The organism is Limnobacter olei, from assembly GCF_029087225.1.
In the GTDB taxonomy this organism is placed as follows: Bacteria; Pseudomonadota; Gammaproteobacteria; order Burkholderiales; family Burkholderiaceae_B; genus Limnobacter; species Limnobacter olei.
The window spans coordinates 57672-115342 of the sequence record NZ_JARFJD010000009.1 but is presented as its reverse complement, the minus strand read 5'-3'; the positions used below and the strand labels follow the sequence as shown (position 1 = coordinate 115342).

Here is a 57671-nt window from a genome sequence, read left to right as displayed (position 1 = left end):
GGACAAATCGCCCAAGAAGTGAGAAAACGCAACGAAGTTCATGTTCACGGCCAGAAGCATCAGTTCAATGGCCATCAGAATCACGATCAGGTTTTTGCGGTTCAGGAAAATGCCAATCACGCTGATCGAGAACAAAATAGCGCCCAGCACGAGGTAATGAGAAAGTGAAATCATTGTTGTCTATTCCCGGTTAGGCTTGGCGACCGTCAGTGGTGTCGCTTTTGGTTTGTTTGCGGTCAAGATCAGCAGGCATGCTCACCAGCTTCACGCGGTCAGTTGACTTCACGCGAACCTGGTCTGAAGGCACCTGGCCTTTCGTGTCCTTGCGCTTACGCAAGGTCAGCGCGATCGCCGCAACCATTGCCACCAACAAAATCAAGGCAGCCACTTCAAACGGATACAAATACTCGGTGTACAGCAACTTACCCAAGGCTTGAGTGTTGTTGGCAGCCTGTTCTGGCGTTTCCAGATTGGGATCCCAAAAGCCACGCAGCAATACGACTGACATTTGGAAAGCGATCAGTGAGCCGACGATGGCAGCCACTGGCAGGTTTTTCCAGAAGCCAGCACGTACCTTGTCCATGTTCACATCCACCATCATCACGACGAACAGGAACAACACCATCACGGCGCCCACGTAGACCAGCACCAGTGAAATGGCGAGGAATTCTGCCTCCAGCAGCATCCACAATGCCGATGCTGAAAAGAAAGAAAGCACGAGGTACAAAGCCGCATGTACGGCGTTGCTGGCTGTGATTACGCGCACCGCTGCAAACACCAGAATGGCGGCGAACACATAAAAGAAACCGGTTATTGCATCCATTGCATTAAGTCTTCTAAGTTTTGTATCGGTTTAACGGTAGGCCGCATCGGCTTCGCGGTTGGCTGCAATTTCAGCCTCGTAACGATCGCCCACTGCTAGCAGCATTTCCTTGGTGAAATACAAATCACCACGCTTTTCACCGTGATATTCGTGAATGTGGGTTTCAACAATGGAATCCACCGGGCACGATTCTTCACAGAAACCGCAAAAAATACACTTGGTCAGATCAATGTCGTAGCGGCTGGTCCGGCGTGTGCCATCCTCGCGCTGTTCCGACTCAATCGTGATCGCCATGGCCGGGCATACTGCCTCACACAATTTGCATGCAATGCAGCGCTCTTCGCCATTTTCATAGCGACGCAAAGCGTGCAATCCACGAAAACGGGGCGACATCGGTGTTTTCTCCATCGGATAAAGCACCGTGATGGGTTGAGTGAACATATAACCCATGGTGAGCGCCATGCCTTTCAGCATCTCGCGCAGCAACAGACTGTTCAAAAATTCTTTAACAACTTGAAACATGGTTCGCTCTCAATTAATTCCAGATGTTCCAGGGAGTCTGCATCCAGGCAGCCACCACCACCAGCCAAACCAGTGTCAATGGAATGAAAACCTTCCAGCCCAAACGCATGATCTGGTCATAGCGGTAACGCGGGAATGATGCACGGAACCAGATGAACATCGACACCAGCAAGAAGGTTTTAATACCCAGCCAGATCCAGCCTGGTATAAAACTGAGGAATGCAACTGGCGCGTCCCAACCACCGAAGAACATGATCGCAGCCAAACAGGAGAGCAAAATCATGTTGGCGTATTCGGCCAGGAAGAAAATGGCAAAGGTCATGCCGGAATATTCCACCATGTGACCCGCCACGATTTCCGATTCTCCTTCAACCACGTCAAAGGGGTGGCGGTTGGTTTCAGCCACCGCAGAAATCATGTAGATCACCAACAATGGCAACAACGGCAACCAGTTCCAGGACAGGAAGTTCAAACCCATATCAGCGAACTGGCCTGTGGTTTGAGTCATCACGATGTCAGTCATGTTCAGGCTGCCCGCCACCAGCAATACAGTGACCAGCACAAAACCAATCGCCAATTCATACGACACCATTTGAGCAGAAGCGCGCATGGCAGCCAAGAAGGCGTACTTGGAATTGGATGCCCAACCGGCGATGATCACGCCATACACCTCAAGCGATGTAATCGCCATGAGATAAAGCAAACCAGCATTCACATTGGCGAGAACGGTTTCAGGTCCGAAAGGAATCACCGCCCACGCCGCCAAGGCTGGCATGATAGTCATGATCGGCGCAATGATGAACAAGCCTTTGTTGGCATTCATCGGCACGATGATTTCCTTGAACATCATCTTGACCGCATCCGCGATAGGCTGGAGCAAACCCATTGGGCCCACATAACTTGGGCCCATGCGGATGTGCATGCGACCAATCATTTTGCGTTCCCAATAGGTTAGATAAGCGACGCAACCCAGCAACGGCAAGGTGATTGTCAAAATCTTGATCAGAGTCCAAACAGGCACCCAGGCTGGCCCGAGTAAATCAGAACCAAAGGTCGTGATCATGTCGATGGGTGAACTCATGCCTGCACCTCGCTGGCCACCACTGCCTCGACCGTAACTCCACCAAACACAGCGCGCAGGCTTTGCGAATCCGCACGCCCCATGGGCACCAACACTGTGTTGTCAGCAATTGTTTTATTCACTAGAACCGCAGCACGCAACGTGCCGCCCTCAGAGTCTGTCAATTGAATTTTGTCACCAGACTTGACACCCAATGACTCGGCTGTTTGCGCACTGATTTGTGCAAGTGCTGGTTTGGCAGCCTTGGTTTTGCGCAGCGAGTCGGCACGGCGAACCAGTGCATCGGTGTCATAAATTGGCGCGAATGCTGCCATTTCGAGTTGGCCATTGAGCGCCACGCCGGCGACAGCTTGTTCGGGAATCGCGTTGCTCAACACAGCAGCATGGTTGGCTGGCAAGAATGCTTTCAATACTTCTTCCGAACTATTGAACTCAAAACCTTCCAGGCCCAGCAAATTGCCCAACACTCGCAATACCTTCCAGCCTGGGCGAGTTTCACCCAATGGTCGAACTGCCGCTTTGAATGTTTGAGCAGTGCCTGCGATATTGATAAAAGTACCCGAGGTTTCAGTGCTGGGCGCAATGGGCAACAACACATCCGCATACTGCTTGGCATTGCCCACAAATGCACTGGCTTGCACCACAAATTCCGCGTCGATCAGACCGCGCACAATCTTCTGCCCCTGCACGCTGTCCAAGTCTGGCTCAGCACCAAAAACAATGGCTGCTTTGGCTTTGCCATCCAACATGGTTTGGGCGTTTTTGCCACCGTGGGCGCTGGCTTGAACACCAGCAATAAAGGATCCAACCCAATTGGCACCGTCACCCAGGAACCCGAGTGTCGCGCCAGTCGATTTGGCCAATTCATTTGCTTTGGTCAGTACCTGGCCTGCAAATGGGCTCATCAAAACCTGTTGACCAATCAGTACAAACTTTCCGCCTTCAGGTGCGCTCAATGCGTTGGACACAGCATCGTGACCCAGAGTGTCAGCCCACTTGGAAGGAGCAGCCTTGAGCCATACAGCTTTGGGCATCAATGGATCCAATCCACCGGCATTCACCAACACCACTCGGGCACCCTGCTTTGCCGCTTGACGAATTCGCTGAGTCAGCAAAGGCTGATCATTGCGTGGGTCAGCACCCACAACAACGATCGATTCCGCATCCGCCAACTCTTGAATTGAAGCACCCAACCAAGGCTTGGCACCGGCCAGGTTCAGGTTTGCACTGTGCCGCAAGCCTGCATCTATGCTTGTTGAACCAAGGCCTGCCATCAAGGCCTTGGCCAGTGCCATTTCCTCAAAGGTGCTGTTTGGCGAAACCAGCATGGCGATGCTGTTCAGGTCGGTCGATTCACGGCGGGCTTTCTTCAAACCTTCAAACGCCACATTCAGAGCGGTTTGCCAGTCAGTTGTTACCCACTGACCGTTCTTCTTGATCATCGGTTCAGTCAAACGATCAGTTGCCAGCAAGCCTTCGTAACTAAAACGGTCACGGTCCGAAATCCAGCACTCGTTCACGCTGTCATTTTCTTGCGGAACAATGCGCATGACCTTGTCGGCCTTAACCTGCACCACCACATTCGACCCCAGGCTGTCATGTGCCGAGATCGATTTGCGACGCGCCATTTCCCAAGTGCGGGCGTTGTAACGGAAAGGCTTGGATGTTAGTGCGCCCACGGGACACAGATCAATCATATTGCCTGACAACTCTGAATCCACAGAATTGCCCACAAAGCTCAGAATTTCCGAATGTTCACCGCGATTGGCCATGCCCAGTTCCATGACGCCGGCCACTTCCTGGCCAAAACGCACGCAACGTGTGCAATGAATGCAACGGCTCATTTCCTGCGCGGAAACCAGCGGGCCGATGTCTTTGTAGAATACAACGCGTTTTTCTTCCTGATAGCGTGAAGACACGCCACCGTAACCCACTGCGATGTCCTGCAACTGACACTCGCCACCTTGGTCGCAAATCGGGCAATCAAGCGGGTGATTAATCAGCAAAAATTCCATCACGCTTTTTTGGGCGTTCACGGCTTTTTCGCTTTTGGTGCGAACAATCATGCCGGGCGACACAGGTGTAGCGCAAGCGGGCAAAGGCTTGGGTGCTTTTTCTACATCGACCAGACACATGCGGCAGTTGGCCGCAATCGACAATTTTTTGTGATAGCAAAAGTGAGGCACATAGCTGCCTGCCTTCTCAGCGGCGTCCATGAGCATGCTGCCCTCGGCCACTTCAACTTTTACACCATCAATCTCTAGTTCAACCATTTGTATCTACCCGCAGGGAATCAAACGTAAGCCGGCACAATGCACGACTTGTGTGTGATGTGATGCTCAAATTCTTCATGGAAATGTTTCAGGAAAGCACGAACTGGCATGGCAGCAGCATCGCCCAACGCACAAATGGTGCGTCCCTGAATGTTGTCGGCAATCGAGTTCAACATGTCCAGGTCTTCAGGGCGACCTTCTCCGTGTTCAATGCGGTTGATGATTCGGTACAACCAACCCGTGCCTTCACGGCAAGGCGTACATTGGCCACAGCTTTCTTCGTAATAAAAGTACGACAGGCGCAATAGGCTTTTCACCATGCAGCGTGTTTCGTCCATCACAATGACCGCACCTGAACCCAACATGGAGCCCGCTTTTGCGATGGAGTCGTAGTCCATGTCGGTGGCCATCATCACATCACCGGGCAACACGGGCATGGATGAACCACCCGGAATCACAGCCTTGATCTTGCGGCCACCCTTCATGCCACCAGCCATTTCAAGCAAGGTTGCAAAGGGTGTTCCCAGAGGGATTTCGTAGTTGCCGGGCTTTTCAACATCGCCAGAGATCGAGAAAATCTTCGTACCACCATTGTTAGGCTTACCCAGCTCGAGAAACCAGTCGCCACCGTTCTGAATAATGAATGGCACCGCAGCGAATGTTTCTGTGTTGTTAATGGTGGTGGGCTTGCCGTAAATGCCGTAGGAAGCCGGAAACGGTGGCTTGAAACGGGGCTGACCCTTTTTACCTTCGATAGACTCAATCAGCGCGGTTTCTTCACCGCAAATATAAGCGCCATAACCTTGGTGTGCATGCAGCTGGAAGCTAAACTTCGAGCCCATGATGTTATCGCCCAGGTAACCTGCAGCGCGAGCCTGTTCCAGTGCTTCTTCAAAGCGTTCGTAGGTTTCCCAGATCTCGCCGTGAATGTAGTTGTAACCCACGGAAATGCCCATGGCGTAGGCGGCGATCGCCATGCCTTCGATGACTGAGTGCGGGTTGTAACGCAAAATGTCGCGGTCTTTAAATGTGCCAGGCTCGCCCTCATCCGAGTTACAGGCCAAATACTTTTGACCCGGAAACTGGCGGGGCATGAAGCTCCATTTCAGGCCGGTTGGAAAACCTGCGCCTCCACGACCGCGCAACGCAGACTTCTTCACTTCTGCAATGACGTCTTCTTGAGAAATTCCTTCTGTCAGGATTTTGCGCAGCGCCTTGTAACCACCACGTGCTTCGTAACCTTTCAGGTCCCAGTTGCTGCCATCGAGACCAGCCAAAATTACCGGGTTAATGTGTCGTCCGTGCAAACAAGTCATGACTTCAACTCCTCTACCAGCGCATCGATTTTCTCGTTGCTCATAAAACTGCACATGCGGTGGTTGTTCACCAACATCACTGGGGAGTCGCCGCAAGCGCCCATGCACTCACCTTCTTTCAGAGTGAACAGGCCGTCTTTGGTGGTCTCGTTGTAATCAATACCCAGTTTTTTCTTCAAGTATTCAGCCGCGTCGGTACCGCCGGACAATGCACATGGCAAGTTCGTACACACAACAATCTTCGACTTGCCCACTTTCTTGGTGTCATACATGTTGTAGAACGTGGCCACTTCATAAGCCGCGATCGGCGGAATTTCCAGGTATTCGGCAACTGCCTCGATTGCATCGGTAGGCAACCAGCCAAGTTCCACCTGGGCAATGCGCAAGCCCGCCATGACAGCCGAAATTTTTTGGTCAGCCGGGTATTTGGTCAGTTCTTTGTCTATCAAACGATAGGCGTTTTCGCTCAACTTCATGATTCAATTCAATCCTTAGCGATCAATTTCACCGAACACGATGTCTTGGGTACCGATGATGGTTACCACGTCAGCCAGCATGTGACCACGAGACATTTCGTCCAATCCTTGCAGGTGTGCAAAGCCCGGCGCGCGAATTTTCAAGCGATAGGGCTTGTTTGCGCCATCTGCGACCAAGTAAATACCAAACTCACCCTTGGGGTGCTCAACCGCTGCATAGGATTCACCCTCTGGCACGTGCATACCTTCGGTGAACAACTTGAAGTGGTGGATCAGTTCTTCCATGTTGGTCTTCATGTCCACACGCTTGGGCGGCGTTACTTTGTGGTTGTCGCTCATTACGGGGCCAGGGTTGACACGCAACCAATCGATACACTGCTTGATAATTTTGTTCGACTGGCGCATTTCTTCAACGCGCACCAAATAGCGGTCGTAGCAATCGCCGTTCTTGCCCACAGGTATGTCGAAATCCAGACGGTCATATACTTCGTAAGGTTGCTTCTTGCGCAAGTCCCAGGCAATACCAGAGCCTCTCAACATGGGGCCGGTAAAGCCCATGGATAAAGCGCGTTCAGGTGTAACTACACCCACTCCGACCAAACGCTGCTTCCAAATTCGGTTATCGGTCAGCAGGGTTTCGTATTCATCCACGTACTTCGGGAAACGCTGGGTGAAGTCATCCAGGAAATCAAGCAACGAACCTTGACGATTCTTGTTTAATGCATCCACTTTTTTAGCCGAACGAACCTTGGAAGGTTTGTACTGGGGCATACGATCTGGCAAGTCGCGATACACGCCACCGGGGCGGAAATATGCGGCGTGCAGGCGCGCGCCGGAGACAGCCTCGTAGCAGTCCATCAAATCCTCACGTTCACGGAAGGCATACAAAAACACCGCCATGGCGCCGACGTCCAACCCGTGAGCACCCAGCCAAAGCAGGTGGTTAAGAATGCGGGTGATTTCGTCGAACATCACGCGAATGTATTGCGCGCGAACAGGTACTTCGATGTTCAAGAGCTTTTCAATGGCCATGCAGTAAGCATGCTCATTGCACATCATGGACACGTAATCAAGGCGGTCCATGTACGGCAGCGATTGAATGAATGTTTTGTGCTCAGCCAGTTTCTCAGTGCCACGGTGCAGCAAACCGATGTGTGGGTCAGCACGTTGCACCACTTCACCATCGAGTTCAAGCACCAAACGCAACACGCCGTGCGCAGCGGGGTGCTGTGGGCCAAAGTTCAGGGTGTAGTTTTTAATTTCAGCCATGATTATTTCGCTCCACCATATTGAGGTTCGCGAATGATGCGGGGTGTAATTTCACGCGGCTCAATGGTGACGGGTTGGTACACCACACGGCCCAACTCTGGGTCGTATCGCATTTCAACATGACCAGACAAGGGGAAGTCTTTGCGGAACGGATGGCCCACAAAACCATAGTCGGTCAAAATGCGGCGCAGGTCAGGGTGCCCCTCGAACACAATGCCGTACAAATCGAACGCCTCACGCTCATACCAGTTGGCAGAAGACCAAACGTCGATGACCGAGGCCACTGTGGGCAGATCGTCGTCAGGACAGCACACCTTCAGACGCACACGCATGTTCTTTGACACCGACAACAACTGACACACCACCCAGAAACGCCGGGATTCGTTCAATTCATTGCCATACTCACTGCGGTCAAGGCCACACAGGTCGATCAGCTGTTCAAACTGCAGTGTTTCATGGTCGCGAAGTATGGTGCACGATTCAAAATAGGAATCTGCTTTCACCGTCAGGTTCACTTCACCGAAGGCCACTTTGCATTCAACAATACGATCACCGAGCGCAGCGGCCAGATCGGCGCTTAACTTTTCCAGGCTCAAAGTTTGGTTCTGTGTCATGAATAGAACCCCTTATCGCGCAATGGTAGAAGTTGTTTTGATCTTGTTCTGCAACTGGAGCAGACCGTACATGAGCGCTTCCGCGGTGGGTGGGCAGCCTGGCACGTACACATCAACGGGTACGATGCGATCACAACCCCGAACCACCGAGTACGAGTAGTGATAGTAACCACCACCATTGGCACAAGAGCCCATGGATAGGACCCAGCGCGGCTCGGCCATTTGGTCGTATACCTTGCGCAAAGCCGGTGCCATTTTGTTGCACAGCGTGCCTGCAACAATCATGAGATCGGATTGCCGCGGACTGGGGCGGAAAATAATGCCGAAACGGTCCAGGTCGTAGCGACTGGCACCCGCATGCATCATTTCAACAGCACAACACGCCAAACCAAATGTCATCGGCCAAAGCGAACCTGTGCGACCCCAGTTGATCAACTTGTCAGCCGTGGTGGTGATAAAACCTTCGTTTAAAACGCCGTCAATACCCATTTGCTTACTACCTTCACGAAAGTGGGGCGATCAATTGCCCGTAAATAGCCCGCTTATTCGACAACTTATTCCCAGTCCAGCGCACCGCGGGTCCATTCATAAATGAAGCCCACCACCAGAACACCCAGAAAAATCATCATGGCCCAGAAACCGACTGGACCAATTTCCCGATAGGCCACGGCCCAGGGGAAGAGAAAGGCGATTTCGAGATCGAACAGAATAAAAAGAATGGCAACGAGGTAATAGCGCACATCGAATTGCATGCGTGCATCTTCGAAGGCTTCAAAACCGCACTCGTATGGGGAAAGTTTTTGCCCGTCAGGGCGGTGGGGGGCGAGAACTCGACCGACCAGCATGGCACCACCGCCTACACCGATCCCCACAAGGATGAACAACAACACTGGAAAATAAGACTCTAAATTCACTGTGACTCCCGTGTAAACCCTAATGGCCTTCGATTAGCCCGAAAAAAAGCCGGTCGTTATGTACAAGACCGGCTTTGATTTAAACCTTGGTGCCGACGACGAGACTCGAACTCGTACAGCCTGTGGCCACTACCCCCTCAAGATAGCGTGTCTACCAATTCCACCACGTCGGCATATTGTTGCTGCAACATATTGCTTCGCAACGAATTACTTTGGAATGTCCTGCACGGGCGTTTTTGGCTCAGCCGGCTTGGTCTCCGCAGGGGTTGCCGTTCCCTCTGCTGGAGAAGCCTGAATGGCCTCCATCACACCACCGGATTCTGCTTCGACGCCAGCCCTAGAATAAAAGGCCAAACCCAGTGTGCAAAGCAGAAAGATTGTAGCACAAAAGCCTGTGGCCCGGCTCAAGAAATTCGCCGATCCGGTTGCACCAAACAGGCTGCCGGATGAGCCGCTGCCGAAGGCTGCGCCCATGTCTGCGCCCTTGCCGTGCTGCAACAAAACAAGAACGATTACGGCGATTGCAGAGATGATCTGCATGACCACCAAGAATGTATTGAAAATGCTCATAAATTATTTAACCTCTCGCGGCGCGTATTATTCCAGAGAAATCATCAGAAGACAAAGCGGCACCGCCAATTAGGCCACCATCAATGTCAACTTTTGCAAAAATCTCGCTTGCATTGCCCGGCTTTACACTTCCGCCGTACAAAATTCGGGTGTTCTGAGCCACTTCCGGCCCCAACATCGCATTCAATCGGGTACGAATCATGGCATGCACCTCTTGAGCCTGTTCGGGGCTGGCGGTAACGCCAGTACCAATTGCCCAAACGGGCTCGTAGGCAATCACCAGGTTCCAGGTGCCGCTTTCAACAAACTTTGAACAACGCTCAACAACCGGGTCCAGCTGAGAGGCAATCACTGCCTCAACCTTTCCCGCTTCTCGTTCTGCGAGCGTTTCTCCCACACAAACAATTGGCGTAATACCGCCCTGAATGGCTGCAACCGCCTTTTCGGCCACTGCCACACTGCTTTCGGCGTGGTACTGGCGGCGCTCGGAATGTCCTACCAGCACCTGATTCACGCCAAACTCTTTGAGCATGTCCACCGAGACCTCACCAGTGTAGGCACCACTCGGCTTTGCCGATACGTCTTGCGAACCAAAAGCAACATTTTGATCTTCCAACAGCTTGCCGACCTGCGACAAGTAAGGAAAAGGACAAAATACGGACACATCAACCTGATCATCAACTTCGGGCAGAAAGCCTAAAATAAGCGCCTCATTCGAATCGAAGCTGCCATTCATCTTCCAGTTACCAGCCACCAACTTTTTTCTCGGATTTTGTTTGTTTGTCTCGCTCATGTTTGTCCTGATTCCCTTCCTTGATTCTCAATGCAGAGCACAATTTTTCCCAAGGAGTTGCCCGACTCCATCAACAGGTGCGCCTGGGCAACGTCATCAAGTGTGAAAGTGGCTTGAACCAGCGATTTCAGCACTCCAGAGGAAAAACCTTCTCTCAATTCACTTTCAACCTGTCGCGCCAAATCTGCCTTAAACTCAGCAGAACGCGGGCGCAAGGTAGTTCCAGTCAATACCACTTGCTTGGTCATTAACTTTGCCGCATCAATATTTGCAAAACGCCCACCCAAAAGGGCAATGACTATCACCATTCCTTGGGGCTTTGCGCAACCTAAATCTTTATTCAGGTATTCGCCCGCCACCATGTCGAGAATCAAATCGACACCCTGCTGTTGCGTATCCTGCAATACCAACTGCTCCCAGTCTTGGGTTTTGTACAGGTAGGCTTTCTCCGCCCCCAAACCCAGGCAAAAATCGGCTTTCTCTTGGCTACCAACTGTAACCAGGGTTCGCAACCCGTGTTTCTTGCAAAGCTGGACGGCAGCCGTGCCAATGCCACTGCTGCCTCCATGGATCAATACAGTTTGACCCGCCTTGGCACCACCCTTCATGAACAGGTTTTGCCAAACGGTCATGTACACCTCGGGCAGGCTGGCCGCCTCGGTGAAACTTAAACCTTCCGGTATGTGCATGCATTGCCCTGCAGGTGCGCACGCATATTCCGCATAACCCCCACCATTGCACAAAGCCATGACGGAGCTTCCCAACATGCTTTCAGAGACCCCTGCGCCCACAGCCACAACCACACCAGACACTTCCAATCCAAGGTTAGGATTGGCATCTGGGGGCGGCGGGTACAAACCGAGGCGTTGAAGAACATCGGGGCGATTTACCCCGGCGGCCTTAACCTGAATAAGCACCTCACCTGGCTTAGGTGTCGGCACCGGTAGCTCGATCAACTCAAGCTGATCTACGCCACCGGGGGCTTTCACACCCACTGCCCTCATGCTGACAGGCAGTTGTTGTAAAAGCGCTGTTCTCATCAACCTTCGCTTGAGCCTTCAGACGCTTGCTCAGCAGGCGCTTCAGGAGTCAGCAAGGCTTTCATGGACAAGCGCAAGCGACCTTTTTCATCGGCCTCCAACACTTTAACCTTCACAACCTGGCCTTCTTTCAAGAAATCACCAACCGTGTTCACGCGCTCGTTGGCAATTTGGGAGATGTGCAACAAACCATCTTTGCCTGGCAACACGCTGACAATTGCACCGAAATCGAGCAACTTCAACACGGTGCCTTCATACACCGCGCCAACTTCAACCTCGGCCGTGATGTCTTCAATCAGCTTTTTGGCACGCTCACCAGCATCACCATCAACCGAGGCGATGGTAATAGAACCGTCTTCCTTGATGTCGATGCTTGCACCGGTTTGCTCGGTAATGCCACGAATGGTTGCACCACCTTTGCCGATCACGTCACGAATCTTTTCGGGGTTGATTTTCATGGTGATCATGCGAGGGGCGTAGGCAGACAATTCGCCCACATTGCCACCTGTGGCCTCTTTCATGATACCCAGAATGTGCATGCGGCCTTCACGGGCCTGCGCCAGCGCAACCTGCATGATCTCTTTGGTGATGCCCTGAATCTTGATGTCCATCTGCAAAGCAGTCACACCATTTTCCGTACCAGCCACCTTGAAGTCCATATCGCCCAGGTGGTCTTCGTCACCCAGAATGTCCGTCAACACTGCGAATTTGTTGTCTTCCTTGATCAAGCCCATGGCAATACCGGCCACCAGCTGCTTCAATGGAACACCTGCATCCATCAGTGACAATGCGCCACCGCAAACAGACGCCATGGAGCTTGAACCGTTGGATTCAGTGATTTCAGACACCACACGCATGGTGTACTGGAAGTCTTCAGGGGCCGGCAGCATCATTTCCACTGCACGACGCGCCAAGCGACCATGACCGATCTCACGGCGCTTGGGCGCACCCATGCGACCACATTCACCAGTGGCGTACGGGGGCATGTTGTAATGGAACATGAAACGGTCGCGGTATTCACCGGCTACCGCATCAATCATTTGCTCGTCACGGCCGGTACCCAAGGTGGTCACCACCAAAGCCTGTGTTTCACCGCGAGTGAACAAGGCTGAGCCGTGTGCGCGAGGCAATACACCTGTGCGAACAGTAATGGGGCGCACGGTGCGCGTGTCGCGACCATCGATACGTGGCTCGCCATTCAGAATTTGACCACGAACAATTTTCGCTTCCAAACCAAACATGATGTCGCTTACGTCAGCATTGGTAATGCCAGCGCGTTGCTCTTCAGTTAGCTTGGATGGCAGTTCCGCGGCCACTTCGGCTGAAATTTCTTTCAGACGCTGGCTACGAGCCTGCTTTTCAGTCATTTTGTAAGCAGCCGCAAGCTTTTCGGCGGCCAGTTCTGTAACTGCAGCCACCAAGGGCTCGTTTGCAGGCGCTGCTTTCCAGTCCCACTCCGGCTTGCCGGCCTTGGCGGTCAATGCGTGAATGGCGTTGATTGCGGCTTGCATTTGCTCGTGACCGAACATGATGCCACCCAACATGATTTCTTCTGACAACTCGTGGGCTTCAGATTCAACCATCAGCACAGCGGCTTCGGTACCCGCAACAATCAGGTCCATCTTGCTGTCTTTCAACTGGGTCGCAGTAGGGTTCAGTACGTACTGGTCATTGATGTAACCTACGCGTGCGCCACCCACTGGGCCATTGAAAGGAATACCGGCGATTGACAGCGCAGCAGAGGCGCCCAGCATGGCTGGAATGTCTGGATTGACTTCGGGGTTAATCGACATGACGGTCAGGGTCACCTGCACTTCATTGAAGAAACCTTCAGGAAACAGGGGGCGCAATGGACGGTCGATCAAGCGTGCATTCAGGGTTTCTTGCTCAGTACCCTTGCCTTCACGCTTGAAGAAACCACCGGGGATACGGCCGGCGGCATAGAATTTTTCAACGTAATCAACAGTCAATGGGAAAAAATCTTGACCAGGCTTCGCCGACTTGGCGGCCACTACGGTGGCCAGTACAACGGTGTCGTCTACAGTGACGATTACAGAGCCACCTGCTTGACGGGCAATTTCACCGGTTTCCAGGGTCACTGTGTGTTGACCGTACTGGAAGCTTTCTTTATGAATTTCAAACACTTTGTCTTTTCCTTTTAGTAATCTCGCCGGGCCAATACCCGGATGCGAGAGCCCGTCAGTTTTAAAACACAAATGCCCACAACCGGGGTTGCAGGCATTTGAGTCAAATCAACGGCTTGTAGCAGCGACCAATTACTTGCGTAGACCCAAGCTGCTGATCAGGTTGCGGTAGGCATCTGCGTTTTTGCGCTTGAGGTAATCAAGCAGCTTACGACGACGAGACACCATGCGCAGCAAACCGCGGCGTGAGTGATGGTCTTTGGCGTTGGCCTTGAAGTGATCGGTCAACGAGTTGATTCGGGCTGTCAACAATGCCACTTGAACCTCGGGAGAACCTGTGTCGCCCTTGGCGCGTTGATATTCGGCAAGAATTGCCGCTTTATTGATTTCTGACATCTTTATTACTCCACTTGCGTGAACTTGCAGCCACAATGGCAACCGCAGTTCCGTGTAAAAAGACCACCCGATAATTTGATTAAATCAAAAGGTGGTCACCTGAACCCGCTATTGTAGGGGAAATCTTGTAAAAATCAAACCTGTGGATTCAACTTTTCATGTTTTGACTGCAATTTGTTCAATGCAGACAGATAAGCCTTGGCCGATGCAACCACAATATCGGGGTCGGCACCCACGCCGTTAACGATTCGACCGCCCTTTTGAAGGCGCATGGTAACTTCACCTTGCGATTCCGTGGTGCCCGAAGTAATACCGTTGACTGAGAACAAAAGCAGCTCGGCACCACTTTGAACTTCAGCCTCAATGGCCTTTACCGTGGCGTCTACAGGCCCATTACCCTGGCTTTCAGATATCACCTCGCGGCCATCAATCGAAAAAACCACACGCGCCTTGGGCCGCTCACCGGTTTCGGAGTGCTGAACCAGCGACACATATCGGTAATGCTCTGACTCACCACCCACACCGTCACCCGACACCAATGCATGAATATCTTCATCGAAAATTTCAGCTTTTCGGTCAGCAAGGTCTTTGAAACGCTGGAATGTATCGTTCAGGGCCTGCTCGCTTTCCATTTCGATGCCCAAAGCTTCCAATCGCTGCTTGAATGCATTGCGACCGGACAGCTTGCCCAGCACGATCTTATTGGCAGACCAGCCTACGTCTTCAGCAGTCATGATTTCGTAAGTCTGACGTGCCTTCAAGACACCATCCTGATGAATACCGGATGCATGCGCAAAGGCATTGGCGCCGACAATTGCCTTGTTGGGCTGAACCACGAAACCAGTGATGTTGCTGACCAAACGACTGGCTGATACGATCTGGGTGGTGTCGATACCGACATCCAGATCAAAGAAATCCCGGCGGGTTTTAACCGCCATCACGATTTCTTCGAGAGAACAGTTGCCGGCGCGCTCACCCAAACCGTTGATGGTGCACTCCACTTGGCGCGCACCACCAATGGCCACGCCAGCCAGGGAGTTGGCCACCGCCATGCCGAGGTCATTGTGGCAATGCACTGACCACACGGCCTTGTCGCTATTAGGCGTCAAGGTGCGCAAGTCGCGCATGAATTCTCCATACAAGGAGGGCACGGCATACCCAACGGTGTCGGGGATATTGATTGTTTTGGCGCCTGCCTTGATGACCGCCTCACAAACCTTGGCAAGGAAAGGCAATTCCGAGCGATAGCCATCTTCAGCAGAAAACTCAACATCGTCGGTATATTGCAAGGCCAGCTTCACTGCTTTCACGGCCTGCTCCAGAACCTGGTCGGGTGTCATGCGCAGCTTCACTTCCATGTGCAGGGGCGACGTGGCAATAAAGGTGTGAATGCGGCGGCGCTCGGCGGGTGCCAGCGCCTCACCCGCACGCGTAATGTCTTTGTCGTTTGCACGGGCCAAAGAACACACGGTGGAGTCTTTGATGACCGATGCAATGGATCTGATGGCTTCGAAATCGCCATTGCTGGAGGCAGCAAAACCCGCTTCGATTACATCGACTTTCAGCTTTTCCAACTGCTTTGCGATGCGGATTTTTTCTTCACGGGTCATGGATGCGCCAGGGCTTTGTTCGCCGTCGCGCAGGGTGGTATCGAATATGATGAGGCGGTCTGACATGCTGTTCTCCTGATTATGCTCTAAGGATACAACAATGCACGCTGGCAGCGGTATTGCAGGGAGCCCGACTTAAAAATGTTCGTCCCTTTCGATGTCCAGCCCTTTGAGTCCCTGCCCTTTTACTTTCCGCACCAGGTACACCACATAACCGGAAAGCCCATACAGTACAAAAACGCCGAACAACACCTTAGGCGGATCTTGAGAAACCAAAGCAAATACCAAGGGGATCAAGGCGAGCACAAGGAAGGGAACACTGCGGCGGAAATGGAAATCTTTGCCGCTGAAGAATGGCACATTGGACACCATGGTGATCCCGGCGTAGAAGGTAATACCCCAAGCCAGCCAATCCAGCTCGGCTCCAGCCATTTTGGCGTCGTCCATCACCCACACAAACCCGGTCACCAAAGCGGCTGCAGCAGGGCTGGGCAGGCCCTGAAACCAGGCTTTGTCCACCACGGCTGCATTGGTATTGAATCGTGCCAGGCGCAAAGCTGCACCGGCCAGGTAAACGAAAGCCGCCACCCAGCCCAGTTTGCCCATTCCGCTGAGTGACCATTCGTAAATAATGAGCGCGGGTGCAGCGCCAAAGGACACCATATCCGCCAAACTGTCGTACTCGGCACCAAATGCGCTCTGGGTATTGGTCATTCGGGCAACTCGACCATCCAGACTATCGAGCACCAAAGCGGCAAAAATGGCCACTGCAGCAGTGGTGAACTGCTGACTCATGGCCATCACGATGCCATAAAAACCGCAAAACAAGGCCGCTGTAGTAAACAGGTTGGGCAGCAAGTAGACGCCTTTGTGGGGTTTTCCAGCCGGACGGGCCGCACCACTCGAAAAGGCCCTTGGAGCACCAAACCGGTTTTTATTGCGCTTGAATCGCATGATCAGGACACCAACTCGGCCAACACGGTTGAGGACGCAGACACTTTGTCCCCGATTGCAACTTTGGGTACAGAATCGGTGGGCAAATATACATCCACGCGGGAACCGAAGCGAATGAAACCGTAGCGCTGTCCCTTTTCCACGGTCTCGCTTGGCTTGACGTAACAGAGAATTCGGCGGGCGATCAAACCAGCCACCTGCACAGCAGTGACTGTTGCCCCGCTTTCAGTGTGAATAACAATGGCATTGCGCTCGTTTTGGGTACTGGCCTTGTCCAGATCTGCATTCACAAACAATCCAGGGAAATAATCCACAGATTTAATCTCGCCACCGATCGGAATTCGATTGGAGTGCACATTGAACACATTCATGAATACGGAAATTTTCAGGGCTTCACGCTGGGCATAGGGGTCTTCTACGCGCTCTACGGCCACGATGCGCCCGTCGGCAGGTGACACTACCGCGTTTTTCTGAGCAGGAATGTAACGGGGGGGATCACGGAAAAACTGCAATACAAAAATGAACAGAATCCAGGCAAGGACCGACAGGAATGTTAGGCCAAACGACTGAAGTGCAAGCGCCAGGATTGCGACGATTGCCAGGAAAGGCCAACCCTCGCGGGCAATGATGGGATGTGGATAGTTCATGACTCTTTGTTGAGAATGGTTATGAACCCGATTTTATAAGCCAAAACGACCAAGTGCGGTAAGTTTTGTGCGAATTGACCAATAAGAATCAGAATGAGCCCCCTACAACCCCTTCAAACAAGACCACCTTCGAAATTCGGGTACTGGGCAGGTATCTTGACTATTGAACTTTGGTTCGCCCCCAGCCACCTATCATCAGCCCCCCCACAAAACCGCAAATTGCTCATCAAGTATGCCCCCCCACAATTCAATCCACACACCCCCCCTAAGCCACACGATTTCACCGAGTGAACAAACCGTCAACCAAGTAAACCATGGCGTGTTTGGCAGCGCTCTGCTTCGCATTTTCAGCCCGCTTGTTCAATTGGTGAAACTATTGCTTTCGGGCTTTCCTGGATCGATGACACAAAGTTTGAAATTGTTAACAGCCCAAGCGAGAAATGCGCCTGCGGCAGTGCGCAACACACACAAGAAAGACGAAATCACCGAGACCAACGAGAATGAGGCTGATTATTTTAGCGCCTGTAGCGAGACCAGCTATATAGAAGAACTTGAGCGAAGCTCATCCGGCGAATCGGTTTCTACTGCCGATGCGATAGGTTTCAAACTACTTCACTACCAAGCCGCGCTTGAAGTGGTCAACGAAATACTCAAACAAAATTCAAAACCTGATGCCAACATTTCGCTTGAAGAATTCTCGTCACTAATTGACAAGGCTGCGAGCGCCCTTCGCGAGAAGCAATCGCAGAATATCAGCTTTGACAACACCAGCATCAAGCAAGGTATTGGCGGAAAACACAAGCGGAGCAAGATGACCGATGTTTTCCGGCAATTCAAACGAGAGCAAACCGCGCTGGTTCACGCGGGCACTTGGGGCCGTGACATCCCGGAGTCGACCCGGCATGTTCATGTACGTACGGCATTGGCCTCAGTGATCCACGGAAAGTTCCGCAGCCTTGGATTTCGAACAAAAAGCATGAGTATTGATGCCTTGGACAAACAGATTTTTGAGCGATACATCGATGTACTTCAGTCAAAAGACTGGAACAACATTTCTGTGCTGCATGATCTGCGTTTTACTGAGCCGCAATACAAATTCAAGAATTTGAAATTTTTGACAACCATGACTCCCGCAAAAAACCTGGACAGCGCGCTGACGGAGAGTTATCGACGGGATGGCATCAACGGGGTTTGCAGCTACGCAATTCAAGAAGCACGCCATGCAGTGAACTTGTGGAGAACCAAATTCAGACCATATCCAATTTCGGACACTGACACAGCCTATGTGTTCTCAGGGCTAAGGCATGCTGTGCATGATGCGTATGGCATCAAAATACCTGATCAGCGAAATGCTGCGAATGATGCACGCGTGAAAGAATTTATTCACGCAAGCTTGCTGGATCACTTGAAGCGGAATAAATTGGACGCCCGCAATATGAATTCAGAAGAAGTCATTGAAATCAATATTGTTTCAGTGAATCTGTTGACTGCCGCTGGCAAAGAAAAAGAGATGATTGAGCAGCAACAGCGTGCATTTGCCCGGGCCAATGGGCAAGAAATGCGGATCCGAATTGCCGATGGACGAGGTCACGAGAAAGAGCTGAAAGTTAAACCAAGTATCTTCACTTTTTGCACACCAGTGAATCATTTGTCGCTGAGCAAAATGGGGAGATTGATCGGTATTTGGCGAACAGCAGACTCAATCAACAAAAAATCAGTCAAACACCTGATTGGCTCCATTGAAAAAAACAAACCAATCGGTGGCCTTGCGGGAGACCAACTGCGAAAGTTGAATGCCGAACTGGCCAACACGGACGGAGCGAGCCCTGCACAAATCAGCAAACGCAAGGTACTGACTGAAAAAATAAGCCTGATCAAAGAATTGGTAAACCAGGTGCGGGAAATTATGCTCAAAGACTTGCACCACGAAGTTGGCAATGAACCTTACAAATTGCCCACACGTCTTTTGGCGCTGAGCAATGAAATTGGCGCTACCCCAGCCTTCAATTGCAAAAGCGGCAAAGACAGGACGGGGCAACTTCACGTTGAAATTCGAGACTTATACGCGCATTTGAACGCAACTGGTGGACTATTGCGTGAAATCAATGCAAAACGCCAGGGAATTGCCCAGGAAAATTTTCAGAAACTGTTTTTTGCGGGTGGTGATCGTGAAATACAGGCACTCAATACTGGTGTGGCTGGCAGCAAATCCCAACTGCCCTACTACAACAAACTAATGGGTGTGACGCCACAAACTATTGATGAAATCAAAGGCTTGTCGAAATGGGTGGGCACTTGATGAATAACAAAAAAACCCGCGACGCTTTCGCACCGCGGGTTTCTAGAGCAGCAATCAATCGGTCGATTAGTTCTTGGACTGATCAACCAACTTGTTCTTGCTGATCCAAGGCATCATAGCGCGCAGCTGGGCACCCACGATTTCAATGGGGTGCTGTGCGTTCAAACGGCGACGCGCTGTCATTTCTGGATAGTTGGTTTTGCCTTCCAGAATGAAACGCTTGGCATATTCACCGTTCTGGATATTGGCCAGACATTCCTTCATGGCTGCGCGAGCCTGGTCTGCGATTACACGTTGGCCTGTTACATACTCGCCATATTCCGCGTTGTTGGAAATGGAATAGTTCATGTTGGCGATGCCGCCTTCGTACATCAGGTCAACAATCAGCTTCAGCTCGTGCAGGCATTCGAAGTAAGCCATTTCAGGCGCGTAACCTGCTTCAACCAAAGTTTCGAAACCAGCTTTTACCAACTCAACCGCACCGCCGCACAACACGGCTTGTTCACCGAACAAATCGGTTTCTGTTTCTTCGCGGAAGTTGGTCTCGATCACGCCACCTTTTGTACCGCCATTTGCTGCAGCATAGGCCAAAGCGATGTCATGAGCGTTGCCGGTTGTGTCTTGGTAAATTGCGATCAGTGAGGGTACACCACCACCTTTCAGGTACTCAGAACGTACGGTGTGACCTGGGCCTTTGGGGGCGATCATGATGACGTCGATATCTGCACGTGGAACAACCTGGTTGTAATGCACGTTGAAGCCGTGGGCAAATGCCAAAGCAGCACCAGCCTTGATGTTGGGGGCTACTTCTTTGTTGTACACGTCGGGGATGTTCTCGTCGGGCAACAGAATCATGACCACATCCGCTTCTTTTACGGCGTCGGCCACTTCTTTCACTTTCAAGCCCGCGCCTTCGGCTTTGGACCAGGAGGCACCGCCCTTGCGCAGGCCAACAACTACTTCAACGCCTGAATCGCGCAGGTTTTGCGCGTGGGCATGGCCTTGTGAACCGTAACCAATGATGGATACTTTCTTCTTCTGGATCAGGGACAGATCCGCGTCTTTGTCGTAATAAACTTTCATGTCATTTTCCTTTTGATTCAGGTATTTAAATTCATCTTCAAGGCCCAGTTACCAGATTCGTTTGCCTGGGCTGGGCCCACCGTTCAGACGCGAAGAATGCGTTCGCCGCGGCCAATACCGGAGCTGCCCGTGCGGACAGTTTCGAGAATGGCAGTGCGATCGATCGATTCCAGGAAGGCATCCAGCTTGGATTTGTTACCGGTCAACTCGATGGTGTAGCTTTTCTCGGTGACATCAATGATGCGGCCACGGAAGATATCCGCGGTACGCTTCAGCTCTTCACGCTCTTTGCCCACTGCGCGCAATTTTACCAGCATCAGCTCGCGTTCAATATGCGCACCATCACTTAGATCAACCACTTTCACCACTTCAATCAAGCGGTTAAGGTGTTTGGTGATCTGTTCGATAATGTCATCGGATCCCACTGTCACGATGGTCATACGCGACAGTGTTTCGTCTTCGGTGGGGGCCACAGTCAATGTTTCAATGTTGTAGCCCCGGGCAGAAAACAAGCCCACCACGCGGGACAACGCACCCGGTTCGTTCTCGAGGAGAACGGAAATAATGTGTCTCATATTTGCCATCTCCTTTTTACAGTTCTTCCGAACCCAGCAGCATTTCGGACAAGCCCTTGCCAGCCTTGACCATGGGCCACACGTTTTCAGTGCGGTCGGTGATGAAGTCCATGAACACCAAACGGTCTTTGTACTTGCCAAAGGCCTCGCGCAATGCCGGTTCTACATCTGACGGCTTGGTGATTTGCATGCCAATGTGGCCATACGCTTCAACCAACTTGACGAAATCTGGCAGTGCATCCATGTAACTTTCAGAGTAGCGTGAGCCGTAATCCAGCTGTTGCCACTGGCGAACCATACCCAGATAGCGGTTGTTCAGGTTCACGATTTTCGGCGTGAAATGGTACTGAAAGCAGGTGGACAATTCCTGAATGTTCATCTGAATGGATGCTTCACCTGTAATACAAGCCACCTGAGCATCGGGATTGGCCATTTGAACACCCATGGCGTAGGGCAAGCCCACACCCATGGTGCCCAAACCACCGGAATTGATCCAGCGACGCGGTTTGTCGAAACGATAGTACTGGGCAGCCCACATTTGGTGCTGACCCACATCCGATGTAACAAAGGCGTCGCCGTTGGTGACTTCCCACAACTTTTCAACCACAAACTGGGGTTTGATGAGTTCATCGGACTTGGCATAGTCCAGGCACTTGCGGCCACGCCATTTCTCAACCTGTTCCCACCAGCCTTGCAGTTTGCCCTGGTCAACTCGCTTGCCGCTTTCTTCCAATAACTGAATCAAATCAACCAGCACGTCTTTGATGTTGCCAACAATGGGCACATCCACTTTCACGCGCTTGGAAATGGAAGACGGGTCGATGTCGATGTGAATGATTTTGCGAGGAATTGACGCGAAATCCTTGGGGTTACCAATCACACGATCGTCAAAACGAGCGCCGACAGCGATCAGCACGTCACAATTTTGCATGGCCAGGTTGGCCTCGTAGGTGCCGTGCATGCCGGGCATACCCACAAACTTTTTGTCGCTGGCCTTGAATGCGCCCAAACCCATCAAGGTATTGGTTGTTGGCGCACCAACCCACTCTACCAAACGAGTCAGTTCAGCAGAGGCATCACCCAAAATAACACCACCGCCGGAATAGATCATGGGGCGCTCGGCTTCCAGAATCATTTGCACAGCTTTTTTGATTTGCCCCTGGTGGCCCTTGACCACCGGGTTGTACGAGCGCATTTTGACTGGCTCGGAGTAATCAAACGTGGTTTTGTGAATGGTGATGTCTTTGGGGATGTCGACCAGTACTGGGCCTGGACGGCCTGTGCGAGCAATATAAAACGCTTCTTTCATGACACGCGCCAGGTCTTTCACATCCTTTACAAGGAAGTTGTGTTTGACGCAAGGGCGTGTGATACCCACGGTATCGCATTCCTGGAATGCATCTTGACCGATCGCGTGCGTGGGCACCTGACCAGACAAAATCACCATGGGAATTGAATCCATGTAGGCAGTTGCAATGCCGGTAACAGCATTGGTCAAGCCTGGGCCTGATGTAACGAGACAAACACCCACCTTGTCGCTTGAACGCGAGTAGGCATCGGCTGCATGCACAGCAGCTTGTTCATGACGTACCAGAATGTGTTCGAAACCGTCTTGTTTGAAGATGGCATCGTAGATGTAGAGTACTGCTCCGCCTGGGTAACCAAAAACGTGCTTGACGCCTTCTTCTTCCAGACATTTGACAACGATTTCCGCGCCGGTATATTCCATTTTAAAAAATCCTGACAAAATCCACGGGACATTGGTCGGATGCCGTCCTGGATCGCATTGCCGTGGGGCACAGGCTTTTTGAAAATGAACAACCTTGTGGGTGTGGACATGTCGCAAAGCGCTGGCGATCACAACCCGATTATGTCGGGCAGGTTGGCCATGGGCTTCTGAACCACAAGTTCAGCGCCCTAGCGCGTCTTTCGCTAAAACAACAAGGGTATGCTGATTAACTAGAGACAAAAACAGGGTAGAACGAGATCTTAGTGCGAAGCCCGCTGTGGGTCAAGAAAAAAGCTTGTGGCTTTGATATCATGCCGTATTGTTAAATATTGCGAATCATTCTCGCCTCGACCCCCAAACCCTCTGACACCACCTCGACACACACATTTATGGCCAGCACGCGAGAATTAGAGGATTTTTTGAAAGAGGTGTCGCACCGGGCTTATCGCCAGGCATTTTTTGCCGTAAAGAATGAAGAAAGCGCCATGGACCTGGTGCAGGAAAGCATGATGAAGCTTTCTGACAAATACGGCGACAAACCCAAAGAAGAACTGCCAATGCTGTTTACCCGCATTTTGCAGAACACGATTCTGGACCATCATCGCCGCCAGAAGGTCAGAAACACCTGGACAACGCTGTTTTCAAGCTTTCAGAAGAAAGATGAAGAAGATTACGATGTGCTCGAGAACCTTCTCGCGCAAGACGAATCTCAGAATGCAAGCGCTCAGGATGAGGTTGAACAATCACAGAACATGGCGGCCATCGAAGAAGCCATCGCAAATTTGCCAGAGCGTCAACGTCAGGCATTCATCTTGCGTTATTGGGAAGAGATGGACTTGGCAGAGACGGCAGAGATCATGGGGTGTTCTGAGGGCAGTGTTAAAACGCACTGCTCCAGAGCGACAAAGGCATTGGCACAGGTATTGAAGCAACAGGGGTTTCGGGAATGAATGAAGATCGGCTAACCGCAAATGTAGTAAAAAGGCTACTTGATGAGTCGGCAGGTCAAGTTCCGCCCCACATTCAAGATCGCCTTAAGCTGGCCATCTCCAAATCGGTGCAACTTCATGCCGAGAAACACGGGCAGCATGCCAAGTCCAGACAGGCCAATACTGGCAAGATTGCCGATTTATTCCAACAGTTCTCAGAATGGTTCAATCGCCCCGCCTTGTCCATGGCGGTGAGTGCCTTGTTCATTGCAGGTGCGGTTTTCGGGGTGGCTCAATTTGGTCTGGAGAACTACGACGCTCGCATTTCTGAAACTGCAGATCTCGACGCCGCGATTTTGTCGGACGACCTTCCACCCGATGCTTATCTGGATCCAGGCTTTATCAATTACGCCACTGAGTTGCAGAAGAACAATGCAATTCCAGCGGAAGACGGAATTGAACAATGGATGGATTCATTACCCGCCGACTTCACCACGTCGATCTAGCATTTAAGGATTCAGGGGCATGATGATGACTAGACTCTATTCCGGATTGATGACCTTGGGCTTGGTTCTGGTGCTTTGCGTTCAGAGCACGGATGCGCTGGCTGCAACTGACTGGTCTGAGCTGTCTGCCAAACAGCAGGAGCTGCTTGCACCACTGAAAAACGACTGGAATTCCATGACCAATGCCCAACAGGAGCGCTGGTTAAAGGTTGGCAGGAAGTATGAAAGTGAGCCCGCTGAGCGCCAGGCAATTATGCGTGAACGGGTTAGTACCTGGAGCGAACTAAGCCCGCGGGAAAAAGCGGCGGCCCGTGAAAACTACAAGGCCCTGAAAGAGAAGCGCCAGGGCGAGCGAAATTCAAGCTGGAACAGCTATCAAAGCCTGGATCCGAAACAACGCGATGAATTCAAGGGAAAAAGCAACAAACCTTCACTGAATTAAAACCCGCATCCATTTGGCTAGCGCGCCAGCGATAAAATAGCGAAATGGAACGACTACTCGACAACGGGCTAATCAGCCCCAGCAGAAAACGCCGGTTTGCAAGCATGTTGTATGAAAGCATGCTGCTTTTCGGCGTTTTATTCATTGCCGGCTACTTTTTCGACACACTCACTCAAAGCAGACATGCCTTATACCTTCGAGAGGCACGCCAGTGGTGGTTTTTCGCCGTACTGGGGCTGTATTTTGTGTGGTTTTGGCGCCATGGTGGCCAAACCCTTGCCATGAAAACCTGGCACATTCGACTGGTGAAGGAAAACGGAGAGCGTGTTGGGCTGGCACAAGCCACGCTGAGATATGTGCTGTGTTGGTTTTTCAATTTGACGGGCATCGCGTTCATTTATTCGTTTTTTGACAAAAACGGGCAGTTCCCCCAAGACCGCTTGGCGAAAACCCTGCTAGTTTCAACCAAACCACGGGAACGAGGCATTGAAGAAGTGATGCGTCACGACTAATCGCTGAGCGAGTTCACCGCATTTTCAAGGCGGGTCCAATCTGCCTCGGATTTCGGTGCACCGCATCGCAAAATGCTGTCTTCAGTCGGATAGGCACGCACCAGAATTCCCACATGTTCCAGGTCGGCAGCCCATTGCTCATTGTTAGGATGGGCAAAGCTGATGAAGTAACCACCTTTGTGAATTTGAATGTGCTCGCCCAATCGAACTCGCCAGACCGACTCGAGCCTTGTACACACCGCATCCAGGCGAATCAGCTGCTTGGCCCTCCAGTCTTCTGCTGCAAAATATTGCAATGCCAGCCACCATTGCGGTGAGGAAACAGCTTGCGTACCCACTTCGTTGAGCAATGCTGTACACACAGCCTTGGGGCCGCACACAAATGCCAGGTTTGCCCCAGCCAAGCCTGAGAAAGGCGCCACCGAGCGAAGCACAATGGCCGGCTCTGCTTCGATGAAGGACGCATAGGACTCCTCACCAGTCCAGTCCAGATAGGCTTCATCAAGAATAAGCCAGCCGCCCTGTTCCCGAAGTTTTCGGGCCAGGGGCTTGATTTGCTGGATGCTGATCATTTGGCAGGTGGGGTTGACCGGGCGCCCCAGCACCACCACATCGCACTCGGGAATATCCCCTTCAAGCACAAGATCCACTGGCCAATCGAGTACGACATGGTTAGCCCGGCGAAAGCGTTTGTCCCATTGATCAAAACTGGGCTCGGCTAGCACCACCCGCATTGACCCGTACCAGGTTTGAAACAAACGTGCCAGCGCCGAGATACCGCTTTCTATGCCGGTTACCGCCAACACAGATTCGCACTCGAAAAACCGGGCAGCTTCAAGATGAAAACGAGAGCGCAACAAGTCGGGGCTGGCCCACACCGAAGCCGGCATGTCAGGCAATTTCATCTCAAAGGGGGCAACCGAGCCGGACAGGTCTAGTTTGGCCTGCTGCCTGACGTGAGTTTCAATGCGCATCCGATGTTTCCAGGTGCACCGGGAAACCCCACAAACGCTCAACCTGAGCAAGGGTTTTCTCGGCTTCATCCGTATTCAGAGGCCTTCCACGACGGCTCATGTGGGTAAGTGTGAGGGATCGATCTGTCATGCGGGCATAGGAAGTCACTTGAATATCGGGCACCATGCTTTCCCGGGAGTACTGGTTTGCCAACAGGGTGCGGATTCGCTTGTAACCCTCGTCGTTGTGAATGGCATCGATAAACAGTTCGCTTTCAGTTTTGTGATCTGCGATTGCAAACAAACGGAAGTCTCGAATGACCTTGGGGGACAAAAACTGGCGGATGAACGATTCATCCTTGAAATTGCGCATGGCAAAATCAACAGCTTTCAACCAATTGCCGCTACCCGCAATTTCAGGAAACCAGCGTTTGTCCTCTTCTGTGGGCTTTTCACACATGCGACGAATATCGCTGAAAATGGCAAAACCGAGGGCGTAGGGGTTCAAGGCCCTGAAGCGTCCGTCGCGCGAATCGGGCTGAAAAACCACATTGGTGTGAGACGTCAGGAATTCGAGCATGAATCCATCGGACACCAGTTTCTCGTCGTACAAGGTATTGAGCAAGGTGTAATGCCAGAAGCTGGCCCAACCTTCGTTCATAACCTTGGTTTGCCCCTGCGGATAAAAATACTGCGACATTTTGCGGACGATGCGCACCAGCTCACGTTCCCAGTCACGCAACTTGGGAGCTTCCTTCTCGATAAAGTACAAAATGTTTTCGACAGGCTCACGGGGGTAGTTATCTTGCCGGCGCTCAATTTGTGCGGCTTCAACGGGAGATACCTTGGCCATGATTTCATCGTACTGGCGTCGCTTTTCTTCGGCCAGGTCATCGCGTTTTACTTTCAGTGATGCCTCGGATTCAAAACGTCGTTTGTAACGATCGACCCCAAAATGCTGTATGGCATGCGCAGCGTCAAGCACTTCCTCAACTGCATCGATACCATATTTTTCTTCGCACTCCATGACGTACTTCTTGGCGAACACCAGGTAATCGATGATTGCATCGGCCTGGGTCCACTGCCTAAACAGGTAGTTGCCCTTGAAAAAGGAATTGTGTCCGTAACAGGCGTGAGCGATCACCAGCGTCTGCATGGTCATGGTGTTCTCTTCCATGAGGTAAGAAATGCAGGGGTTGGAATTGATCACGACCTCGTAGGCAAGGTTTTGCTGCCCGGTTTCGTACAAATGCTCGTTAACCGAAAAGGATTTGCCGTAACTCCAGTGTGGATACATCACGGGCATGGCACCGCTGGAATACGCATCCAGCATTTGCTCAGCACTGATCACTTCAATTTGATTGGGGAAGGTGTCGAGTTTGTATTTGTTGGCTGCAATGTCGTGAAGCTGCGTGTCAATGTCACGCAGCAGATCAAATGTCCACTCATTGCCGGCCAGGTCAAGTTGCTGGGCCATTGTTGCTACTCCTAACGCCCAAAGGCGACTTCTTTCTTCTCAAACAAGCCACGAAACACGGGGTAAATGTCGCGGCGGTTGAACAGCTTGCGCATGGCAAAGTGCCCTGCAAAACTGTCTTCCAGCCGTTCAAAACTTTCCCACAAATCAGACGCGCGAGCCATGCCGAACATGGGTGTGGGCATGGTTTCCACGTAAGCGTAGTAGCGCACATGCGGCATGATTTTGGAAGAGAGATACTCCGCGCTGGCCCGCGCATCACGGGAGGTGGCATCCCCGTCGGAGGCTTGCGCCACGTAAACATTCCATGCACTACCCGGATATCGGGTTTCGATGATGTGGTGCATCAGCTCCATGGCCGGCATGATTTCCGTGCCACCACTTTTTTTGCCATAAAAGAAGTCTTCCTCTGTCACTTCTTCAGCTTCATCGGTGTGGCGAATGAAAACCAGCTTCACTTCCTCGTACTTGCGAGTGAGGAACAGGTAAAGCAGTGTGTAAAACCGTTTGGCCAGGTCTTTCTTGGCCTCATCCATTGAAGCAGAAACGTCCATCAGGCAGAAAATGACTGCGTTGGTGGAGGGCTCGGGGTAGGTGACGCGGTTGCGATAGCGCAGGTCGACTTCGTCAAGAAAAGGCACATAGGGCTTCTTCTTCACATCCTCGAGAAGATCAAGCTGCCCTTTCTCGTCTTCGTCATCGTCCTCATCATCACCCCTGGGCTCGAGCGCGACGCGACGCATAAGCGAGGCCTTCATGGTCCGAAGCACGGAAAGCGAGGTGGGTGCACCCGTGCGGGAGTAACCCGCATTTCGGCTTTTCATGCGCTTAACCGATGAAATTTCCCGCTTCAGGAGCTCTGGCAACTCAAGATCGTCAAAATACAGGTTCAGGAACTCTTCGCGCGACAACACAAAGGTGAATCCGTCCTCTCCCTCGTCTTTGCCTGGTTTGCCACCCCCCTGCCCTTCGCCACCGCCGCTGGGTCGTGGAATACGGTCGCCAGGTACGAAATCGCGGTTACCAGGAACCACATGCTCTACATCGCCACCCTGGCCAAAAATGAAGGTCGGCTCGGATACTTCGCGGGTGGGAATGCGCACTTTCACGCGCCCATCGCCGCTGACATCAGAAATTGACGACTCACCAGCCACATCCGCGACCGCTTTTTTCAATTGCGTCTTGTAACGCCGAATAAAGCGCTCGCGGTTGGGCAAGCTTCTGTTTTTGCCGTTGAGCCTGCGATCAATAATGGTTGAATCGCCCATGGCAAACTCCCTATGCGTTTTGCGTGATCAGGACGCCTTTTTCACGCGCAAATGCCATTCCACCAACAAACGAACCTGTTTCTCGGTGTAGCCCTTGGCCACCATGCGATCCACAAAGTTCTCGTGCTTTTCCTGGCTTTCTTTCGAGCCTTTGTGGTCGAAAGAAATAACCGGCAGCAGGTCTTCAGTTTTCGAGAACATGCTGCGCTCGATCACCTCACGCAACTTTTCGTAGCTGGTCCACGCGGGCATGGTGCCGGAATTGCTGGCCTGTGCACGCAACACAAAATTCACAACCTCGTTCCGGAAGTCTTTGGGATTGGCAATGCCCGCAGGCTTTTCAATACGAACCAATTCGTCGTTCAGGGAGTCGCGATCGAAAATTTGCCCAGTGGCCGGGTCGCGGAACTCTTCGTTCTGAATCCACTTGTCGGCAAACTGTATGTAACGCTCGAACAGGTTTTGTCCATACTCGCTGTAGCTTTCCAGGTAAGCCGTCTGGATTTCCTTGGCCACGAATTCAGCGTACTTGGGAGTCAGGTAGCTCTTGATGAAATCAAGGTACTTGCGGGTTTGCTCCTCGGGCAAGTTGTCTTTAATCACCTGTTGCTCAAGCACGTACAACAAATGCACGGGGTTGGCTGCCACTTCATGGTGGTCGAAGTTGAACACTTTGGACAATACTTTGTAAGCCCAGCGGGTGGAAGAACCGTTCATGCCTTCATCGGGCCCGGATTGGTCCCGATACTCCTGTATGGGCTTGGCATGCGGGTCGACGTCTTTCAGGTTTTCACCGTCATATACGCGCATTTTGCTGAACAGATTGCTGTTTGCAGGTTCTTTCAAACGCGTTAGCACGCTGAACTGCGCCATCATGTTCAGGGTTCCGGGTGCGCATGGTGCTTTGTTCAGCGAAGAATGCTCAAGCAACTTTTCGTAGATTTTCACCTCTTCGGACACGCGCAGGCAGTAGGGCACCTTCACGATGTATACCCGGTCCAGAAACGCTTCATTGGTTTTGTTGTTGCGGAACTGCTGCCATTCCGATTCATTGCTGTGGGCCAGAATGATGCCGTCAAACGGAATGGAACCAAAACCCTCGGTTCCTTTGAAGTTGCGTTCTTGCGTGGCTGTAAGCAAGGGGTGCAGCATTTTGATAGGTGCCTTGAACATTTCCACGAATTCAAGCAAACCCTGGTTGGCCAGGCACAGGCCACCACTGAAGCTGTAGGCATCGGGATCGTCCTGGCTGAACTGGTTCAACATGCGAATGTCGACCTTGCCCACCAGTGCTGAAATATCCTGATTGTTTTCGTCGCCAGGTTCAGTCTTGGCGATCGCAATTTGATTCAAGGTGGAAGGCATTAAACGAACCACCCGGAACTTGCGCAGGTCGCCGCCAAATTCAGCCAGGCGCTTGGTGGCCCAAGGGCTGGCAATGCCAGTCAAGTAACGGCGAGGAATGCCGTACTTGTCTTCAAGCGAGGCACCAAACTGGGTCGGGTCGAACAAACCCAATGGGGATTCGTTAATTGGCGAGCCTTTCAAAGCATAGATTGGTTGCTGCTCCATCAAGGCTTTCAAACGTTCGGCCAGTGAAGACTTGGCACTGCCCACAGGGCCCAGCAGGTAAAGCACCTGCTTGCGCTCTTCAAGACCCTGGGCGGCATGGCGGAAATAGGCGACGATGTTTTCAATCACCTCCTCCATGCCATAGAACTCTTTGAACGACGGATAACGGCGCACCACCCGGTTGGCGAAAATACGAGACAAACGGGGATCGTGCCGGGTGTTGATGACTTCGGGTTCGCCAATGGCATGAAGCATGCGCTCAGCCGCGCTGGCGTATGTGAGGGGGTCGGCTTTGCACAGGTCGAGGTATTCTTCGAGGCTCATCTCGGTTTGCTGCAAAGCTGCAAAACGAGACTGAAACTGACCGAAAATGTCAGAATCGCTGGAATTCAAATCACGCGGTTCAAGCTCTGTGTTCATGATGTCCTCCTGCACAACGCTTCTTTGCCTTTTGCTTCGGCCGTGAACCTATTTCGCGCCCAAAGCGTTCACTTTCATCTCTCGAAAAAGTTGCAAAAAACAGGCCAGCTTGTTTGTTTACATTTTTGTGCTGTTTTGGTGCTTGCAACACTTTCTAGTTAACTTTGCTGTTACCACTATCTCCCTATCTAGTGGGGTATCAAACCCCTGAAGCGGTTAGAGCCTCTCTTTTGTTTAGACGCCAGACTGTTTGAGAAATTGCACTTTTTTGAACTTTTTGTTGTACCTGCTCTTCCATAAACTCCAGCACATTCATGACCACGCCCTTTTTGGCCAACACGCCTGGCATGTCATCAAGGCGGTACTGTTTGCGCAGCAGTTCAAACATGGGTTTGTCGATGGCAATCGACCTGCCCTGTTGAATATGTGACGCGATCGCCTTGATTAATTCCTTTTGAGTATCAATTTCAGAGAGTTTGCTGAACTCGAGTACGAAGCCGTGTTTGCGCAAACGATTCACAAACCTGGATTGTTTTAACCGCCCGGAAAGCACCACTGTCATTTCGATGGGCAAACCCGCCATGCGCTGCAAATAATTCTCATGAAGCAAAGTTGGGAACACGATAAGGTTGCCACCCGAATCGCCCAGATGATCCATGTTTTCAATGCGTGGCAACTGTTTGCCTGGCACTTTCAACAACAGTTGGGCACGCAGCACCACATAAGGCTGCTTGAACAACCACAGGCCCAAAACCACCACATTGATGGCAGTGACTGCTGTGAACACCCAGAGCACCTCGCCTTGCATGGCCAGCAAAATGGCGATGGCGAACCCGGCGGAAACCACCATGAAAAAAGAATTGATGATGTTGTTGGCCGAGACCACCCGCGAGCGGCTTTCCTTGGGCGCAAAAGCTTGCATGGTGGCGTACAGGGGAACGCTGTACAAACCCACGCCAACACTGATCAGTACAAATAGCCCGAGCACAGCCAGGTTGTTCAGTTGACTAAAAAATTCGACCACGGTTTGTTGATCCGGATTGGTTTGATAGGCCACCAACACGCCATGCAGCAATACTCCGGCCAGAATCATCACGACCAGGCCCCACAATACCAAACCCATTTCGATGCGTTTTCGAGACCATTTTTCGCACAAAAATGCGCCGATACCCAATCCCACGGTAAACGCGAAAAGCAGAACAGTGGCCACACCCGGGCTGGCATTGAGCAGGGTTTTCGACAGCAGCGGGAACTGGGTTAAATAGGTTGCCCCCACAAACCACAGCCAGGAAATTCCCAACAAGGCGGGCCAGACTTTGGGCAAATTGGTTGCGAAACTGACATTGCGCCAGGTTTCCGTGAACAAATTCCAATTCACCTCCAAATCAGGTGAATGCGATGGTGTCAAGGGCATGCGCTGCGCCTGGTATACGCCCAACAGGGCCACCAAAAAACCAAACCCGCACACGATGTAGACAGCAACATCACCGGCCTCCTGACTCATCAAACTACCGGCAGCAATTGTCCCCAGCAAAATGGCCATGAAGGTTGCAGACTCGACCAAGGCATTGCCCATGACCAGCTCGCTCGACTTGAGTTGTTCAGGCAAATAGGCATATTTTGCAGGACCAAAAAATGCGGATTGCGTGCCCAGCAAAAATACGCCAAGGATGAGCAGTTCAACCGAATTGAACAAAAAGCCAGCGGCGGTGATCAATACGATCGGCGGCTCAAGCCATTTGGCCAATCGCATGACTTTGGTTTTGTCGAATTTGTCGGCAAGTTGTCCGCTGGTGGCAGAGAAAATAACGAAGGGGAGGATGAACAGTGCCGCTATCAGATTGATGAGCAAACCGGGGGAAAAACTGCCGCGAAGCGCATCGTTGTAGGTGACTGCAAGCGTAACCGCGAATTTCAAAAGGTTGTCGTTGAACGCGCCGAGAAACTGCGTCCAGAAGAATGCACCAAAACGATTGTCACGAATCAATTCAATTGCCATGCATTCAGCATAGCGCAAAAAATTCTGAACGAGTAACAAAAAAGGCCCCGCTTTCGCGAGGCCTTTCGATGTTTTTGCTACAACAAAATATTGCCGAAAAACTTGCCCTTTAAAATCAAGCAGCTGCCTTGTACTCCGTGACTGGCTTGGCTTCAATGATCTCGTCAGGAATTTGACCATTGGTGCGCAAGTAGTCTTTGCTGAAGTCGTCGGTCAGGATCGCATCGAAACGAATTGGTTCGTACTCGCGAATACCCTGGGCCAGATCGGGGCTAATCAGGTTCTTGGCCACAGCGTCTTTCAACTGGGCTTCCAGACCTTCTCCAACAACCTTGCCTGAAGACACCGCCTTCAGGAAGTTGCTGTAACCAGGTTCAATCGACAACAGTTTGTCAGCTGCTTCCAGAATGCGGCCAGTTGGGTCGGACAAACCTTCACCCACAAACACTTTGTCGAGCAAGCGATTTGCGAAAGCATTGCGAGTCATCAGGAGTTCTGCCACTTCGGCGTTCACCTTGTCGCTTGGGCCTTTGGTTTTGCCCATGCCCAATGGGTAGGCCACGAAGTTCAGCAGTTTGCCAACAGCCTTGTTGGGGAAGTTGCGGTTGAACTCGGTGAATGCTTTGTCGATTTCAAACAATGAATCTTCGATCGCCCACTGCGCGTGTGGCAGTTCATCCGCCAAACGGCCATTGGTTTCAAAGTACTTCAGCACGGCTGTGGCCATGTATAGGTGGCTGAGCACGTCACCCAAGCGGGCCGACAAACGCTCGCGGCGCTTTAGTTCACCACCCAATACACCCATGGCCACGTCGGCCGTGAATGCCAGGGCGGCAGAACGGCGCTCAATGGCTTTTGCATAATCAGCCATTGGGCCGCTCACGGGGCTTTTCGCCAAACGGTTACCTGTCAGACCCAACACCAAGGCACGCATGGCACGGTTGAAAATGTGACCCAAGTGACCAAAGAAAGCGGTGTCGAAATCACGCAGACCCTCTTCTTTGTTCGGGTTTTGGGCGGCCTGCATTTCTTTCAGCACCCAAGGATGACAACGAATGGCACCCTGACCAAACACGATCAAGTTACGAGTCATGATATTGGCGCCTTCAACAGTAATGGCAACTGGCATGGCCTGGTAAGCCTGACCAAGGTAGTTGCGTGGGCCAAGAATAACGGTACGGCCACCGTGTACGTCCATAGAGCGCAGAATAATTTCACGCATCATTTCGGTCATGTGGTACTTCATCATCGCAGTGACAACAGACGGCGCACATTCTGCACAGGCAGTTGCTGTCAACACGCGTGATGCTTCCAGCTTGTAAGTGAGACCACCAATTTTACCGGTTGCTTCCTGAACACCTTCAAAGCGGCCAATCGGCATTTTGAACTGACGGCGAATTCGGGCGTAAGCGCCAGTGGCCAGGTACATGCCCCAACCAGAGGCAGCGGACAAAGCTGGCAATGAAATACCACGGCCGGCTGACAAACATTCCACCAGCATTCTCCAGCCCTTGCCGGCCATTTCGCGACCACCAATAATGGAAGTCAGTGGAATGTAAACGTCGTTACCGATGATGGGGCCGTTCATGAACACCGCGCCGGGGAAGTGGCGACGGCCAATTTGAACGTTGGGTGTATTGGCGGGCAGCAAGGCGCAGGTAATGCCGTAATCGACCTTGTTTTTGTCGCCCAGCAAGCCTTCTGGATCTTTCAGTTTGAATGCCAGACCAACCACAGTGGCCACAGGTGCCAAGGTGATATAGCGCTTGCTGAAGTTCAATACGATGCCCAATTCTTCCTTGCCATTCACCACGCGCTTCACAACCACGCCAGTGTCAGGAATGGCAGACGCATCCGAACCCACTTCAGGGCCGGTCAGGCCAAAACATGGAATTTCGCGACCGTCTACCAAGCGTGGCAGCCAGTAGTCTTTCTGTTCCTGCGTGCCATAGTGCATGATCAGCTCGCCTGGGCCCAAGGAGTTGGGAACCATCACGGTGACGGATGCGGTCAATGAACGGGTTGCAATTTTCGCGACCACGCAGCTTTGTGCGTAGGGAGAGAAACCCAAACCGCCGTGTTCTTTGGCGATCAACATGGCGAAGAATTTCTTCTTGCCCATGAAATCCCACACTTCTTGCGGCAGGTCTTTCAGCTCGAAAGTGATCTTCCAGTCGTCGAGCATTTTGCAAAGCTCTTCAGTCTCGTTGTCGAGATAAGACTTTTCATCTGCTGTGAGCTCGGTGTACTTCACATTCATCAGCTTGGACCAATCTGGCTTGCCACCGAACATTTCGGCTTCCCACCAGGTGTCGCCAGCCTCGAGCGCGTCTTTCTCAGTCGGGCTCATGGCAGGCAGGGCCTTGCTGAATGCCTTGAAAATTGGCGCTGTCAACACACCACGGCGCAGGCCTGGCACGTTGAGAACTACGGCGATCGGCAGGTAAATTGCGGCAAACACAATGAGACCCAACTCACCCAAGCCACCCAGAGCATAGAAGCCCAAAGCGGATGCGCCAATGGCAGCGGTGAAGGTCAGCAGGTTTGCACCGCTGTAGACGAGGCCGATCAGCACAACTGCTGAGAAAACGGCGAAAAGTGAATTTGACATGTTTATACCCCTTGAATGTCATCAAAGTTACTTCAAAGTTACTGAGGCGTAACATGCGCTTTCAGTGAACAACTGTCAACCTCATTGCACCAAAAAAACACCGACTTTTCTAGAGCCTCGATTCGAAAAAAATCAATGATTTACCTTGCACTGCAACATGCATTCGCAACAAAACAGGCAAGAAGCAATGCACACAACGATTTAAAGGAATCTATGATTAAGTGCGGCGCAACACGGCTGTTTTTAGTTGAACCCGGTATTTCACGAGATTTCACAAGCCCCCAATCAAGCGCCACCCAGTTGCCTCATCGGGCTAACAAGCGCGCCAATTAACCGATACACTTCACCCCATGCAGTACAACATCCACAATAAAAAGCGAGGGACATATGGCAGTTAACGTGAATGTGAAAATCGAAAAGTCGTTCAAAGTGGCCTGCAGTGCCAAGAAAGCATTTGACCAGTTGGCTGATGTTGCCGACACCGTGGCCCTGTTTCCGAAGCTGGACAAGATTGTTGACCTGGGCGATGCAGTGTGGCGCTGGGAAATGGCGAAGATTGGCGCAGCAGGTATTTCCCATCAGGTGAAGTACGCGGTGAAGTACACCAACGATGGCAAATCGAAGATTGACTGGAACCCCGTTCCGGGCGAAGGCAATGCCACTGTGGCTGGCGGTTGGGTGATTAAGGAAGACAGCCCCAAGGCATGTACAATCTCGTTCCGCTCAACTGGCGAGTTCGAAATGCCGGTGCCCCGCCTGATGAAAGGGATTGCGGAAGGTATCGTGAAATCGGAATTCGATGCACAGGTTGGAACGTTTCTAGACCGCGTGAAAGCCAAACTGGAATCTTGAACAAAACAACAAGGGAGCCCGATTAAGGGCTCCAAAGCGCTTTAGGAGACGCAATGCCCTGGATGATTTACGGTGCCAATGGTTACACCGGTGAAATGATTGCACGTGAAGCGGCCAAACGCGGCATGCGCCCCATTCTGGCTGGCCGCAATGAAGCGGCAGTGACCGCCTTGGCCAACAAACTAAGCTTGCCAAGTCGTGTCTTCTCGTTGAGTGATGAAGCCGCAGTGCTTGAAGGCTTGAATGAAGTTGACCTGGTTTTGCATTGCGCAGGCCCTTTTTCAGAAACAGCCGAGCCGATGATGATGGCTTGCCTGCAAACCAAAACACACTACCTTGACATCACCGGTGAAATCTCGGTGTTCGAACTCGCCCAGTCGCTCAGCGGCAAGGCACGCAAACAAAAAATTGTGCTGTGTCCGGGTGTTGGCTTCGATGTGATTCCAACCGATTGCGTGGCTGCCCGCCTGCATGAGTTATTGCCTGATGCCACACACCTGGCCCTGGGTTTTGATTCCCGCAGTGGCTTGTCAGCAGGCACTGCGAAAACCACCGTCGAGGCCATGAAGCTGGGCGGCCGCATTCGTGAAGAAGGTGAAATCAAGGCAGTGGGCTTGGGCTACAGCACTCGCGAAATCAATTTTGGCAACGGCACCAAATTTGCGGTCACGATTCCCTGGGGCGACGTGTCCACTGCATTCCACAGCACCGGCATTCGCAATATTGAGGTGTACATTCCTTCCTCACCGAAATCGGTACGGATGATGCGTGCTGCAAACCTGGCCCGCCCTATTCTGGGCATGTCTCTGGTTCAGGGAATTCTGAAAAAACAGGCTGCGAAAGTAGAAGGTCCCAACGAAGAACAACGCGCCAAAATGCCTGCGTATGTGTGGGGCGAAGCCACGAATGCCGAAGGTAAAAAGGTGGTTGCCCGGGTAAAAACTGCCAATGGATATTCTTTGACCGTGATGGGATCGCTGGCAGTGGCCAGCTTCATCTTGATGGAAAAGAATGTTGCTGGCGGTGCCTACACACCATCGAAGCTGATGGGCAGCGATTTGGTCGAACGTTTGGATGGTTGCGGAAAAATCCAGATTTTCGAACAGTAACTTTTTCTTGCAGATTCAATAAATAAACCCCTTACTGCTTAATGCAGCAAGGGGTTTTTCTTTGGTTCAAAAATTACTTCTGAAATTCTTCGCGTTGAATTTTCCAAGCACCACTGGCTTTGGACAGAGTCAAAACTTTAATGCCTGAGTCGTTGTAGCGATTTGATGAATACTCTTGCTTGAACTTGACAGTGGCCAAGGCCTCGGACTGAACGTCAATTTGCACATCGGACACGCTGACAGAAATTGTTTCTTTATCAGACAAGCGTGCACGACGCTGGCTTTCCCAAGCAGCACGAGATTTCTTTCCATGCTCAAAAGTGCTGGCATAAAAACCGAGATACCCGTTTGCATCTTTAGACGACCAGGCGGCAGCCCAGTTGCTCAACATGTCGTTAATGGCAGCCGCATCGCCCACATCGGCGCCAACAGCCAAACTGGGTTCTGGGGCCATGACTTCGCCAGCGCTGGCCTCAGGCGCTGCAACAGCAGACGCATCAACTACCGGCGCCTCGGCAGGAGCTTCAGCCACAGGTGCGGGCGGTGGCGTCAATGGCGCCAAACGCACCACTTTTTGATCTTTGAAGTAAACCGCATAGGGCACAAACTCTTCGCTGGCTCCCTGGCCTTTTTTCAACACATAGTCCCAGCGATCGTCTTGATCTTTCGCGCTCAACATGGGCATGCCCAATCGGTTTTGGACCTGAAGCGGCGACATGCCCAGCTTGATGCGGGCCAGATCGATATTGGTGATGAAATCACGCGGACCCACATGCTCGAAATCAGAATCGAGGTACTCGGGAATGTCTTTGACGCCTGTGATTGATCCGCAAGCGGCCAAAACAGTCACTGACAAAGCCAAGGCCGCGGTTTTGATAAAACGAGAAGTGCCGATGCGATCAAATGTACTCAAAGTTGTCTCCCTTTGATGTGTATTGTGTAGAAGTCGTTTGATAATAAAGGAATGTAGCAAGCCTACCTGAGAATATGGCTTGAAAATCGAATGTCTACGCGCATCTTAACCAATGCCACTCTGTTTGGTAAACAGCCGTATACATTTGGATTCCGCTTACAATGCCAATACTCAACGTTTACGATAGCGATTCGTGATTAATAAGCTTCAATTATAGAAATTGACTATTGAAACTCACGTGCAACACACAGGATTAACACTATGAACACCACCATCATTGGCAGCGGCGTGGCCGCCTGGACCTTGGTTCGAGAACTTCGCAAAGCCGACCCCGAGGCGGAGATTCGGCTGATCACCGCAGACAGCGGTGACTTTTACTCCAAGCCCATGTTGAGCAATGCGCTGGCCAGTGGCAAAACAGCCGAGAGCCTGGTGATGACGCCTGCTGCAAAATTTGCCGAACAACAGAAAGTTGAACTGGTGCCCAACGCCACCGTGAGCGCGGTGGATGCCGAATCGCGCAGACTGACAAGCAGCGCAGGCGAGTTCAGCTACGACAACTTGGTATTGGCTCTGGGTGCCGACACCATCAAACTTCCGATTGAAGGCGATGGCGCAAGCGACGTAATCAGCGTGAATGACTTGAATGATTATGCAGAATTTCGAAAACTGCTGGATGGCAAGAAAGAAGTAGCCGTGTTGGGTGCGGGCTTGATCGGTTGCGAATTTGCCAACGATTTGCTGAAGGCGGATATTCACACCACGGTGTTTGACTTGGCAGACCGTCCCCTGGCCCGCCTACTGCCTGAACAAGCCAGTACCTTCATGCAAAACAAACTAGCCGAAAAAGGCGTGAGCTGGAAACTGGGTCGTACTGTAAACAGCATCGTGAAGAGCAGGGCTGGCTACACACTGACTGATTCCACCGGCGAAACAACCCAAGCCGATTTGGTGTTATCTGCCGTCGGTTTGAAGCCACGCACTGCACTGGCCGAAAATGCGGGCATTACAGTGGCGCGCGGCATCGTGGTGAACGGCCTTGGCCAAACCAGCAAGAACAACATTTACGCTTTGGGCGACTGCGCCGAATACCTGGGCAAGTTCGTGTTGCCGTACATTATGCCCGTGATGCAAGCCGCACGCGCCATGGCGCAAACCCTTGCAGGCAAGCCCACTGAAATCAAATTCCCTGCGATGCCAGTCAGCATTAAAACGCCCGATTGCCCTGCGGTGGTGAACCCACCCCTGCCCGAGCATGTTGGTGAATGGGAAATAACAGCCGATGACAACGGTGTGAAAGCCTTGTTCAAAAACAAAGACGGTGCACTGCTGGGCATGGCCTTGCTGGGTGAGGCCAGCAAAGAACGCCAAGCTTTAACCCCCCAACTGCCTGCGATGATTTAAAATTGCGGCAACGTTAAACCTATTGAATTGGAAACCGAATGGCCCAGTACGTCTACAGCATGAACCGCGTGGGGAAAATTGTTCCCCCCAAGCGCCAGATTTTGAAGAACATTTCGCTGAGCTTTTTCCCCGGCGCGAAAATTGGTGTGCTGGGCTTGAACGGCTCCGGCAAATCCACCCTGCTGAAAATTATGGCTGGTGTGGACAAAGACATTGAAGGCGAAGCAGTGCCCATGCCCAATTTGAATATTGGGTATTTGAGCCAGGAACCCGAACTGAACCCCGAACACACGGTGCGCCAGGCCGTTGAAGAAGGTTTGGGTGAACTGGGCATGGCCCAGCAAAAGCTGGAGGAAATTTACGCCGCCTACGCCGACCCTGAAGCAGACTTCGACAAACTGGCTGAAGAACAAGCCAAGTGGGAAGCAGTGATTGCCGCTGCGGGCAACGATGCCGAACACCTGATGGAAATTGCAGCCGATTCACTGCGCCTGCCCCCTTGGGAAGCCAGCGTGGCCACGCTTTCCGGTGGTGAGAAACGCCGTGTGGCCTTGTGCCGCCTGCTGATGAGCAAACCAGACATGTTGCTGCTGGACGAACCCACCAACCACTTGGATGCTGAATCGGTGCACTGGCTTGAGCAGTTCCTGCACAAGTTCCCAGGTACTGTGGTGGCCGTAACCCACGACCGCTACTTTTTGGACAATGCGGCCGAATGGATTTTGGAATTGGACCGTGGATCTGGCATTCCATGGAAAGGCAATTACAGTTCCTGGCTGGACCAAAAGCAAGATCGCTTAAAGCAAGAAGAAAGCAGCGAAAGCGCACGCCAGAAAGCCTTGAAAAAAGAACTGGAATGGGTTCGCCAAAACCCGAAAGGACGCCAGGCGAAATCGAAAGCGCGTATTGCACGCTTTGAAGAATTGTCTAGCCACGAATACCAGAAGCGCAACGAGACACAGGAAATTTTTATTCCCGTGGCCGAGCGCTTGGGCAATGAGGTGATCGAGTTTGAAAATGTGAGCAAAGCCTTCGGTGACCGCTTGCTGATCGACAACCTCAGCTTCAAGATTCCACCGGGTGCAATTGTGGGTGTAATCGGCCCCAACGGTGCGGGTAAATCAACCCTGTTCAAAATGATTGCGGGCAAAGAAGAGCCCACCAGTGGTTCAATCAAAGTTGGCTCAACTGTGCGCATGGCAGTGGTTGACCAGGCCCGCGATTCACTGCCCAACGACAAAACAGTGTTCGATGGCGTGGCCGATGGTGCCGACATTCTGACCGTGGGCAAGTTTGAAATGCCCTCACGCGCTTACCTGGGTCGCTTCAACTTCAAGGGTGGCGACCAGCAAAAGCTGATTGGCAATTTGTCAGGTGGTGAGCGTGGTCGCTTGCATTTGGCCAAAACCCTGATTTCCGGCGGCAACGTGTTGCTGCTGGACGAACCATCCAACGATCTGGACGTGGAAACACTGCGCTCGCTGGAAGACGCGCTGCTGGAATTTGCGGGCACTGTGCTGGTGACATCGCACGACCGCTGGTTCCTGGACCGTATTGCTACACACATTCTTTCCTGTGAAGGCGATTCGCAATGGGTGTTTTTTGATGGCAACTTCCAGGAATACGAAGCTGACAAAATCAAGCGGCTGGGTGAAGAAGGTGCGCGGCCGAAGCGAGTGCGTTACAAGCCTTTGAAGTGAGGGTTTTTGGATTGATGTAAAAAACCGAACTTTGGGTGAACCGGGTTCGGTTTTTTATTTCTTCGCTTCGCGCTTTCTTGCGTCGTCGTAGAGTTTTTCGGCCCAGTCACTGTCGCCAGCCATGGTAGGGGGCATTTCATTTTTGGGTATTTTGTAGCCCTTGCCAACCTTGCGCGCCAGCACCACGGCAATAAGCAACACCACAAAAGGCCCCAACCACAGCACCGCATTTTCCATGCTGTAAGCGGGCTTGTAGATCACAAACTCGCCATAGCGATCCTGCATGTAGCTTTTAATTTCCTCGTTGGTTTTGCCAGCACGAATTTGCTCGGCAATTTTGTCTTTCAAATCGACTGCCAAAGAGGCATGAGAATCAGCCAGCGACTGGTTCTGGCACACCAAGCAACGCAACTCGCTGGCCACTTCTTTGTACTGTTCTTTCTCTGCTGCATTCAGGTCATTCACATTCATCGGGAAGCCTCTATTGCGGGCAGTGCCATGCTGTCGAAATAATCAACGGGAATTGGCCCCACTTGTTTGTGAATAATGGTGTTGTTGGCGCTCATTAAAAAAGTTTCGGGCACGCCATACACACCCAACTCAATGCCGTACTGGCCTTGCTGGTCTATCAGGATCAAGTCATAAGGATTACCGTATTGCGCCAGCCAACGGCGGGTGTTGGCCAGGTCGTCTTTGTAGGCCAAACCCACCAACTTGATTTTCTTCTGTTTTGCCAAAGCAATGAAATGCGGGTGCTCCACCAAGCAAGCCTGGCACCACGATGCGAACACATTCAGTACCCAAGGCTGGCCTTTCAAGGCATCAATACTTTGCAGTGTTTGAATGTCGGCAATTTGCGCTGCACCGGCTTCAGGCCCGTTGAAGCTGAGCACGGGCAACACGACTGCAGGTGCAGGCTTACCAATCAAAGCCGAGGGTAATTTCTTGGGGTCAAGCCACAAACCGCGCAGCAAAAACACACCCAAAAACAACAAAACCAAAATTGGCAAATACAGGCGCAAGCGTTTCTTGATCATGCCGCCACCGCATTCTTTCTGGGCCGGTAACGGCGATCAAACACGGTAAGCAAACCACCCAGTGCCATCAAGGCACAACCCCACCAAATCAGGTTGATCAATGGCTTGTAATACAGGCGCACGCCCCACGCCCCGGAGTTTGAACTGCTTTGAACTGCATCGCCAAGGCCGATGTACACGTCGGAGAACCAATCACTGTGAATGGCTGCCTCAGTCATGATTTGCTCTGAACTTTGGTAGCGACGCTTCTCGGGTTCCAGCAAGTGGATCACCGTGCCATCACCACGCGTTAACTCGAACACGCCCAGAGCAGCCACATGGTTTTGCCTTTGCACAGAATCAACACCAATGAACGTAACTCGCCATGGGCCAATTTCAGAAATTTCTCCTGGCTTGAGCACGGCATCGGTTTCAGTCTCGAAGGTTTTTACCCAACTGACACCCACCACAAACACGGCCACACCCAAATGCGCAAGCACCATACCCCAATAAGAAAGGGACAAACGGCGAATTCGATACAGCAAACCACTTTCAGGAATGCTTGCCCCTGCTTTGCGCGTGGCCACCGCAGCATGAGCCAGCGTGGCCACCGCCATGAACACTGCACACACCACACCCACAGCCCACAACAGGCTGAAATAGCCGTTGAACAGCGCTGCTCCCAACAACACCAGCGCGGCAACAGCAAGCGCTACGGCCCCGGGCTTGATGTATTGCGCCAACGAGGTTTCGCGCCAGCGCGAATCGGGGCCCAAGGCCATGAGCAACACCGCGGGCAATAGAATGGGTGCAAACATGGCTTCAAAATAAGGCTGCCCCACTGACATTTTCCGCCCGCCGATCACCTCGACCACCAAGGGGTAAAGCGTACCCAACATGACGGCCACCAAGGCAGCGCTCATGAGCACATTGTTGGACAGCAACAGCGACTCACGACCAGTGGCCTTGAAATTGCCACCCTGCCCCACCTCACCTGTTTTAAGCGCATACAAAATGTAAGAAGCGCCCACCACAATAAACAACAAGGCGAGAATGAACACGCCACGTTCAGGGTCTGTTGCGAAAGCATGCACCGAGGTAAGCACACCCGAGCGAACCAGAAATGTACCCAGCAGGGACAAGGCAAAGGTGGTGAGCGCCAGAAGCAAGGTCCAGCTTTTCAGAGCACCGCGTTTTTCTGAAACAGCAAGTGAGTGAATAAGCGCGGTACCCGCCAGCCAAGGCATCAAAGATGCATTTTCGACCGGGTCCCAAAACCACCAACCACCCCAACCCAGTTCCCGGTAAGCCCACCAGCTTCCCAAGGCAATACCCATGGTCAGAAACGCCCACGCCACATTGGTCCAGGGGCGACTCCAGCGCGCCCAGGTCATGTCGAATCGGCCCTCCAGCAAACCAGCCACTGCGAAGGCAAAGGTTACTGCGAAGCCCACATAACCCATGTACAACAGGGGCGGATGAATGATCATGCCGATGTCTTGCAGCAGCGGGTTCAGGTCTCGCCCGTCGACGGGTGTGGGGTACAGGTATTCAAAGGGATTGCTGGCAATTAACAAATAAAGCAGAAAACCCACCAGCACCAATTGCAAGGTGGCCAGTACGCGCACTTTGAAACAAGCCGACACTTCAAATTTGGCCCAGGCCACGGCTTGGGTCCAACCCGCAAACATAAGCACCCACAGCAAAAACGAGCCTTCATGAGAGCCCCAACTTGCGGCCACCTTGTAAAAAACCGGCAGCGCCAGGTTGGAATTTTCAGCCACATTGCGAACTGAAAAGTCGCTGATCACAAAGGAACAGACCAAACCAAAAAAGGCAATACCGACGAGCCCAGAGACCAGCAGCACATTGCGTTGGATCGAGTTCAACAAAGGGACTGCCGGAGCATGGCTATACACCCCGCGCACTGCGGCGAAACCAGCGACTGCGCCAAACAAGGCCAACACGGTGGCCAAGGCCAAACTGAACTGGGATATCAACGCGATCACTGCTTAACTCCGGGCGGCATGTAGTCTTCATCGTGTTTGGCCAACACCTCAGAGGCTTTGAATGTGGTGCCGTCCCATTGGCCATCTGCGACAACGCCTGTGCCTTCCTTGAATAAATCCGGAACAATGCCATTGAACTCAACCGGCACTTTGTTGTTCAGGTCGCTAACCACGAAACGAACTTTTAATGAGTCGGCCTCGCGTTGAACGCTGCCCACCTCGACCATGCCACCCAGGCGATAGGTTTTTTCACCTGTGGGCACTTCGCCACCCAGTATTTGAGTGGGGGTGTAGAAAAAAACCAGGTTCTCGTTAAACACTTTAACCAAGGCAATACCAAAACCCAAAGCCACGACAACAATGGCTGCCAGCCAGGCCGCGCGATGCGCGCGCGCATTACTCATTGTTTGCTCCTTTCCCAAGCCCGACCATTCGATTGTCTCGCTTTTTTTGACGAACCAAATCGGTTTTGCTGGGCCCCGCCAGGCTGGCCAACACACCGTCCAATCCCAGGATCAAAAAGCTTAAACCCACGCAAGCCCAAATTGTTTGCCATGCATCAAGAATCATTGTTTTGCCTTCTGCCCTTTACAACCAACGCCTTTGTACCAACAAACGCCGCGCGCGGTTCAACACCGTGCTGGCACAAATCAACCAGAACCCCAACACGCTGAGCCACATGCCCATTGCAATGTCGGGGTGAATTCGGCTGCCACTCATCGACACGCTGTAACCCTGATGAAGCGTATTCCAGAAAACCACCGAGAGGTAAATCAAGGGAATATTCACTGCGCCAATCAACAGCCCAACAGCCAAAACACGATCGGCCTTGGCCGGGTTGGTGGTCAGTTGGCCCAAGGCAATGAGGCCCAAGTAGATAAACAACAGTAAAAGCTCCGAGGTCATTCTTGCATCCCACACCCAGTAGGTGCCCCAGGTGGGCTTGCCCCACAGCGCACCGGTAAGCAGGGCCAACACAGTCATCCATGCACCGGTGGGCAGCAGCGCACGCATCATGACTGCTGATACATCGCTGCGATACACCCAATTCAAACCCGCGTAGCCACAGGCCACCAAGTACAGGAACATCGACATCCAGGCGGCGGGCACATGCACATAAATGGCTCTATACACTTCGCCTTGCTGAACATCAACAGGTGCCAGAAACAAACCCGTGTACAAACCAAACCCCAGCAGCAGCATACCCGCTGCGAGTAGCCACACCCACAGCCAACTGGCCAGGGCATGAAACTTGGGGGGTGAAGCCAACTGTGCAAACATTGCTATTCCTGTATTAAACCAACAAGGCGCTTGGCCACGAATGGCCCCAGCAAACAACCCAACAGTCCCAAACTCGCCAGCACAGCAAGCGGCGCAATTGCACTGCGACCCAAGCCATTGGCCTGACTGGCCTCAAGCCCGAAAATTAGAACGGGGACCAACAGTGGCAAAGCCAACAAATAGACCAGTACCGCACCACCACGAGTCAGCATCACCAACAACACGATCAAGCCCAACAGCGGTGCAACAGCCCAAATACCCACGCTCAACGCCAAGGCCAAGTCAAAGGTTTGCGTGGTGTGCAGACCCAGTTGCAAAGCCACCAAGCCAGTAACAGGTACCAACACCAGTATTTGGCAAAACGCCAGAAAAACGACCCGTACCAACCAATACAAAGCAATGTTGTCAGGATTAAGGCCCGCCACAAAGCCAAGCCACCCAGTGCGGTGATCTTCCGCAAACCAGTCTTTGGCCCCCAACATCAAAGCAAGCAACAAACTGACCCACACGGCCACTTGTGCAAATTCGGTGCTTGGCTTTCCCAGTCCGATTCCGAAAAAACTCAGCACCATCCAGTGAAACAAAGCACCCCACAGCAGTGCTTGTGGATTGCCCAAAGTCACCGCCCAGTCGCGTTGAAGCAAGGCGGGAAAATTCACTTTTGCAGCATGCCCAGCCTCCCTTGCAAGGGAATCATCTACGCGGGAATCATCCAGGTGGGTATCCGCTACAAAACCGCCAAGCAACTTGCCCTGTTCCAGCCTGCCCTCTTTCACGGGTACACCAGCCAGGTGCTGCGTTAATACCGATGCGTCCACGTGGGTGGCCATAAACACAATGCCACCCTGATGAAAATGCGTGGCCACTGCCCCTGCCAATGTTGCAATACCTTCCTGATCCAACGCATTCAAGGGCTCATCGAGCAACCACACTTTGAATTGCCCCGCCAACAAGCTGCACAAACCCAAACGTGCACGCTGCCCGGATGAAAGGGTGCCAATGCGCTCGTATTGCCAGTTTGCAAGCCCTACCCGTTCAAGCAACGATTCAACGCTATGGGCATTGGTACGAAGATGACTCAATACAATTTGCAGGTGTGTGTGGACCAACAATTCATCACGCAGGCCAAACTCAGGTTTGAATAAAACGCACTGGCCCGGCAATGAATTGCTCATCAATCTCAACAGGGTTGATTTTCCAACACCATTTCCACCGCGAATTACATTGATTTCGCCCGGTTTTAATTCAAATCCGATTGGGCCTGACAACACCACACCAGCCGCTTCCAGAGACGGCGTTTTAACTCGCATGCAAGTGGCCGAGAGTGAAATATGCATCGTCAATTCGCCGGGGCTTCCGGCAAACTTAAATCAACACCCGAGGCGAGCCGATTGCGAGGAAGCGTTTGCCATGCTGACTCGATATCTCCTGCACCTGTTTGGGCCATGCCTTGAATCGACAAGCGCGCTTGAATGTGCACCGTGTCGGGCAAATTGCCAACACCACCTTCCTGAATAAAATCTCCGGGGCCTATTCGCACGGCCTGTTCACCCGCAGCCAGCTGAGATGCAGGCACACGAACCACCGCCAATGGCATGCCAGGGTCAGGCTGTGCCTTTAAAAAAACAAACAGTGCCGATGATTCCTTCAGGCTTTTTAATGCTGCTTCAGGAACAGTTACGTTAACTGTGGTGAGAATGTCCTCGGGTGCGGGATTCGATTGTTTCAAGCTCGCTTGCTGAACCTGGCTAAGCAGTTGCCAGTACACCTGCGCTTTGTCTTGATCACCCGCTTGCTCGGCAGCACTGGCTGCCAGTGCAAGGGCCTTTTCATGGCGAGGGTCGCTTTGTAGTGCAGCAGCGATGTAAGTTTCCGGTTCACCAGCCAGTTGGCGGCCCTGTGCCATGGCGGTCATGTCGGCCAAATCGGCGAGAATATCTGGATGCCCTGGCGTGAGCTCCAACGCTTTTTTCAAGGCATTGGCACTTTCAAGGTAATTGGACATGGAGGCGTGTGTGCGCGCCAGCAGCACCCAACCGCGCAAATCGTCTGGCTGCGCTGCAAGCCTTGCCTGCAAACCCGCCAGCCTGTCCTCCAAATTGGTACCGTCACCGGGATGCCCGGCTGAAGCGGCAACGGCTTGATCAACACTTGGTGCAAGCGCATCTACAGAATTCGCTTCAGGCCATTTCAATGCGCCGGGGTGCATCGCGCCAATCAAATAGGTGAACAGAACCGCGAAGCCCAGGCTGCCTGCAATCAGCCAAGGCATGGCCGCGGGCTTGGCCCAAATCACACGCCTTGGGGAAAGGCCAGCCGTGGCCATGTGTGGCTTGCTCTCGCTGGCCATGGTCAGCCAGTTGTCAATCAAAACCTGTTTGCTTGAGGCGTCAAGCGTGGGGTCGGTTTCAATTTCCTGGCGTCGGCTCAAAAAAGCACGCCACTCGGGGCTATCCTCCAAAGACCCTACCTCATTGGTGGTTTTTTGATCACTGGAGAAAAAAAATCCATTCCACGCAAAATATAGGCAAAATACTAGAAAAAACAGGAAGATAAAGCCTACAAAGGCCACACCAAGACTCAATTGTTAACCCCCAGACATGAAGTAGGGATACTAACATCACCAATGATCACGTAACATTAACGGCTATACAGAAATTAGCGTAAACCCTGAGCAGCATTACCTCTGACTATTCGCCTAGGCGCTGAACACATGATTCAGGACAACCTGTTCAACTACAAACGATTTGTTTTCCTGAAATGGGCCTTGCTGCTGACGCTCATTTCATCGTTTGCCTACCTTTTCGACCAACCCAGAATCAATGCCAATGGCGGAACCTGGTTGGGCTATACCTTGGGAACGATTGGTGCCCTACTCATTCTTTGGCTGATGTGGTTTGGTGTGCGCAAGCGCCAGTATGCCAACGAAGCAGGCAACTTGCGGGGTTGGGTATCTGCGCACATTTATTTGGGACTGGCCTTGTCGATAGTTGCCACATTGCACACAGGTTTCCAGATTGGCTGGAACGTGCATTCATTGGCCTATGTGCTAACGATGGCGACCATTGGCACCGGCGTGTGGGGGCTCAGCTTTTATTTGCGGTATCCCGCAGAAATGTCAAACGCACTGAATCGCCAAAGTCCTGAACAAATTGTGGAACAAATTCAAGCACTCGACCGCGAAGCACAAAAGCAGATTAAAAATGCAAGTGGCTTGATTGGGCGAGTCATCGCTGCCTCACACAAACAAAATATTTATCCCAATCGCAAAAGCCAGCGCAAGGGTGTAGTGAAAGACTGCGCCACCGAGAAAGCCGTAAACGACCTGCAACAGGAAATGACACGGGCTGACAGTCTCTCCGATATATACAGAAACCAGGTGCAGCGACTGCGCGCCTTGAAACAATTGCGCCGTTATTACCACTTGCGATATTGGCTTGAGCTGTGGCTATCCATCCATGTGCCTTTGTCGTTTGGTTTGCTGGCTGCGTTGATTGCGCATGTGTTGTCTGTTTTTATTTACTGGTAAGCGAACATGGCCGAACAAGAAAAAAGCCCGCTTCAACGTGAGCAACAGGCCTTGCAAAAGCCCCTGGGGCTGAAACGCCCACTTTCCTGGTTGCTTTTTGTACCCATTCTTTTCGCGTTTCTTGTGTTGCCTTTGCTGGCCATGCAGGTACCCGGGCTTTTTGGTGTTGAGCCCACGAGCCCGGATGAAAAACCACAAACAGTGCGTGCCGAAAAACTGCCGGTGAATGCACACCCCAGCCTTCAAAGTACCCTGGTTTCAAACACGCGCAATACGACAGCACTGGCCCTGGATTCAATCTGGAACCCGGGACCATTGGCCTCTGCCCACGCCAATCTTGAAGGCGATTGCCAGGCTTGCCACGCCGGCAACTTCTCGCGTGTCAAAGATGAAAGCTGCCTGGTATGCCACGGCAATATGGGCTTACATGTAACCGAGCAAACACTGCCCGACACGTCATTCGAAGAAGGCCGTTGCGCAAGCTGTCACCGCGATCACAAAGGGCGCGAAAGCCTCGCAGAACAGAACAAACATTTTGTAGGTGCCGACTGTGCGGCTTGCCACACCGACATTAAAACTGTGGCACCAAAAACTGAAACACTTGCGGTCAGCGACTTCGCCGGCGACAAACACCCGGCATTTCGAATTACAGTGGCCACCGGCCCTGAGCCCAGTGATTTACGGCGTATCCGCATGGCGGCCAACACACCGATTGTTGAAAAAACCAACCTGAAGTTTCCGCACGACGTTCACCTTGACCCAAAAGGCATCGACAGCCCAAGCAAGAAAGTGGTGATGGAATGTGCCAACTGCCACGAGCCAGCAGACACTGCAACCGGGTTTAAAACGCTCAACATGGAAAGCCACTGCCAGGAATGCCACAAGCTGAGTTTTGAGCCTGCCCTGCCCGATCGGCAAGTTCCTCACGGCCCTGTCGATGCGGTGCTCAGCACGGTCGAAGAGTTCTACAGTTATTTGGCTTTGCACCCCGAAGAACGCAACAAAGTGAATGCACAGCGTGCGGTGTTGCGCGCGCGCCCGGGTGAGAAAAATCCGAATCGCTCCAACTTGCGAAACTTGAGCGGAAACCCCCGTGCACAAGCAGCATTTGCAACAGTGGAGCTGTTTGAAAATACGGCCTGCTCCGTGTGCCACGAGGTAAAGGCGGTGGATGGTTTGGGTAACACCAAGACTTCCGGATCCAGAATGCCGCAGTACAAGATTGCAGAAATCAATCCTGCCCATCCGTGGATGCCCATGGCCAAGTTCGACCACAAAGCACACGCCTTTGAAAGTTGTGAAAGTTGCCACAAAGCAAGCAAATCAGAGGAAGCCAGCGATGTGCTGATGCCAGCCATTGAGGGATGCCAAACTTGCCACGCAGGCAGTAAACCCGTGTTAAACAAAGTTCAGTCCAACTGTGGCGTGTGCCACGAATACCATATACACAACAAAGAAGTGGCAGCGAAGTAATCGCCATTCGACGCAGTAACTTGAGTAGACAGACCAGCAGTGAACTGGGGGCTTGCAGGCAAGCAAGTCCATTGAAAAACAAAGATGAGCGAGTTAGAAGTCGATGCGCAAACGCACAGATGCAGTAACCGGCACATGTGCCGTAAAAGGCACAGCAGCACAATTAAAACGGATTGCCATGGGAGTGGCAGTTTGCCTTGCAACGCCATTCATCTTGGTGTCATGTGGTGGCGGGGGCGGCGGTGGAAGCTCGTCTGAACCCAATTTCAATGTTGAGCCTTTGGGCACGCAAAGCTTGTCCATCCCGGAGGTCAACGACATTGTGGCCCGCGCGGTACAGGCGTCGATTTCCCGAGGTGTGCAATCAACCATCGCAGTCACCGACCGTGTGGGCAATGTGTTGGCCGTTTATCGCATGACCAACTCCAGCCCATCCGTAATTATCACAAGTGGACTGAGTGGTGCCAATGGCAGGGGCCTGGACGGATTCACACCTGTACCCAGCGAATTGGCGGCCATTGCCAAAGCAATTACGGGAGCCTACCTGTCTTCAACCGGGAACGCATTCAGCACCCGCACAGCCAGCCAAATTGTCCAGGAATTTTTCCAACCAGGGGAAACAGGCCAGCCCAGCGGCCCACTGTACGGCGTGCAGTTCAGCCAACTTCCCTGCTCTGATCTGAATGTGTGGCTTTCCCAAAATGCGACTATTGGCCCAAAACGCTCACCGCTTGGTTTGTCTGCAGATCCAGGTGGCTTTCCGATCTATCAGGAAGGTCGGGTAGTGGGTGGTATCGGCGTGATTGCATCAACCGATGCGGGTACACAAGGCGTGTACGGGCTGGACCGTGACATTCTCACCAATGAAGTGGATCTTGAGGAAGAAATCGCATTTGCCGCCCTGCCAGAGGCTTTCCGTGCGCCCGCTCAAATTCGTGCAAATCGTATTACTGCAAACGGTCAAACTTTCCAGTTTTCCAACACCACACCCGCAGTGGCTGGCGTGGCGGCGCTGGCTGGAAATGGAAACTTCGTGGCAGTTACAGGCTACAAAACAGCTGCGGGTGTCATTGCTGGAACATCTTATGGCACCAGTCAATCCGGTTACGTAGCGACCACCGCCCCAGCCTTCAATGGCCTGAACACATTTACCCTGATTACCAACCCCGCTGACAACACCTCGGTGCGTTTCCCGCCGACGGCCGGAGCGAACCTGACGCAAGCCGAGGTGCAGAATATTCTGGTCGAGGGGATGAAGACTGCGAACCGCGCTCGTGCGCAAATCAGAAATCCTTTGGGTTCACCAGCGGAAGTCACCGTGTCTGTGGTTGATCTTGACGGAGATATTCTAGGCTTGGTTCGCTCGTCAGACGCACCGATATTTGGCACCGATGTATCGGTACAAAAAGCGCGCTCGGCACTTTCATTCAGTTCAGCAGAGGCATTGACTGACTTTACGGCAATTGATGCGGGTAACCATGCCGCATTTGCCAATGCAATGGACACGTTTTTTACCGGGCAGGCCAGCTCTCTGAATGGCAGCAAGGCTTTCTCGGCGCGCGCAATCGGCAACGTACACCGCCCTTACTTTCCAGACGGCGAGGTGGGTACGCCAAAAGGCCCACTTTCATCACCAATCTCTCAATGGAGCCCTTTCAACGTTGGCTTTCAATTGAACATTGTGACCAACAAGGTATTGGGTACGCTGACAGCGACCACGCGCGCAGCAAATCAGTTCTCACCCCCGGCCGCACTCACTTGTGTTGACGACGTGAATATTCCCGCAGGCCGACAAAGCCGCTTCGCCAATGGTATGCAGATTTTCCCGGGAGGTTTCCCGATTTACAAAGGCGACACATTGGTAGGTGCAATTGGTGTGTCCGGTGACGGCGTGGACCAAGACGACATGATTGGCTACCTGGGTGTGATCAACGGTGCAACCGCGGTGGGCAGTACCATGCGTCCATTCCCCTCCACCTTGCTGACTGCCAATGAATTGTCCAATTCAGGCGAATTTTTGAAGTATGTGCAGTGCCCACAAACTCCGTTCAACAACAGCAGTGAACAAAACGTATGCCCAGCACCATGAAGAAGAACAACAACATCATGCGTTTGAAACCACTGGCCATCGGGCTTATTTTGGCTGGCTTGCTGCCCGTGCCCGCAATTGCACAAATTCGGGCAGACATTCGCAGCGAAACAAAACCCAACCTTGTTGCCCAGGTGACAGAAACCGTTGAGAAAGTTACCCGGAAAGTGGCGGGCATTCCAGAAGTTGCGGAACTTGAAAACGCCGAACGCCCGCTGGTGTTGCTGCAAGTGTTTGACAATCGAAGCGTGGTGTACACAAAACCCAACAAGGAATCTCGCGCGATTGGCGAGTTTTTCAAGGGTCAGTTGGTCGATGCGTATGAAGAGAAAGACGGCTGGTACCGGGTTCGTATTCAGGACAGCCTCTTGGGTGGCTTCCTAGGCAGCACCGACGGCTGGGTGCAACAAGGCACCGGCCAGTACGGTGAACAATCGCTGGGCGTGTTTGCGCCCCGCGCATTTTCAGCCGATGTGCTGCAAGACAAAGCAGGCACTGGCATACGCCCTTCAAGTACTGCCACACCGGGCATAGTCCCCAATTCAATTCCACAAACACCACAGGTACAACGCGCCATTCCTGGCCGCGATACACCCATTGTGCCGCGTGACATTGCCATACCCGTGATCGACCCGAGCCAGGTGCCCCCACCTTTGCCCAACCTGCCACGCGAAACAGTAGCAGTGCCTGATCGCTGGCGAATTATGCAATCGCTGGGTTTCAAGTTTCCCCTGTTCGACCCCTACAACCAGAACGTGATCAAGGGCGACCTGCCTGTGTTGCAAAACACACTGGGCCCCGACTGGTTTTTTAACTTGGGTATTATTGCCGACACGCTGTATGAGCAACGCAACTTCCCGGTTCCTGTGCCGCCAGCTACATCCACCACTGGTGGGCAGGCCAATATTTTCGGTGATGGTGAGCAATCGATTTTTGCCCACAACCTGATCGTGAGTTTGTCGTTGACCAAAGGCAACACTACTTTCAAACCACCTGATTATGAATTCCGCTTGACCCCGGTGTTCAACTACACCGATGTGCGCGTCAATGAAGACCGCTTGCTGAAAATTGCCTCGTCTTCCGGCGATGTTCGCCGTGAAGGGTTTGTGGGTATCCAAGAAGCATTTGTGGATGTGCATCTTCGCAACGTGTCAGATCGCTACGATTTCGACAGCTTGCGCGTGGGTATTCAGCCATTCATCAGCGACTTCCGGGGCTTTCTGTTCCAAGACCTGCCCATGGGTATTCGCCTGTTTGGCAACCGCAACAACAACATTTACCAATACAACATCGGCTATTTCAGGCGGGTTGAAAAAGACACCAACAGTGGGCTGAATGATATTCGGCAAGACCTGCGCGACGATGATTTTTTCGTGGCCAACCTGTATCGGCAAGACTTTCCGTTTTTGGGTTTCACCAGTCAGGTTTCTTATATCCACAACCGCAACGATGAAGACGGTGAACGTTATTTTGATGCGAACGGATTTCTGGCGCGCCCTTCATCGCTTGGCGACCAAAAGCCGTTTGGCTACCATGTGGATTATTTTGGTTTCAGCGGTGATGGCCACTACGGCCGCATGAACATTACCACTTCAACCTACTACGCCACGGGTAAAACAGACAGGCACCCGCTTGCCCAGCGCGAGCAAGACATTGATGCATTCTTTCACGCCACAGAATTGTCGCGCGATTTTGACTGGTTCCGTTTGCGTGGCAGCTTCCTGTATGCGTCGGGCGACGAAGATCCTTTCGATGGAAAAGCCGAGGGCTTCGATGCCATATTCGAGAACCCCCAGTTTGCAGGGGCCGACACCAGCTTTTTCATCCGTCAGAATATTCCTTTAATTGGCGGTGGTGGTGTGGCTTTGTCGGGCCGAAACGGTGTGTTGCCCTCCTTGCGTTCAAGCAAAGAACAGGGGCAATCGAATTTCATCAACCCAGGCCTGTTGCTGCTGGGTATTGGTGCCGATATTGATGTATTGCCCGAGCTTCGTTTGGTGGCCAACGTCAACAAGCTTGAGTTCGACAACACCAATGTGTTGGGCACCTTGCGCCAGCAACGCCCACCTTCCACGGATTTGGGTATTGATGCGTCGGTGGGTTTTCAGTACCGGCCCTTCTTCTCGCAAAACATTGTGGTGAACGGGTCGTTTGCCAAACTGTTACCGGGCAAGGGCTACAAAGAATTGTTCCCGGAAGACAAAGACCCTTACTCGTTTTTGTTCAACGTGATTTTGAGTTTTTAAGGCAGGTTGTTTGTTGATGAATTTGAATAACGCCATTGCTCCTCCCACAAAGCCCGCCAGCAAAGATCGCTGGCAGGGCTGGCTGCTTGGCTTGGGTTTCGCGGTGGCGACTGTTTCCACATTGCTTATCAGCGATGTAGCCCATGCTGCCAGTGAAAAGCTGCCTGAAAAAAGCTATACCATGGCACCCCATGCGCCTGAACGGCAAACTGCGCAGGAGGCCTTTGCTAAAACCGAAGGCTGCATGAGCTGCCACACACAAACAGATGAACACACCATGCACGCCAACCCCGGTGTGGTGTTGGGTTGCACCGATTGCCATGGTGGTGACGCCACCGTGAAATGGAATGGCAAAGAGCAAAAGCAAGGCACGCTGGCCTATGACCACACCCGCGCCGCGCGTGAAAAAGGCTTTGCACCTGAATACCGGGCCGCACTGGACAAAGCGCACATTGCGCCACGAAACGAGAAGTTCTGGAACTACCCTTCGTCGGCCAACCCTAAGCGTTCGTACGCCAAGCTCAACAAAGAGCACCCTGCCTACATCCGCTTCGTCAACCCCGGCGACCTGCGTGTGGCACGCGAGGCCTGCGGTGCATGCCACTTGCCGATCATTCAGGCCCAAGAGCGCAGCTTGATGAGTACATCGGCGATGTTGTGGGGCGGGGCATCGTACAACAACGGAATTTTGCCTTACAAGCGCTACATTCTTGGCGAGGCTTACACGCAAGACGGAAAACCTGGTTTACTGAAAAACCCGGTGGAGGCCAACAATGAGCTGTTTGTTCACAAGGGTATTCTGAATGAACTGGCGCCCTTGCCCGCTTGGGAAACCGCGCCCCCTGGTGACATTTTCCGCGTGTTCGAACGTGGCGGCAAAGTGATCAACAGCATCTTTCCTGAAGTGGGTTTACCCAACGTTTTGGGTCAAATTCAGCGACTGGACGAACCGGGGCGGCCCGACATCAAGCAATCCAACCGAGGCCCTGGCACCGGCCAGCGTATTGCCGTGCCCTTGATCAACGTGACCAAGACTCGTTTGAACGATCCGCATCTTTGGTTCCTGGGCACCAATGAGCAACCAGGCGACTACCGTTCATCGGGTTGTACGGGCTGCCACACCATTTACACCAATGACCGTGACCCAAAACATGCAGGGCCCTATGCCAAGTTTGGTCATGATGGCACCACGCAAACAGTGGACCCGACCATTGCAAAAAATGAAAGTGGTCATCCGGTGAAGCATGAATTCACACGCGCCATTCCAAGCTCACAGTGCATGGTGTGCCACATGCACCAGCCCAACGTGTTTGTGAACAGCTATTACGGCTACATCATGTGGGACTACGAAAGCGACGCGCCGCACATGTGGCCAGAAAAGCAACGTTACCCCACCGATTCTGAAATGCGTGAAATTCTGGATCGCAACCCCGAAGAAGCCGCGGTGCGTGGCAAGTGGAGCGATCCTGAATTCCTCAAAAACGTTTCAACGCTCAACAGCAAACTGAAAGACACGCAATTTGCCGATTACCACGGCCACGGCTGGAACTTCCGTGCGGTTTTCAAGCGCAACCGCAAAGGTGCTTTGCTGGATGCGCAGGGCAATGTGGTTGCCGACGATGATCCCAAGAAATTCGACAAGGCCGTTCACCTGAGTTCGATTCACCTGGACATAGGGATGCACTGCGTTGACTGTCACTTTGCCCAAGACATGCACGGCAATGGTCACATTTATGGCGAAGTGGCTGCTGCAGTTGAAGTAGATTGTGCCGATTGCCATGGCACAGCCACCAAATACCCCACGCTGCGCACCAGCGGCCCAGCCTCACCACCTGGCGGCACCGACCTTACCCAACTGCGCACGCAAGACGGCCGCAAACGATTTGAATGGCGGGATGGAAAACTCTACCAGCGAGCTGCGCTTGACCCTAAAAAAGAATGGGAAATGAGTTTGGTCAAAGACAATATGAACCCGGCCCACCCACAGTACAACGCCAAAGCCGCACGCGCGAAACTGATGGGTGCCGGCGCGGAAGGTCAAGACGGCAAATGGGGCCCTGGCGTGAAGGAACTGGCGCACGACAACGACAAGATGACTTGCTTTACCTGCCACTTAAGCTGGACCACCAGCTGCGCGGGTTGCCACTTGCCCATTCAAGCCAACTGGAAAACCGAGCGCTTGCACTATGAAGGCGGGGAAACCCGAAACTACGCCACCTACAACCCGCAAGTG

The 57671-nt window shown here is 52.4% G+C and carries 51 protein-coding genes and 1 tRNA gene (2 of these 52 cut by a window edge); 15 read left to right on the top strand and 37 right to left on the bottom strand.

Annotated features, from left to right (window positions below; all coding sequences use genetic code 11):
* From nuoK to PY990_RS06640, 20 genes are all read right to left on the bottom strand, one after another.
* Positions 1-174: the 5' portion of an NADH-quinone oxidoreductase subunit NuoK gene (gene nuoK / locus PY990_RS06735; RefSeq protein WP_008251215.1), read on the bottom strand. It extends 132 nt beyond the left edge of the window; only the first 174 of its 306 coding nucleotides appear in the window; it begins with the start codon at positions 172-174; its stop codon lies beyond the left edge, outside the window.
* A gap of 16 nt (positions 175-190) precedes the next feature.
* Complete coding sequence (locus tag PY990_RS06730) at positions 191-823, bottom strand: NADH-quinone oxidoreductase subunit J (protein ID WP_105028782.1); 633 nt, start codon at positions 821-823, stop codon at positions 191-193.
* A 30-nt stretch (positions 824-853) separates the two neighbouring features.
* On the bottom strand, positions 854-1345 hold the full coding sequence (gene nuoI, locus PY990_RS06725; protein WP_008251211.1) for an NADH-quinone oxidoreductase subunit NuoI: 492 nt from the start codon (positions 1343-1345) through the stop codon (positions 854-856).
* A gap of 13 nt (positions 1346-1358) precedes the next feature.
* Positions 1359-2426 carry an NADH-quinone oxidoreductase subunit NuoH gene (nuoH, locus tag PY990_RS06720; RefSeq protein ID WP_105028781.1) on the bottom strand — a complete coding sequence of 356 codons (1068 nt, stop codon included), beginning with the start codon at positions 2424-2426 and terminating at the stop codon, positions 1359-1361.
* Positions 2423-4699: an NADH-quinone oxidoreductase subunit NuoG gene (gene nuoG / locus PY990_RS06715; RefSeq protein WP_275270954.1), complete on the bottom strand. Its 2277-nt coding sequence runs from the start codon at positions 4697-4699 to the stop codon at positions 2423-2425. The genes nuoH and nuoG overlap by 4 nt, the downstream gene beginning before the upstream one ends.
* A gap of 20 nt (positions 4700-4719) precedes the next feature.
* The gene (gene nuoF, locus PY990_RS06710) at positions 4720-6015 is read right to left on the bottom strand and encodes an NADH-quinone oxidoreductase subunit NuoF (RefSeq protein ID WP_040513254.1); all 1296 of its coding nucleotides are present in this window, start codon (positions 6013-6015) and stop codon (positions 4720-4722) included.
* On the bottom strand, positions 6012-6491 hold the full coding sequence (gene nuoE, locus PY990_RS06705; protein ID WP_105028778.1) for an NADH-quinone oxidoreductase subunit NuoE: 480 nt from the start codon (positions 6489-6491) through the stop codon (positions 6012-6014). Before nuoE ends, nuoF begins: the two co-directional genes overlap by 4 nt.
* A gap of 15 nt (positions 6492-6506) precedes the next feature.
* Positions 6507-7760 (bottom strand): NADH-quinone oxidoreductase subunit D, encoded by a 1254-nt coding sequence (locus tag PY990_RS06700; protein ID WP_008251193.1) that lies wholly within the window; start codon positions 7758-7760, stop codon positions 6507-6509.
* 2 nt (positions 7761-7762) lie between these two features.
* Positions 7763-8374 carry an NADH-quinone oxidoreductase subunit C gene (locus PY990_RS06695; RefSeq protein ID WP_275270953.1) on the bottom strand — a complete coding sequence of 204 codons (612 nt, stop codon included), beginning with the start codon at positions 8372-8374 and terminating at the stop codon, positions 7763-7765.
* 12 nt (positions 8375-8386) lie between these two features.
* Positions 8387-8863, bottom strand: a complete 477-nt coding sequence (locus PY990_RS06690) for a NuoB/complex I 20 kDa subunit family protein (protein ID WP_008251188.1) — start codon at positions 8861-8863, stop codon at positions 8387-8389.
* Between the two features lie 65 nt (positions 8864-8928).
* A complete protein-coding gene (locus tag PY990_RS06685) occupies positions 8929-9288 on the bottom strand; it encodes an NADH-quinone oxidoreductase subunit A (protein WP_171098558.1) in 360 nt (119 codons plus the stop codon).
* Between the two features lie 87 nt (positions 9289-9375).
* Positions 9376-9461: transfer RNA gene (locus PY990_RS06680), tRNA-Leu, on the bottom strand.
* A gap of 34 nt (positions 9462-9495) precedes the next feature.
* The gene (gene secG, locus PY990_RS06675) at positions 9496-9858 is read right to left on the bottom strand and encodes a preprotein translocase subunit SecG (protein ID WP_105028774.1); all 363 of its coding nucleotides are present in this window, start codon (positions 9856-9858) and stop codon (positions 9496-9498) included.
* Positions 9859-9865: 7 nt separating this feature from the next.
* The gene (gene tpiA / locus PY990_RS06670) at positions 9866-10651 is read right to left on the bottom strand and encodes a triose-phosphate isomerase (RefSeq protein WP_275270952.1); all 786 of its coding nucleotides are present in this window, start codon (positions 10649-10651) and stop codon (positions 9866-9868) included.
* Positions 10648-11691, bottom strand: coding sequence for an NAD(P)H-quinone oxidoreductase (locus PY990_RS06665; protein WP_275270951.1), 1044 nt, complete (start codon positions 11689-11691; stop codon positions 10648-10650). The genes tpiA and PY990_RS06665 overlap by 4 nt, the downstream gene beginning before the upstream one ends.
* Entirely contained in the window at positions 11691-13835 is a 2145-nt protein-coding gene (gene pnp, locus PY990_RS06660) for a polyribonucleotide nucleotidyltransferase (RefSeq protein WP_275270950.1), read from the bottom strand. Before pnp ends, PY990_RS06665 begins: the two co-directional genes overlap by 1 nt.
* A gap of 132 nt (positions 13836-13967) precedes the next feature.
* The gene (gene rpsO / locus PY990_RS06655) at positions 13968-14231 is read right to left on the bottom strand and encodes a 30S ribosomal protein S15 (protein ID WP_008251166.1); all 264 of its coding nucleotides are present in this window, start codon (positions 14229-14231) and stop codon (positions 13968-13970) included.
* A 134-nt stretch (positions 14232-14365) separates the two neighbouring features.
* Entirely contained in the window at positions 14366-15907 is a 1542-nt protein-coding gene (locus PY990_RS06650) for a 2-isopropylmalate synthase (RefSeq protein ID WP_275270949.1), read from the bottom strand.
* Between the two features lie 69 nt (positions 15908-15976).
* Positions 15977-16795 (bottom strand): CDP-diacylglycerol--serine O-phosphatidyltransferase, encoded by an 819-nt coding sequence (gene pssA, locus PY990_RS06645; protein WP_275270948.1) that lies wholly within the window; start codon positions 16793-16795, stop codon positions 15977-15979.
* Positions 16796-16797: 2 nt separating this feature from the next.
* Positions 16798-17442, bottom strand: a complete 645-nt coding sequence (locus PY990_RS06640) for a phosphatidylserine decarboxylase (protein WP_008251163.1) — start codon at positions 17440-17442, stop codon at positions 16798-16800.
* Positions 17443-17854: 412 nt separating this feature from the next.
* Between PY990_RS06640 and PY990_RS06635 the strand changes: the two genes are divergently transcribed.
* On the top strand, positions 17855-19741 hold the full coding sequence (locus tag PY990_RS06635; protein WP_275270947.1) for an inositol phosphate phosphatase SopB: 1887 nt from the start codon (positions 17855-17857) through the stop codon (positions 19739-19741).
* Positions 19742-19807: 66 nt separating this feature from the next.
* On the opposite strand, the gene ilvC is transcribed toward PY990_RS06635, so the two are convergent.
* The 3 genes from ilvC to PY990_RS06620 form a co-directional block, all read right to left on the bottom strand.
* Complete coding sequence (gene ilvC, locus PY990_RS06630; protein WP_105028767.1) at positions 19808-20824, bottom strand: ketol-acid reductoisomerase; 1017 nt, start codon at positions 20822-20824, stop codon at positions 19808-19810.
* An 83-nt stretch (positions 20825-20907) separates the two neighbouring features.
* Positions 20908-21399 carry an acetolactate synthase small subunit gene (gene ilvN / locus PY990_RS06625; protein ID WP_105029844.1) on the bottom strand — a complete coding sequence of 164 codons (492 nt, stop codon included), beginning with the start codon at positions 21397-21399 and terminating at the stop codon, positions 20908-20910.
* A gap of 16 nt (positions 21400-21415) precedes the next feature.
* Entirely contained in the window at positions 21416-23128 is a 1713-nt protein-coding gene (locus PY990_RS06620; RefSeq protein ID WP_105028766.1) for an acetolactate synthase 3 catalytic subunit, read from the bottom strand.
* A gap of 39 nt (positions 23129-23167) precedes the next feature.
* Between PY990_RS06620 and PY990_RS06615 the strand changes: the two genes are divergently transcribed.
* From PY990_RS06615 to PY990_RS06595, 5 genes are all read left to right on the top strand, one after another.
* Complete coding sequence (locus PY990_RS06615; RefSeq protein ID WP_008251157.1) at positions 23168-23299, top strand: hypothetical protein; 132 nt, start codon at positions 23168-23170, stop codon at positions 23297-23299.
* 218 nt (positions 23300-23517) lie between these two features.
* A complete protein-coding gene (locus tag PY990_RS06610; RefSeq protein WP_275270946.1) occupies positions 23518-24078 on the top strand; it encodes an RNA polymerase sigma factor in 561 nt (186 codons plus the stop codon).
* Positions 24075-24563, top strand: coding sequence for a DUF3619 family protein (locus PY990_RS06605; protein ID WP_275270945.1), 489 nt, complete (start codon positions 24075-24077; stop codon positions 24561-24563). The genes PY990_RS06610 and PY990_RS06605 overlap by 4 nt, the downstream gene beginning before the upstream one ends.
* Positions 24564-24582: 19 nt before the next feature.
* The gene (locus PY990_RS06600) at positions 24583-25005 is read left to right on the top strand and encodes a DUF3106 domain-containing protein (protein WP_105028764.1); all 423 of its coding nucleotides are present in this window, start codon (positions 24583-24585) and stop codon (positions 25003-25005) included.
* Positions 25006-25049: 44 nt separating this feature from the next.
* Entirely contained in the window at positions 25050-25517 is a 468-nt protein-coding gene (locus tag PY990_RS06595; protein WP_275270944.1) for an RDD family protein, read from the top strand.
* Here PY990_RS06595 and PY990_RS06590 read toward each other — a convergent pair.
* The 6 genes from PY990_RS06590 to PY990_RS06565 all read right to left on the bottom strand — a co-directional run bounded on the left by PY990_RS06590 (position 25514) and on the right by PY990_RS06565 (position 35817).
* Complete coding sequence (locus PY990_RS06590; protein WP_275270943.1) at positions 25514-26491, bottom strand: aminotransferase class I/II-fold pyridoxal phosphate-dependent enzyme; 978 nt, start codon at positions 26489-26491, stop codon at positions 25514-25516. The two genes, PY990_RS06595 and PY990_RS06590, sit on opposite strands and share 4 nt — an antisense overlap.
* Positions 26481-27947: a SpoVR family protein gene (locus PY990_RS06585; RefSeq protein ID WP_275270942.1), complete on the bottom strand. Its 1467-nt coding sequence runs from the start codon at positions 27945-27947 to the stop codon at positions 26481-26483. Before PY990_RS06585 ends, PY990_RS06590 begins: the two co-directional genes overlap by 11 nt.
* A gap of 11 nt (positions 27948-27958) precedes the next feature.
* Positions 27959-29215, bottom strand: coding sequence for a YeaH/YhbH family protein (locus tag PY990_RS06580; protein ID WP_275270941.1), 1257 nt, complete (start codon positions 29213-29215; stop codon positions 27959-27961).
* A gap of 27 nt (positions 29216-29242) precedes the next feature.
* Positions 29243-31207 (bottom strand): PrkA family serine protein kinase, encoded by a 1965-nt coding sequence (locus tag PY990_RS06575; protein WP_105029842.1) that lies wholly within the window; start codon positions 31205-31207, stop codon positions 29243-29245.
* Between the two features lie 199 nt (positions 31208-31406).
* Complete coding sequence (locus PY990_RS06570) at positions 31407-33206, bottom strand: MFS transporter (protein WP_275270940.1); 1800 nt, start codon at positions 33204-33206, stop codon at positions 31407-31409.
* A gap of 115 nt (positions 33207-33321) precedes the next feature.
* On the bottom strand, positions 33322-35817 hold the full coding sequence (locus PY990_RS06565; RefSeq protein ID WP_275270939.1) for an acyl-CoA dehydrogenase: 2496 nt from the start codon (positions 35815-35817) through the stop codon (positions 33322-33324).
* A 387-nt stretch (positions 35818-36204) separates the two neighbouring features.
* On the opposite strand from PY990_RS06565, the gene PY990_RS06560 reads away from it, so the two are divergent.
* Positions 36205-36669, top strand: coding sequence for an SRPBCC family protein (locus tag PY990_RS06560; RefSeq protein ID WP_275270938.1), 465 nt, complete (start codon positions 36205-36207; stop codon positions 36667-36669).
* 53 nt (positions 36670-36722) lie between these two features.
* The gene (locus tag PY990_RS06555) at positions 36723-37778 is read left to right on the top strand and encodes a saccharopine dehydrogenase family protein (RefSeq protein ID WP_168426939.1); all 1056 of its coding nucleotides are present in this window, start codon (positions 36723-36725) and stop codon (positions 37776-37778) included.
* A gap of 73 nt (positions 37779-37851) precedes the next feature.
* On the opposite strand, the gene PY990_RS06550 is transcribed toward PY990_RS06555, so the two are convergent.
* Positions 37852-38691: an outer membrane protein assembly factor BamE gene (locus tag PY990_RS06550; protein WP_275270937.1), complete on the bottom strand. Its 840-nt coding sequence runs from the start codon at positions 38689-38691 to the stop codon at positions 37852-37854.
* 261 nt (positions 38692-38952) lie between these two features.
* Here PY990_RS06550 and PY990_RS06545 point away from each other — a divergent pair, with 261 nt between their 5' ends.
* Both PY990_RS06545 and ettA read left to right on the top strand, forming a co-directional pair.
* Entirely contained in the window at positions 38953-40095 is a 1143-nt protein-coding gene (locus PY990_RS06545) for an NAD(P)/FAD-dependent oxidoreductase (RefSeq protein WP_275270936.1), read from the top strand.
* A gap of 38 nt (positions 40096-40133) precedes the next feature.
* On the top strand, positions 40134-41795 hold the full coding sequence (gene ettA / locus PY990_RS06540; RefSeq protein WP_105028752.1) for an energy-dependent translational throttle protein EttA: 1662 nt from the start codon (positions 40134-40136) through the stop codon (positions 41793-41795).
* A gap of 54 nt (positions 41796-41849) precedes the next feature.
* Here the strand turns inward: ettA and PY990_RS06535 are convergent, their stop codons facing one another.
* From PY990_RS06535 to PY990_RS06505, 7 genes are all read right to left on the bottom strand, one after another.
* Complete coding sequence (locus PY990_RS06535; protein ID WP_275270935.1) at positions 41850-42266, bottom strand: cytochrome c-type biogenesis protein; 417 nt, start codon at positions 42264-42266, stop codon at positions 41850-41852.
* Positions 42263-42832, bottom strand: coding sequence for a DsbE family thiol:disulfide interchange protein (locus PY990_RS06530; protein WP_275270934.1), 570 nt, complete (start codon positions 42830-42832; stop codon positions 42263-42265). The genes PY990_RS06535 and PY990_RS06530 overlap by 4 nt, the downstream gene beginning before the upstream one ends.
* Entirely contained in the window at positions 42829-44820 is a 1992-nt protein-coding gene (locus tag PY990_RS06525; RefSeq protein WP_275270933.1) for a heme lyase CcmF/NrfE family subunit, read from the bottom strand. Before PY990_RS06525 ends, PY990_RS06530 begins: the two co-directional genes overlap by 4 nt.
* Entirely contained in the window at positions 44817-45224 is a 408-nt protein-coding gene (ccmE, locus tag PY990_RS06520) for a cytochrome c maturation protein CcmE (RefSeq protein WP_275270932.1), read from the bottom strand. The genes PY990_RS06525 and ccmE overlap by 4 nt, the downstream gene beginning before the upstream one ends.
* Positions 45225-45408: 184 nt before the next feature.
* Entirely contained in the window at positions 45409-46101 is a 693-nt protein-coding gene (ccmC, locus tag PY990_RS06515; RefSeq protein WP_105028736.1) for a heme ABC transporter permease CcmC, read from the bottom strand.
* Between the two features lie 2 nt (positions 46102-46103).
* On the bottom strand, positions 46104-47438 hold the full coding sequence (locus tag PY990_RS06510; RefSeq protein WP_275270931.1) for a heme exporter protein CcmB: 1335 nt from the start codon (positions 47436-47438) through the stop codon (positions 46104-46106).
* 2 nt (positions 47439-47440) lie between these two features.
* Entirely contained in the window at positions 47441-48532 is a 1092-nt protein-coding gene (locus PY990_RS06505; protein ID WP_275270930.1) for a tetratricopeptide repeat protein, read from the bottom strand.
* Between the two features lie 282 nt (positions 48533-48814).
* Here PY990_RS06505 and PY990_RS06500 point away from each other — a divergent pair, with 282 nt between their 5' ends.
* From PY990_RS06500 to PY990_RS06480, 5 genes are all read left to right on the top strand, one after another.
* A complete protein-coding gene (locus tag PY990_RS06500) occupies positions 48815-49630 on the top strand; it encodes a hypothetical protein (protein WP_275270929.1) in 816 nt (271 codons plus the stop codon).
* Positions 49631-49636: 6 nt separating this feature from the next.
* Positions 49637-51103, top strand: a complete 1467-nt coding sequence (locus PY990_RS06495) for a cytochrome c3 family protein (protein WP_275270928.1) — start codon at positions 49637-49639, stop codon at positions 51101-51103.
* A 103-nt stretch (positions 51104-51206) separates the two neighbouring features.
* Positions 51207-53192: a GlcG/HbpS family heme-binding protein gene (locus PY990_RS06490; RefSeq protein ID WP_275270927.1), complete on the top strand. Its 1986-nt coding sequence runs from the start codon at positions 51207-51209 to the stop codon at positions 53190-53192.
* Positions 53177-55438: an SH3 domain-containing protein gene (locus PY990_RS06485; protein ID WP_275270926.1), complete on the top strand. Its 2262-nt coding sequence runs from the start codon at positions 53177-53179 to the stop codon at positions 55436-55438. Before PY990_RS06490 ends, PY990_RS06485 begins: the two co-directional genes overlap by 16 nt.
* 16 nt (positions 55439-55454) lie before the next feature.
* A protein-coding gene (locus PY990_RS06480; protein ID WP_275270925.1) for an LVIVD repeat-containing protein crosses the window boundary here: on the top strand, positions 55455-57671 show its 5' portion. 1683 nt of this gene lie beyond the right edge of the window; the window shows 2217 of its 3900 coding nt (coding positions 1-2217); it begins with the start codon at positions 55455-55457; its stop codon lies beyond the right edge, outside the window.

Coding starts and splice junctions, on each gene's coding strand:
- PY990_RS06730 (WP_105028782.1), bottom strand. CDS start 823: ATGGATGCAATAACCGGTTTCTTTTATGTGTTCGCCGCCATTCTGGTG.
- nuoI (WP_008251211.1), bottom strand. CDS start 1,345: ATGTTTCAAGTTGTTAAAGAATTTTTGAACAGTCTGTTGCTGCGCGAG.
- nuoH (WP_105028781.1), bottom strand. CDS start 2,426: ATGAGTTCACCCATCGACATGATCACGACCTTTGGTTCTGATTTACTC.
- nuoG (WP_275270954.1), bottom strand. CDS start 4,699: ATGGTTGAACTAGAGATTGATGGTGTAAAAGTTGAAGTGGCCGAGGGC.
- nuoF (WP_040513254.1), bottom strand. CDS start 6,015: ATGACTTGTTTGCACGGACGACACATTAACCCGGTAATTTTGGCTGGT.
- nuoE (WP_105028778.1), bottom strand. CDS start 6,491: ATGAAGTTGAGCGAAAACGCCTATCGTTTGATAGACAAAGAACTGACC.
- PY990_RS06700 (WP_008251193.1), bottom strand. CDS start 7,760: ATGGCTGAAATTAAAAACTACACCCTGAACTTTGGCCCACAGCACCCC.
- PY990_RS06695 (WP_275270953.1), bottom strand. CDS start 8,374: ATGACACAGAACCAAACTTTGAGCCTGGAAAAGTTAAGCGCCGATCTG.
- PY990_RS06690 (WP_008251188.1), bottom strand. CDS start 8,863: ATGGGTATTGACGGCGTTTTAAACGAAGGTTTTATCACCACCACGGCT.
- secG (WP_105028774.1), bottom strand. CDS start 9,858: ATGAGCATTTTCAATACATTCTTGGTGGTCATGCAGATCATCTCTGCA.
- tpiA (WP_275270952.1), bottom strand. CDS start 10,651: ATGAGCGAGACAAACAAACAAAATCCGAGAAAAAAGTTGGTGGCTGGT.
- PY990_RS06665 (WP_275270951.1), bottom strand. CDS start 11,691: ATGAGAACAGCGCTTTTACAACAACTGCCTGTCAGCATGAGGGCAGTG.
- rpsO (WP_008251166.1), bottom strand. CDS start 14,231: ATGTCAGAAATCAATAAAGCGGCAATTCTTGCCGAATATCAACGCGCC.
- PY990_RS06650 (WP_275270949.1), bottom strand. CDS start 15,907: ATGTCAGACCGCCTCATCATATTCGATACCACCCTGCGCGACGGCGAA.
- pssA (WP_275270948.1), bottom strand. CDS start 16,795: ATGCGATTCAAGCGCAATAAAAACCGGTTTGGTGCTCCAAGGGCCTTT.
- PY990_RS06640 (WP_008251163.1), bottom strand. CDS start 17,442: ATGAACTATCCACATCCCATCATTGCCCGCGAGGGTTGGCCTTTCCTG.
- ilvC (WP_105028767.1), bottom strand. CDS start 20,824: ATGAAAGTTTATTACGACAAAGACGCGGATCTGTCCCTGATCCAGAAG.
- ilvN (WP_105029844.1), bottom strand. CDS start 21,399: ATGAGACACATTATTTCCGTTCTCCTCGAGAACGAACCGGGTGCGTTG.
- PY990_RS06620 (WP_105028766.1), bottom strand. CDS start 23,128: ATGGAATATACCGGCGCGGAAATCGTTGTCAAATGTCTGGAAGAAGAA.
- PY990_RS06615 (WP_008251157.1), top strand. CDS start 23,168: ATGCCGTCCTGGATCGCATTGCCGTGGGGCACAGGCTTTTTGAAAATG.
- PY990_RS06610 (WP_275270946.1), top strand. CDS start 23,518: ATGGCCAGCACGCGAGAATTAGAGGATTTTTTGAAAGAGGTGTCGCAC.
- PY990_RS06605 (WP_275270945.1), top strand. CDS start 24,075: ATGAATGAAGATCGGCTAACCGCAAATGTAGTAAAAAGGCTACTTGAT.
- PY990_RS06600 (WP_105028764.1), top strand. CDS start 24,583: ATGATGATGACTAGACTCTATTCCGGATTGATGACCTTGGGCTTGGTT.
- PY990_RS06595 (WP_275270944.1), top strand. CDS start 25,050: ATGGAACGACTACTCGACAACGGGCTAATCAGCCCCAGCAGAAAACGC.
- PY990_RS06590 (WP_275270943.1), bottom strand. CDS start 26,491: ATGCGCATTGAAACTCACGTCAGGCAGCAGGCCAAACTAGACCTGTCC.
- PY990_RS06585 (WP_275270942.1), bottom strand. CDS start 27,947: ATGGCCCAGCAACTTGACCTGGCCGGCAATGAGTGGACATTTGATCTG.
- PY990_RS06580 (WP_275270941.1), bottom strand. CDS start 29,215: ATGGGCGATTCAACCATTATTGATCGCAGGCTCAACGGCAAAAACAGA.
- PY990_RS06575 (WP_105029842.1), bottom strand. CDS start 31,207: ATGAACACAGAGCTTGAACCGCGTGATTTGAATTCCAGCGATTCTGAC.
- PY990_RS06570 (WP_275270940.1), bottom strand. CDS start 33,206: ATGGCAATTGAATTGATTCGTGACAATCGTTTTGGTGCATTCTTCTGG.
- PY990_RS06565 (WP_275270939.1), bottom strand. CDS start 35,817: ATGTCAAATTCACTTTTCGCCGTTTTCTCAGCAGTTGTGCTGATCGGC.
- PY990_RS06560 (WP_275270938.1), top strand. CDS start 36,205: ATGGCAGTTAACGTGAATGTGAAAATCGAAAAGTCGTTCAAAGTGGCC.
- PY990_RS06555 (WP_168426939.1), top strand. CDS start 36,723: ATGCCCTGGATGATTTACGGTGCCAATGGTTACACCGGTGAAATGATT.
- PY990_RS06545 (WP_275270936.1), top strand. CDS start 38,953: ATGAACACCACCATCATTGGCAGCGGCGTGGCCGCCTGGACCTTGGTT.
- ettA (WP_105028752.1), top strand. CDS start 40,134: ATGGCCCAGTACGTCTACAGCATGAACCGCGTGGGGAAAATTGTTCCC.
- PY990_RS06535 (WP_275270935.1), bottom strand. CDS start 42,266: ATGAATGTGAATGACCTGAATGCAGCAGAGAAAGAACAGTACAAAGAA.
- PY990_RS06530 (WP_275270934.1), bottom strand. CDS start 42,832: ATGATCAAGAAACGCTTGCGCCTGTATTTGCCAATTTTGGTTTTGTTG.
- ccmE (WP_275270932.1), bottom strand. CDS start 45,224: ATGAGTAATGCGCGCGCGCATCGCGCGGCCTGGCTGGCAGCCATTGTT.
- ccmC (WP_105028736.1), bottom strand. CDS start 46,101: ATGTTTGCACAGTTGGCTTCACCCCCCAAGTTTCATGCCCTGGCCAGT.
- PY990_RS06510 (WP_275270931.1), bottom strand. CDS start 47,438: ATGCATATTTCACTCTCGGCCACTTGCATGCGAGTTAAAACGCCGTCT.
- PY990_RS06500 (WP_275270929.1), top strand. CDS start 48,815: ATGATTCAGGACAACCTGTTCAACTACAAACGATTTGTTTTCCTGAAA.
- PY990_RS06495 (WP_275270928.1), top strand. CDS start 49,637: ATGGCCGAACAAGAAAAAAGCCCGCTTCAACGTGAGCAACAGGCCTTG.
- PY990_RS06490 (WP_275270927.1), top strand. CDS start 51,207: ATGCGCAAACGCACAGATGCAGTAACCGGCACATGTGCCGTAAAAGGC.
- PY990_RS06485 (WP_275270926.1), top strand. CDS start 53,177: ATGCCCAGCACCATGAAGAAGAACAACAACATCATGCGTTTGAAACCA.